This window comes from Pseudomonas sp. NPDC007930 (genome assembly GCF_042958985.1).
Classification (GTDB): Bacteria; Pseudomonadota; Gammaproteobacteria; order Pseudomonadales; family Pseudomonadaceae; genus Aquipseudomonas.
Genome location: NZ_JBIBKC010000017.1, coordinates 1 through 56,523, shown reverse-complemented (window position 1 = coordinate 56,523; position 56,523 = coordinate 1). Strand labels below are relative to the sequence as shown.

At 66.8% G+C, this 56,523-nt stretch carries 50 protein-coding genes and 1 pseudogene (1 of these 51 only partly in view); 28 read left to right on the top strand and 23 right to left on the bottom strand.

Annotation, left to right across the window (positions count from 1 at the left end):
• The 3 genes in view from ACFZCE_RS23575 to ACFZCE_RS23565 are tightly spaced (at most 1 nt apart) and all read left to right on the top strand, a layout consistent with a single transcriptional unit that may run on beyond the window.
• A protein-coding gene (locus ACFZCE_RS23575) for an ArgE/DapE family deacylase (RefSeq protein WP_390942953.1) crosses the window boundary here: on the top strand, positions 1-699 show its 3' portion. Its footprint begins 471 nt before the window's first position; 699 of the gene's 1,170 nt are visible here — the last part of the coding sequence; its start codon lies off the left edge, out of view; its stop codon occupies positions 697-699.
• On the top strand, positions 696-1,796 hold the full coding sequence (locus ACFZCE_RS23570; RefSeq protein ID WP_390942952.1) for an enolase C-terminal domain-like protein: 1,101 nt from the start codon (positions 696-698) through the stop codon (positions 1,794-1,796). Before ACFZCE_RS23575 ends, ACFZCE_RS23570 begins: the two co-directional genes overlap by 4 nt.
• A gap of 1 nt (position 1,797) precedes the next feature.
• Complete coding sequence (locus tag ACFZCE_RS23565; RefSeq protein WP_390942951.1) at positions 1,798-2,970, top strand: M24 family metallopeptidase; 1,173 nt, start codon at positions 1,798-1,800, stop codon at positions 2,968-2,970.
• Positions 2,971-3,635: 665 nt separating this feature from the next.
• Here the strand turns inward: ACFZCE_RS23565 and ACFZCE_RS23560 are convergent.
• The 3 genes from ACFZCE_RS23560 to ACFZCE_RS23550 all read right to left on the bottom strand — a co-directional run bounded on the left by ACFZCE_RS23560 (position 3,636) and on the right by ACFZCE_RS23550 (position 6,746).
• Entirely contained in the window at positions 3,636-4,841 is a 1,206-nt protein-coding gene (locus tag ACFZCE_RS23560) for an aminotransferase class I/II-fold pyridoxal phosphate-dependent enzyme (RefSeq protein ID WP_390942950.1), read from the bottom strand.
• A gap of 122 nt (positions 4,842-4,963) precedes the next feature.
• The gene (locus tag ACFZCE_RS23555) at positions 4,964-5,749 is read right to left on the bottom strand and encodes an SDR family oxidoreductase (protein WP_390942949.1); all 786 of its coding nucleotides are present in this window, start codon (positions 5,747-5,749) and stop codon (positions 4,964-4,966) included.
• Positions 5,750-5,780: 31 nt separating this feature from the next.
• On the bottom strand, positions 5,781-6,746 hold the full coding sequence (locus tag ACFZCE_RS23550) for a GntR family transcriptional regulator (RefSeq protein ID WP_390942948.1): 966 nt from the start codon (positions 6,744-6,746) through the stop codon (positions 5,781-5,783).
• 174 nt (positions 6,747-6,920) lie between these two features.
• Between ACFZCE_RS23550 and ACFZCE_RS23545 the strand changes: the two genes are divergently transcribed.
• Entirely contained in the window at positions 6,921-7,850 is a 930-nt protein-coding gene (locus ACFZCE_RS23545) for a dihydrodipicolinate synthase family protein (RefSeq protein ID WP_390942947.1), read from the top strand.
• A 126-nt stretch (positions 7,851-7,976) separates the two neighbouring features.
• Here ACFZCE_RS23545 and ACFZCE_RS23540 read toward each other — a convergent pair whose 3' ends face one another.
• The 6 genes from ACFZCE_RS23540 to ACFZCE_RS23515 form a co-directional block, all read right to left on the bottom strand.
• Complete coding sequence (locus tag ACFZCE_RS23540; RefSeq protein WP_390942946.1) at positions 7,977-9,353, bottom strand: MFS transporter; 1,377 nt, start codon at positions 9,351-9,353, stop codon at positions 7,977-7,979.
• Positions 9,354-9,393: 40 nt separating this feature from the next.
• Complete coding sequence (locus ACFZCE_RS23535) at positions 9,394-10,293, bottom strand: dihydrodipicolinate synthase family protein (protein WP_390942945.1); 900 nt, start codon at positions 10,291-10,293, stop codon at positions 9,394-9,396.
• Positions 10,294-10,356: 63 nt separating this feature from the next.
• Entirely contained in the window at positions 10,357-11,532 is a 1,176-nt protein-coding gene (locus ACFZCE_RS23530) for an enolase C-terminal domain-like protein (RefSeq protein ID WP_390942944.1), read from the bottom strand.
• Between the two features lie 123 nt (positions 11,533-11,655).
• Entirely contained in the window at positions 11,656-12,693 is a 1,038-nt protein-coding gene (locus ACFZCE_RS23525; RefSeq protein WP_390942943.1) for a substrate-binding domain-containing protein, read from the bottom strand.
• Between the two features lie 39 nt (positions 12,694-12,732).
• Complete coding sequence (locus ACFZCE_RS23520) at positions 12,733-13,800, bottom strand: Ldh family oxidoreductase (RefSeq protein WP_390942942.1); 1,068 nt, start codon at positions 13,798-13,800, stop codon at positions 12,733-12,735.
• On the bottom strand, positions 13,800-15,173 hold the full coding sequence (locus ACFZCE_RS23515; protein ID WP_390942941.1) for a D-galactonate transporter: 1,374 nt from the start codon (positions 15,171-15,173) through the stop codon (positions 13,800-13,802). The genes ACFZCE_RS23520 and ACFZCE_RS23515 overlap by 1 nt, the downstream gene beginning before the upstream one ends.
• Positions 15,174-15,372: 199 nt before the next feature.
• Between ACFZCE_RS23515 and ACFZCE_RS23510 the strand changes: the two genes are divergently transcribed.
• From ACFZCE_RS23510 to ACFZCE_RS23490, 5 genes are all read left to right on the top strand, one after another.
• Entirely contained in the window at positions 15,373-16,179 is an 807-nt protein-coding gene (locus ACFZCE_RS23510) for an alpha/beta fold hydrolase (protein WP_390942940.1), read from the top strand.
• Positions 16,179-17,330, top strand: coding sequence for an ATP-binding protein (locus tag ACFZCE_RS23505; RefSeq protein ID WP_390942939.1), 1,152 nt, complete (start codon positions 16,179-16,181; stop codon positions 17,328-17,330). The genes ACFZCE_RS23510 and ACFZCE_RS23505 overlap by 1 nt, the downstream gene beginning before the upstream one ends.
• Positions 17,331-17,412: 82 nt before the next feature.
• Positions 17,413-17,928, top strand: coding sequence for a sigma-70 family RNA polymerase sigma factor (locus ACFZCE_RS23500; RefSeq protein WP_390942938.1), 516 nt, complete (start codon positions 17,413-17,415; stop codon positions 17,926-17,928).
• On the top strand, positions 17,925-18,911 hold the full coding sequence (locus ACFZCE_RS23495; protein WP_390942937.1) for a FecR domain-containing protein: 987 nt from the start codon (positions 17,925-17,927) through the stop codon (positions 18,909-18,911). Before ACFZCE_RS23500 ends, ACFZCE_RS23495 begins: the two co-directional genes overlap by 4 nt.
• An 82-nt stretch (positions 18,912-18,993) precedes the next feature.
• Positions 18,994-21,432, top strand: a complete 2,439-nt coding sequence (locus tag ACFZCE_RS23490; protein ID WP_390942936.1) for a TonB-dependent siderophore receptor — start codon at positions 18,994-18,996, stop codon at positions 21,430-21,432.
• 8 nt (positions 21,433-21,440) lie between these two features.
• Here ACFZCE_RS23490 and ACFZCE_RS23485 read toward each other — a convergent pair whose 3' ends face one another.
• The 4 genes from ACFZCE_RS23485 to ACFZCE_RS23470 all read right to left on the bottom strand — a co-directional run bounded on the left by ACFZCE_RS23485 (position 21,441) and on the right by ACFZCE_RS23470 (position 24,758).
• Positions 21,441-22,052: a dTMP kinase gene (locus ACFZCE_RS23485; RefSeq protein WP_390942935.1), complete on the bottom strand. Its 612-nt coding sequence runs from the start codon at positions 22,050-22,052 to the stop codon at positions 21,441-21,443.
• 39 nt (positions 22,053-22,091) lie between these two features.
• Entirely contained in the window at positions 22,092-23,321 is a 1,230-nt protein-coding gene (locus ACFZCE_RS23480) for a hypothetical protein (protein ID WP_390942934.1), read from the bottom strand.
• 62 nt (positions 23,322-23,383) lie between these two features.
• Complete coding sequence (locus ACFZCE_RS23475; RefSeq protein ID WP_390942933.1) at positions 23,384-23,896, bottom strand: curlin-associated protein; 513 nt, start codon at positions 23,894-23,896, stop codon at positions 23,384-23,386.
• A 433-nt stretch (positions 23,897-24,329) separates the two neighbouring features.
• Positions 24,330-24,758: a rhodanese-like domain-containing protein gene (locus ACFZCE_RS23470; RefSeq protein WP_390942932.1), complete on the bottom strand. Its 429-nt coding sequence runs from the start codon at positions 24,756-24,758 to the stop codon at positions 24,330-24,332.
• Positions 24,759-24,855: 97 nt separating this feature from the next.
• Between ACFZCE_RS23470 and ftrA the strand changes: the two genes are divergently transcribed.
• The gene (ftrA, locus tag ACFZCE_RS23465) at positions 24,856-25,815 is read left to right on the top strand and encodes a transcriptional regulator FtrA (protein ID WP_390942931.1); all 960 of its coding nucleotides are present in this window, start codon (positions 24,856-24,858) and stop codon (positions 25,813-25,815) included.
• 1 nt (position 25,816) lies between these two features.
• On the opposite strand, the gene ACFZCE_RS23460 is transcribed toward ftrA, so the two are convergent.
• A complete protein-coding gene (locus tag ACFZCE_RS23460; RefSeq protein WP_390942930.1) occupies positions 25,817-26,692 on the bottom strand; it encodes a LysR substrate-binding domain-containing protein in 876 nt (291 codons plus the stop codon).
• 114 nt (positions 26,693-26,806) lie between these two features.
• On the opposite strand from ACFZCE_RS23460, the gene ACFZCE_RS23455 reads away from it, so the two are divergent.
• Positions 26,807-27,232 carry a VOC family protein gene (locus tag ACFZCE_RS23455; RefSeq protein WP_390942929.1) on the top strand — a complete coding sequence of 142 codons (426 nt, stop codon included), beginning with the start codon at positions 26,807-26,809 and terminating at the stop codon, positions 27,230-27,232.
• Positions 27,233-27,251: 19 nt separating this feature from the next.
• On the opposite strand, the gene ACFZCE_RS23450 is transcribed toward ACFZCE_RS23455, so the two are convergent.
• Positions 27,252-28,073 carry an aldo/keto reductase gene (locus ACFZCE_RS23450; RefSeq protein ID WP_390942928.1) on the bottom strand — a complete coding sequence of 274 codons (822 nt, stop codon included), beginning with the start codon at positions 28,071-28,073 and terminating at the stop codon, positions 27,252-27,254.
• Between the two features lie 122 nt (positions 28,074-28,195).
• Here ACFZCE_RS23450 and ACFZCE_RS23445 point away from each other — a divergent pair, with 122 nt between their 5' ends.
• The 10 genes from ACFZCE_RS23445 to ACFZCE_RS23400 all read left to right on the top strand — a co-directional run bounded on the left by ACFZCE_RS23445 (position 28,196) and on the right by ACFZCE_RS23400 (position 41,345).
• Complete coding sequence (locus tag ACFZCE_RS23445) at positions 28,196-29,107, top strand: LysR substrate-binding domain-containing protein (protein ID WP_390942927.1); 912 nt, start codon at positions 28,196-28,198, stop codon at positions 29,105-29,107.
• Between the two features lie 256 nt (positions 29,108-29,363).
• Entirely contained in the window at positions 29,364-30,503 is a 1,140-nt protein-coding gene (locus ACFZCE_RS23440; protein ID WP_390942926.1) for an LLM class flavin-dependent oxidoreductase, read from the top strand.
• Between the two features lie 28 nt (positions 30,504-30,531).
• Complete coding sequence (locus tag ACFZCE_RS23435; RefSeq protein WP_390942925.1) at positions 30,532-31,650, top strand: LLM class flavin-dependent oxidoreductase; 1,119 nt, start codon at positions 30,532-30,534, stop codon at positions 31,648-31,650.
• Positions 31,647-32,702 carry an ABC transporter substrate-binding protein gene (locus ACFZCE_RS23430; RefSeq protein WP_390942924.1) on the top strand — a complete coding sequence of 352 codons (1,056 nt, stop codon included), beginning with the start codon at positions 31,647-31,649 and terminating at the stop codon, positions 32,700-32,702. Before ACFZCE_RS23435 ends, ACFZCE_RS23430 begins: the two co-directional genes overlap by 4 nt.
• On the top strand, positions 32,692-33,795 hold the full coding sequence (locus ACFZCE_RS23425; RefSeq protein WP_390942923.1) for an LLM class flavin-dependent oxidoreductase: 1,104 nt from the start codon (positions 32,692-32,694) through the stop codon (positions 33,793-33,795). The genes ACFZCE_RS23430 and ACFZCE_RS23425 overlap by 11 nt, the downstream gene beginning before the upstream one ends.
• Positions 33,796-33,836: 41 nt before the next feature.
• A complete protein-coding gene (locus ACFZCE_RS23420; protein ID WP_390942922.1) occupies positions 33,837-35,522 on the top strand; it encodes an ABC transporter permease subunit in 1,686 nt (561 codons plus the stop codon).
• Positions 35,500-36,669, top strand: a complete 1,170-nt coding sequence (locus ACFZCE_RS23415) for an ATP-binding cassette domain-containing protein (RefSeq protein WP_390942921.1) — start codon at positions 35,500-35,502, stop codon at positions 36,667-36,669. Before ACFZCE_RS23420 ends, ACFZCE_RS23415 begins: the two co-directional genes overlap by 23 nt.
• A gap of 95 nt (positions 36,670-36,764) precedes the next feature.
• Positions 36,765-37,688 carry a LysR family transcriptional regulator gene (locus ACFZCE_RS23410; RefSeq protein WP_390942920.1) on the top strand — a complete coding sequence of 308 codons (924 nt, stop codon included), beginning with the start codon at positions 36,765-36,767 and terminating at the stop codon, positions 37,686-37,688.
• A 121-nt stretch (positions 37,689-37,809) separates the two neighbouring features.
• Positions 37,810-40,263, top strand: coding sequence for a TonB-dependent receptor domain-containing protein (locus ACFZCE_RS23405; RefSeq protein ID WP_390942919.1), 2,454 nt, complete (start codon positions 37,810-37,812; stop codon positions 40,261-40,263).
• A gap of 8 nt (positions 40,264-40,271) precedes the next feature.
• A complete protein-coding gene (locus ACFZCE_RS23400) occupies positions 40,272-41,345 on the top strand; it encodes an extracellular solute-binding protein (protein ID WP_390942918.1) in 1,074 nt (357 codons plus the stop codon).
• Between the two features lie 20 nt (positions 41,346-41,365).
• On the opposite strand, the gene ACFZCE_RS23395 is transcribed toward ACFZCE_RS23400, so the two are convergent.
• Genes ACFZCE_RS23395 through ACFZCE_RS23370 form a run of 6 tightly spaced genes read right to left on the bottom strand, consistent with a single transcriptional unit; the run spans position 41,366 to position 45,971 of the window.
• Positions 41,366-42,271 (bottom strand): dienelactone hydrolase family protein, encoded by a 906-nt coding sequence (locus ACFZCE_RS23395; RefSeq protein ID WP_390942917.1) that lies wholly within the window; start codon positions 42,269-42,271, stop codon positions 41,366-41,368.
• Positions 42,272-42,293: 22 nt separating this feature from the next.
• Positions 42,294-42,968 (bottom strand): RraA family protein, encoded by a 675-nt coding sequence (locus ACFZCE_RS23390; protein WP_390942916.1) that lies wholly within the window; start codon positions 42,966-42,968, stop codon positions 42,294-42,296.
• Positions 42,969-42,991: 23 nt separating this feature from the next.
• Positions 42,992-43,771: an ATP-binding cassette domain-containing protein gene (locus tag ACFZCE_RS23385; protein ID WP_390942915.1), complete on the bottom strand. Its 780-nt coding sequence runs from the start codon at positions 43,769-43,771 to the stop codon at positions 42,992-42,994.
• Positions 43,768-44,451, bottom strand: a complete 684-nt coding sequence (locus ACFZCE_RS23380; protein ID WP_390942914.1) for an ABC transporter permease subunit — start codon at positions 44,449-44,451, stop codon at positions 43,768-43,770. The genes ACFZCE_RS23385 and ACFZCE_RS23380 overlap by 4 nt, the downstream gene beginning before the upstream one ends.
• Before the next feature lie 3 nt (positions 44,452-44,454).
• On the bottom strand, positions 44,455-45,096 hold the full coding sequence (locus ACFZCE_RS23375; RefSeq protein WP_390942913.1) for an ABC transporter permease subunit: 642 nt from the start codon (positions 45,094-45,096) through the stop codon (positions 44,455-44,457).
• 23 nt (positions 45,097-45,119) lie between these two features.
• Positions 45,120-45,971, bottom strand: coding sequence for a transporter substrate-binding domain-containing protein (locus ACFZCE_RS23370; RefSeq protein WP_390942912.1), 852 nt, complete (start codon positions 45,969-45,971; stop codon positions 45,120-45,122).
• Between the two features lie 267 nt (positions 45,972-46,238).
• On the opposite strand from ACFZCE_RS23370, the gene ACFZCE_RS23365 reads away from it, so the two are divergent.
• The 5 genes from ACFZCE_RS23365 to ACFZCE_RS23345 all read left to right on the top strand — a co-directional run bounded on the left by ACFZCE_RS23365 (position 46,239) and on the right by ACFZCE_RS23345 (position 51,965).
• Positions 46,239-46,958 carry a UTRA domain-containing protein gene (locus ACFZCE_RS23365; RefSeq protein WP_390942911.1) on the top strand — a complete coding sequence of 240 codons (720 nt, stop codon included), beginning with the start codon at positions 46,239-46,241 and terminating at the stop codon, positions 46,956-46,958.
• A gap of 166 nt (positions 46,959-47,124) precedes the next feature.
• Positions 47,125-47,781, top strand: coding sequence for a 2Fe-2S iron-sulfur cluster-binding protein (locus tag ACFZCE_RS23360; RefSeq protein WP_390942910.1), 657 nt, complete (start codon positions 47,125-47,127; stop codon positions 47,779-47,781).
• A gap of 3 nt (positions 47,782-47,784) precedes the next feature.
• Positions 47,785-48,762 carry an FAD binding domain-containing protein gene (locus tag ACFZCE_RS23355; protein ID WP_390942909.1) on the top strand — a complete coding sequence of 326 codons (978 nt, stop codon included), beginning with the start codon at positions 47,785-47,787 and terminating at the stop codon, positions 48,760-48,762.
• Positions 48,763-48,774: 12 nt separating this feature from the next.
• Complete coding sequence (locus ACFZCE_RS23350) at positions 48,775-50,994, top strand: molybdopterin cofactor-binding domain-containing protein (protein WP_390942908.1); 2,220 nt, start codon at positions 48,775-48,777, stop codon at positions 50,992-50,994.
• Entirely contained in the window at positions 50,991-51,965 is a 975-nt protein-coding gene (locus tag ACFZCE_RS23345; RefSeq protein ID WP_390942907.1) for an XdhC family protein, read from the top strand. The genes ACFZCE_RS23350 and ACFZCE_RS23345 overlap by 4 nt, the downstream gene beginning before the upstream one ends.
• Positions 51,966-51,996: 31 nt before the next feature.
• Here ACFZCE_RS23345 and ACFZCE_RS23340 read toward each other — a convergent pair whose 3' ends face one another.
• Positions 51,997-53,007 (bottom strand): aldo/keto reductase, encoded by a 1,011-nt coding sequence (locus tag ACFZCE_RS23340; RefSeq protein ID WP_390942906.1) that lies wholly within the window; start codon positions 53,005-53,007, stop codon positions 51,997-51,999.
• 93 nt (positions 53,008-53,100) lie between these two features.
• On the opposite strand from ACFZCE_RS23340, the gene ACFZCE_RS23335 reads away from it, so the two are divergent.
• On the top strand, positions 53,101-53,988 hold the full coding sequence (locus ACFZCE_RS23335) for a LysR substrate-binding domain-containing protein (protein WP_390942905.1): 888 nt from the start codon (positions 53,101-53,103) through the stop codon (positions 53,986-53,988).
• A 27-nt stretch (positions 53,989-54,015) separates the two neighbouring features.
• Here the strand turns inward: ACFZCE_RS23335 and ACFZCE_RS23330 are convergent, their stop codons facing one another.
• Entirely contained in the window at positions 54,016-55,410 is a 1,395-nt protein-coding gene (locus tag ACFZCE_RS23330; RefSeq protein WP_390942904.1) for an aminotransferase class I/II-fold pyridoxal phosphate-dependent enzyme, read from the bottom strand.
• 232 nt (positions 55,411-55,642) lie between these two features.
• On the opposite strand from ACFZCE_RS23330, the pseudogene ACFZCE_RS23325 reads away from it, so the two are divergent.
• Positions 55,643-56,523: pseudogene (locus ACFZCE_RS23325) on the top strand (benzoate/H(+) symporter BenE family transporter); the annotation flags it as partial.

Sequence of the window (56,523 nt, the reverse complement as noted above, 5' to 3'; positions counted from 1 at the left end):
CACATCGACTTCGCGGTGATCGGCGAACCCACCTCCAATTGCGCCTACACCGCGCACAAGGGCAGCCTGCGGCCGCTGGTGCGCGTGCACGGCGTGACCGCGCACTCCGGCACCCCGCACCTGGGCGAGAACGCCATCTACCGTGCCGGGCAACTGCTGGGGCTGATTGAGGAACACCACCACAGCGAGGTGAAGTGCCATTGCCATGCGCTGGTGGGGGAAGCCAGCCTGACCGTGACCCGCATCCACGGCGGCCACGCCGATAACGTGCTGCCAGGCGCCTGCGACCTGCTGCTCGACCGGCGCATGGTGCCCGGCGAAGACGAAGCCGCGGTGAAAGCCGAGATCGACCAACTGCTGGCCCTGGCCAACGAGCGCTTTGGCGTGCGCGCCGAGGTGCTGGAATACAAGCCCACCACCGGCGGCGCCACTGAAACCGCGCTCGCGGAGCCGATCGTGCAGGCCAGCCTTGCCGCCTGCCGTGAGCACAACCACGGCAACGCTGGGCCGTTCGGCTTCCAGGGCGGCTGTGACCTGGTGCATTTTCGCAGCCTGGGCACCACCGGCACAGTGATCGGCCCCGGCACCCTGGCGGTGGCGCACAAGCCGGATGAGTTCGTGCCGATCGACGAGTTCATCGCCGCGGCGTTGATCTACCGCGACATCGCCCTGCGCATGTTGCCCAAGGCCGCGCCATGAGCCTGCGCGCCAGCCTGCGCGCGGCGACCCTGCACTACGGCAACGGCGTGCAGTTGCACACCGCGGCCTCGGGCAGCGTCGCCGGCCTGCACGCGCTGTACCTGTGCCTGGACGACGGCCAGTACCAGGCCGTCGGCGAAGTGCGGGCCAACATCGCCTACCTCAATGGCTACGCCCCGGCCGAGGTGATCGCCCGCGCCGAGCAGGCGCTGGCGGCCATCGACTGGCGCGAAGACCCGGCCCAACTGCTGGCCAGCATGGCCGGTTGGGCGGCGCCGATCATCGCGCCGGTGCGCAACCTGATCGACTGCGCCTTGCACGACCTGCTGGCGCAGCGCGCCGGCGTGCCGCTGGCGCAACTGCTGGCCCCGGGCTGCGCCACGCAGGTGCGCCACGCGACCAACCAGACGCTGTTCTGGTCGCCGTTCGAGCAGTTCATCGCGCAGGCCGAGGGCTATGTGGCCCGCGGCTTTCACGACCTCAAGGTGCGCATTGGCGTGGCCGACTTTGCCGCCGACCTGCAGCGCCTCGGCGCCCTGCGCGAGCGCTTTGGCGAGCAGCTCAGCCTGGCGGTCGACGTCAACGGCCAGTGGGGCGTTGGCGAGGCGCCCTACCGCCTCGAGCAACTGGCGCGGTTCAACCTGGCCTATGTCGAACAACCCATCGGCGCCGGCGACTGGCCGGCGCTCGAGCAGTTGGCGGCGCGCGCGCCGATGCCGCTGATGCTCGACGAAAGCCTGGCCTCGGCCGCCGACATCGAGCGCCTGTGCGCCCTCGGCGGCGCGCTGTGGGCCCACGTCAAGCTGGTCAAGCTCGGCGGCCTGGCCCCCAGCCTGGCGGCGCTGCGGCAACTGCGCCAGGCCGGCGTAACCTGCATGGTCGGGCAAATGAACGAAGGCGCCGCCGCCACCGCGGCAGCGCTGCACCTGGCCTGCGCAAGCACGCCCAGGTTCGCCGAGTTGTACGGTGCCGATGGCCTGCGCGACGACCCGGCGAGCCCCGTGGAGTACACCCAGGGCCACGCGCAACTGCCGGCGGTGCCCGGCCTGGGCGTGACCCTTGACCTTTCAGCCACCCAACTGATCCGGAGTTTCTAGCATGCCTGCCCTCCCCCCTTCGCTGCGCCAAGGCGCCGAGTCGGCCTTCCCCCCTGAGGAATACGCCGAGCGCCAGCGCCGTGCCCGCGGCCACCTGCAACAGGCCGGCATCGACGTGATGATCGTCACCGGCCCGGAGAACATCTTCTACCTCACCGGCCAGCAAACCCCTGGCTACTACACCTTCCAGGCGCTGGTGCTGCCGGTGGACGGCGAACCGCTGTTCATTATCCGCCAGCTGGAATACTTCAACTTCATCGCCAACACCTACATCAGCGATGCCCAGGTGTACCTCGACGGCGATGACCCGGTGACCTTCCTGGTCGCCGCCATCGAAGGCAAAGGCTGGAGCCAGCGCCGTATCGCCATCGACAAGCGCGGTTGGTTCCTGCCGATTGCCGTGTACGAAGCCTTGCAGGCGCGCCTGGGCGCGATCCATGACGGCGCCGGGCTGGTTGAGCAATTGCGCGCGGTGAAATCCGCCGCCGAAATCGAAAAGCTCGAACACGCCGCGCGCTATGTGGATGCCGGCATGCGCGCCGGCATGGCCGCGGTGCGCGCCGGTGCCAGTGAAAACGACCTGGTCGCGGCGATGCTGCAGGCCTCGATCGCTGCCGGCTCCGAGTACATGGGCATGGAGCCGTTGGTCTCCAGCGGCCCGCGCAGCGGCATCCCCCACGGCACCTGGCGCCGCCGCGTGCTCAACGAGGGCGAACCGGCCTTCCTGGAAATGGCCGCCAGCCACGACCGCTACCACGCCGCGCTGATGCGTTCGGCCTGGCTCGGCAAGCCGCCGCAAGCCGCCGTCGACATGGAAAAAGCCTGCCAGGAAGCCCTGCAGGCCGCCCTCGAGGCCTTGCGCCCGGGTGAGCCCTGTGAAAACGCACACTTCGCCTGCCAGGCGGTGATCGACAAAGCCGGCTACACCGAGGCGTTCAAGAAGCGCACCGGTTATTCAGTGGGTGTGTCGTTTGCCCCGGACTGGGGCGAAGGGGCAATCCTTAGCCTGTACAGCGGCGTGAAAACCCTGCTGCAGCCGGGCATGAGCTTCCACATCCCGCCGGCGCTGCGGGTGTACGGCGAGTTCACCGTGGGCGTGAGTGAAACGGTGGTGATCACCGAAACCGGCTACCGCGTGCTCGGCACCCTCGAACGCCCGCTGCACCTGGCCTGAGGTAACGGGCTCAAGGGCCCTTCGCCCGGCACAGCCGGCCTCCCACCAGATTTGTATTGTCTCGAAAATCAAGGACAACGCAGACTTGGTGGGAGGCCGGCTGTGCCGGGCGATAGGCCCTGAAGCTCATGCACAAAACCCGCAGAGCTCACAGATTGATCCCCTTCATGAATCCCTGAAATTGCTTTAAGCAATCAGCGCGCTAATTGAAGGTGAAAAGCCGTAATTTCCCCCGGTGGTTTTAACGAGTGCATGGCCTGACTGGCCCTTCGCCCGGCACAGCCGGAGTGCCGGACCACGGCCTCCCACGGGTTTTGTGTTGCCTCGTAAATCAAGCACTTACACAAATCTGGTGGGAGGCCGGCTGTGCCGGGCGATGGGCCCTGAAGCTCATGCACAAAATCCGCAGAGCTCACAGACTGATCCCCTTCATGAATCCCTGAATTTGCCTTAAGCAACCAGAGCGCTAATTGAAGGTGAGAAGCCGTGATGTCCCCCAGTGGTTTTAACGAGCGCATGGCCTGACTGGCCCTTCGCCCGGCACAGCCGGCCTCCCACGGGTTTTGTGTTGCCTCGTAAATCAAGCACTTACACAAATCTGGTGGGAGGCCGTGGTCCGGCACTCCGGCTGTGCCGGGCGATGGGCCCTGAAGCCGTGCGAAAAATCAGCGCAACCGCGCGCAGGCTTCTTCAATGCGGCTGCAGGCTTGGTCCAGCAGTGCATCATCCACGGCGTAAGCGATACGCAAATAACCCGGGGTGCCGAACGCGGAACCGTGCACCGTGCCGACCTTGGCGGCCTCGAGCAGGTAACCGGCCAACGCCAGGTCGCTGTCGATCAGCGCCCCGTCCGGGGTGCGTTTACCCAACAGCCCGGTACAGTTTACGAACAGGTAAAACGCCCCTTCGGGGTTGGCGCAGGCCAGCCCGGCGATGCGCCGCACGCTGCTCAACACCCGGTCGCGGCGTGCCGCCAGGGTGCTGATCCACTGTTCGATGAACCCGGTGCCTTCGTCGAGCGCCACCACCGCCGCGGCCTGGGAGATCGACGAGGGGTTCGAGGTGCTTTGCGATTGCAGCACCTGCAGGGCGTCGATCAGCCACTGCGGGCCGGCGGCGTAACCGATGCGCCAACCGGTCATGGAAAACGCCTTGGACAATCCATTGACCGTCAGCAGGCGCGGCAGCAAGCGTGGCTCGACCTGCCCCGGGGTATGGAAGGCCTGGCCAAAGCGGGTGTGCTCGTAGATGTCGTCGGCGAGTACCAGTACGTGTTCGTGGCGCAGCAGCACCTCGGCCAGCGCGCGCAACTCGCTGTCGCTGTACACCGCCCCGGTGGGGTTGTTCGGCGAGTTCAGCAGCACCCAGCGGGTGTTCGGGGTGATCGCCGCTTCCAAGGCCTCGGGGCGCAGTTTCCAGCCATCGCGTTCATGGCACTCGACGATGCGCGGGGTGCCCTCGGCGAGCGCGACCATGTCGGGGTAAGACACCCAGTAAGGCGCCGCGATGATCACCTCATCACCCGCCTGCACCGTGGCCAGCAAGGCGTTGAAAATCAGCTGCTTCGCCCCGCAGCCGGCGATCACCTGCTGGGGCGTGAAGCTCAGGCTGTTCTCGCGTTGGAACTTGTCGATGATCGCCTGCTTCAGGCGCGCGGTGCCGGCCACGGCGGTGTACTTGGTGTGCCCGGCCTCGATGGCGGCGATGCCAGCGGCGCAAATGTGCGCCGGGGTGGCGAAGTCCAACTCGCCCTCGCCGAGGTTGATCACCAGGTGCCCTTGCTGGGTCAGCGCGCGGACCTTGTCGGAAATTTCCGCGGTGGGCGACGGCCTGACCCGCCCCATGCGCTGTGCTAATACGGGTGTGAACATAACGGTCGGTATGCCTTTTAACAATTGCCCTTATTGATACATAAAGAGCAATGATGATCGAAAATCCGCCACGCTCGGCCGGCTGGCGAACGTACTCGGGGGTCAGTTAAGGGTGAACAACCTCAGACGCTGCGAATCAACCCGCCATCCACGCGCAACGTGGAGCCGGTGATGTAGCTGGCGCGGGCGCTGGCCAGGAAGCACACAGCGTCGGCGAATTCACGGGGCTCGCCGTAACGGCCCATGGGGATGGTCCCGCGCGAGGCCGCGGCGACCGCTTCGACGCTAGTGCCACTGCGCTGGGCGGCGGCGGCATCCAGTTCACCGACACGGGCAGTGCCGATACGCCCGGGGACCACCGCGTTGACCGTCACGCCGTCGCCGGCGACTTCGGCGGCCAGGGTTTTGCCCCAACCGATGAGGCTCGCGCGCAAGGTGTTCGACACGCCCAGGTTGGGGATCGGCTGCACCACCCCCGACGACACGATGTTGATCACCCGGCCCCAGCCGCGGGCACGCATGCCCGGCAGCACCTGCGCGGTGACCTCGAACAGCGCCGCCACCATCGTGTCGAAGGCGCTGTGCCACTGCTCGGCGGCGACCGCCGCGACCGCGCCAGGCGCTGGGCCACCGCCGTTGTTGACGAGGATGTCGTAGCCGCGCCCATCGGCGAGCAGTGCCTGCACCGCCGCGCCGCGCTGGGCCGGGTTGGCCAGGTCGAGTTCGAGGCTGTCAGCCTCGGCGCCTTGGGCGCGAAGCCCGGCCACGGCCTGCTGCAAGGCTTCGCGGTTGCGCCCGCACAGGGTCACGCTGGCCCCTTCCGCCGCCAGGCTGTGCGCGATCGCCAGCCCCAAACCGCGGCTCGCCCCCAAAACCAGTGCGCGCTTGCCTTGTAAGCCCATGTCCATCGTTACGTCTCCACTGAAAAACAGCAGCCCGTCAGGGGCTACCTGAAATAGCCGGGGCCTGGCCCTGCGGCGGCGCCTTGCGGCGGCTGCCGGGGGCCTTGGCCTGGGGTTTCTTGCCCGGTTGCGCGGCGCTGTCGGCGTGGCTCAGGTGCTTGCGCATCAGCTCGCTGGCCAGTTGATAGTCGCCCTCGGCCACCGCGTCGATGATCTGCAGGTGCTCGCCGCACCAGTCGCGCACCCGCCGGCGGTTAGCGTAGCCGGCGAACTCCAGCAGCTTGCGCAGCCGGTTCTGTTGCTGAATCGCTTGCAGGATGAAACCGTTGCCGCCGAACTCGGCGAACATTTCATGGAACGCCGCATCGGTTTCGAACAACTGGGCATTGCTCACCGCCGCCGAATCGGAATGGCTGGCCAGGTACAGATGCTGCAGGCGCGAGCGTTCGAGGGCGGCTTTATCGGGCTTGAATTGCGCGGTGAGGAAGTTCGCCGGCTCGACCATCAGGCGGAACTGGTAACCGTTGCGCAACGCTTCGTCGTTATCCAGCGTGGGCATGAAGCTCCAGCCGTGGCCCTTGTTGCGGATCAACAGGCCGTCTTCGGCCATCCGCGTGAGGGTTTTGGTCAGGGTGACGCGGTCGACGTCGTAGCGCTTGGCGATTTCGGTCTGGGTCAGGGAGTTGCCGATCAGCCCGGCCAGGCGGTCGTTGACCAGCCGCTCGTACAGCGACGAATCCAGGCTTTGCGGCACCGCCAGCTCGACCCGCTGCAGGGTGTCGAAGGCCTTGAGCAAAAAGAACCCCTGGTGCGGCCGGCGCTCGACGATGCCTTCTTCGGTCAGCAGCGTGAGGGCATGGCGCACCGGCGTGCGCGACACGCCCAGCAGGTCGGCCAATTGCTGCTCACGCAGGTGGTGCCCGGGCTCGAACCGCGCCTTGCGCACCACATCGAGGATCTGGTTAGCCAAGCGCCGGCTGTTCTGACCCGTTGAAGGAACCATGGAAGATGAACCTCAAGCCTGAAAAAGGGGCTTTATCGTAGCAAAGCCCCGGGTAGCGCCCTCGCACATTTTGCCCACGCGGGGCGTTGAGCTTGGCCCCGAAGAATTTTCATTGTACATATGATGCCAGATAATACAATATCGACCGCACGCTTACCTTCCCTGGAGTTCCCGATGCAGTCGATTGAAGAAACCCGTAGCCGCCTTAAAGGCCTGTTCAACATCACCGTCACGCCGTTCACCGCCACGGGTGAATTCGACTTTCCGGCACTGGAAGAAAACATCGAGCGGGTCATCGGCCTGGGCTACGACGGCTTGCTGATCGGCGGCACCTACGGCGAGTTCGCGGTGATGACCTGCGAGGAGCGCGCCGAGCTGTTCCGCCGGGTGATGGCGATCGTCGGCGACCGCGTACCGGTGATGCTCTGCACCGCCGGCTCGGATGCGCGCACCGTGCGCGAGCTGACGCAACTGGCTGGCGACCTCGGCGGCCTGCCGATGGTCACCCCGCCGTTCGTGTCGGAGATCACCGATGGGCAGATCGTCAGCTTTTTCGAACAGGTCGCGCCGCTGTCGAAAACCGGGATTCTGATCTACAACGCACCGGGCATCGGCATCACCCTGTCGGTGCCGGTGATCGAGCGCCTGGCGCGGATCAGCGGCGTGGTCGGGCTCAAGCAAGGTGACCTGACGCCCACGGTGATCGACCGCATCGCCCACACCCTGGGTGGCCAGCTGAAGCTGTTCTGCGCCTCCGACCTGGTGTTCGCCGGGCCGATGATGGCCGGTTTCGACGGGATCAGCTCGACCAACAGCGGCGCCCTGCCGGAGCTGATCCTGGCGACCTACCGGGCGCTGGAGCGCGGCGACGCGAAAACCGCCACCCGCCTGCACGCGCTGTGGTTCCCGTTGCGTGAGCTGGCGCGCAAGCATGGCCAGCCGCAAACCACCAAGGCGATCATGAACCTGCGCGGGTTCAAGGGCGGCTCGGTCCGCCAGCCGCTGCTGGACCTCGAGGGCGCGGCACTGGCCGAAGTGGCCACGGCACTGGCGGCCTTGGTGGCTGAGCCGTTGGCGGGCATGGCCCCTGCGGCTGCTCACTAATCGCCAGGTTTCAGGGCCCTTCGCCCGGCACAGCCGGCCTCCCACCAGGTCTGTGTAAGTATTTGATTTACGATCCAACACAAATCTGGTGGGAGGCCGGCTGTGCCGGGCGAAGGGCCCTGAAGCTCATGCACGAGGCGCGCTGCTCAGCACCCCGGCAGCGCCGCCGTGCGCGCCTTGCGGGTGCACCGGGCCGATCTTGCCGACCACGCACAGGTACGCCAGCGCCGCCACCGCGCCATGGGCGCCGACGAACCACAGCGCTTCGGTGAACGAGCCCGTGGCCTGCACCGCGTAGCCGATCACGATCGGCGTAACGATCCCGGAAATACTCCCGAACAGGTTGAACAGCCCGCCGGCAAAGCCCACCAGGTGGCGTGGCGAGGTGTCTGCGATCAACGCGAAGTTCACCGCGCTCAGGCCCTTGCCGAACAGCGCGAGGGTCACGATCGCCACCGCCGCATAGGTGGAACCGACAAAGTTGCACAGCACCACGCTGGACGACAACAGCATGCCGGTCACGAACGGCACCTTGCGCGCCACGGACAAACTGAAGCCGCGGCGGGTCAGGCTGTCGGAGATCACCCCACCGAGAATGCCGCCGGCAAACCCGGCAATCGCCGGCAGCGACGCGACGAAACCGACCTCGACGATGTTCATGCCGCGGCCCTTGACCAGGTAGATCGGGAACCAGGTCAGGAAGAAGTACTGCATCGACGCCAGGCAGTACTGGCCGATATAGATGCCGAGCATCTGCCGGCTGCCGAGGAACAGCTTGAGGTCGGCCAGGCGCACCTTCTGCCGCTCGCCCTGGACCGTGCCGCCGTCGAGGTTGGCGCCGCCCTCGCGCAGGTGGGCCAGCTCCAGCGTATTGATGCGCGGGTGCTGGCCAGGCATGTACATAATCCTCGCCCAGACCAACGCCAGGGCCATGCCGATCACCCCCATCACCCAGAACACGCTCTCCCAGTTCACGTGCCCCACCAGCAAGCCCATGAACGGCACGAACAACAGCACCGCCACGTACTGCGCGGAATTGTAGATGGACGTGGCGGTGCCCCGCTCCGCCACCGGGAACCAACTGGCGGTGATGCTGCTGTTGCCCGGCGACAGCGGCGCCTCGACCAGCCCCATCAAAAACCGCAGGGCAAACAGCAGGGTGACCGCCAGCGCCGCGGGGCCAAGGCCGATGAAGCCCTGAGCCAGGGTCAGCAGCGACCAGCCAAACAGGGCGATGCCGTACACCCGGATGGCGCCGAAGCGGTCGAGCATCCAGCCGGCGGGCAACTGGCCGAGCACGTAGGCCCAGGAAAACGCCGAGAACAGAAAGCCCAACTGCACCGGGGTGATGCCCAGCTCCGCCGACATGGCGGAACCGGCGATGGACAGGTTGGCCCGGTCGGCCAGCGCCACGGCACTGGCGATGACCAGCATGGCCAGGGTCACATAGCGCGTACGCGTACGCTTCTGGGCCGTACCCGGCCCCGAGGAAGGGGTAGTCATTGCGTGCCTCCAATTGTTCTTGTAGGGGAAGGCAAAACGGTCAGCGGCCCAGGCGGCGCTCCAGCCGGGCCACCAGCCGGTCGAGCTCGGCGAGGTCGTGGCCCGACAGCTTCGGCCCGGGCGTGCGCAGGGTGGCGTGGCGGATCGCGCCGCGGCGGCGCATCACCTCCTTGCGCGCGCACACGCCCCAGAAGCCCATGGCCTCGTAGCGCAGCAATGGCAGGTAAAGGTCGAACAGGTCATCGGCCTCGTCGGCGCGGCCCTGCTGGTGCAGTGCATAGACCTGGCTGAGCATCTCTGGGTAGGAGAACCCGGCCATCGGCCCGTCGGCGCCACGCTGCAGCTCCAGCGGCAGGTACATGGCGTTGTTGCCGGTGAGAATCGCCACCCGCCGGCCAGCGCCTTCGCGCAGCCGGCTGATCTTGTTCAGGCACGGTAGGTCTTCTTCCTTGATCAGCTGGATTTCGGCGTGGCGCTCGATCAATTGGTGGATCAACGGCACCGACATCGCCACTTTCGAGGCGAAGGGAAAATCCTGCAGCACCGTGGGGGTGCCTTCGATCCGGCGGAAGGCTTCGGCGAAGTAACCGAGCAGGTCTTCGTCGGTTTGCAGGCCGCTGGGTGGCGCGATCATCACCCCGGCGGCGCCGAGGTCCATCGCCTCGTTGCTGAAGCTGGCCAACTGCGCCAGGCTCGGGTTGCTGACACCGATGATCACCGGCAGGCCGCCGGCGCGCTGGATGTAGCGCTGCGCCACCTGCCGGGCTTCGTCGGCATTGAGCTTGCCGGCCTCGCCGCTGACGCCGAGCACGGTGAAGCCGTTGGCGCCGTGCTGAATGTAAAAATCCACCAGGGTGTCGATGCTATGCAAATCGACATTACCCGCCTCGTCGAACGGGGTTTGCGCAACGATATACACGCCTTTTGCGTTATTGAGCATGTTGCCTCCGAAAGTATGCTTGCCAGCCTCCTGCAGGGGGCTGGCGGTGCCGGGCGATAGGGCTTAGAGCTGGAACACGTGGTGCGCGGTGGTGTGGCGCTTGATGTAGTCCCAGTCATAGCTCACCCCCAGGCCTGGCCCGGTAGGCACCGGCACGGTGCCGTCGTTGGCGATGCAGTCGATCTGGTCGGAGTAGCCACAGCTGTACACCTGCGGGATGTTGTTGGCGCAGTCCGGCCCCACCAGGGCGACTTCGTAGAAGTTGGAGTTGCGGATCGCGCCCATCACGTGCCGGTGCGCCGGGCCCACGGCATGGATTTCAACGTCCAGGCCAAAGGCCTCGGCCAGCCGCGCGGTCTTGATCGCGCCGGTGATGCCCATGTCGTATTCAGGGTCTACCCGCATGAAGTCCGTGCCGCCGGCAACGAGAAAGTCCGCCTTCGGCTCCAGCCCGCGCACGTGCTCGCCAATCAGCAGCGGGGTTTTCAGCATCTCGCGCAACTTTTTATGGGAGAACGCAGACAACCCGGCGTCGCGGTACGGGTCTTCGAACCAGAAGTACTCGGCCTCGTCGCAGGCCTTGCCGACGTACAGCGCGTCGGCGAAGGTCTTGAGGTCACAGGCGCCGTCGTACATCAGCTCCATGCTGTTGCCCACGGCCTTGCGGGTGGCCAGGATGGCCGCGGCTTCTTCTTTCGGGTTGCCGTCGAACCAGCCGTGGATCTTGTAGCCGGTGTAGCCCATCTCGCGGCAGCGCAGGGCGAACTCGCCGTAGGCTTCCGGGCTGTCCAGCCCACCGTTGCGGTCGCCGTGGAAGGTGCTGGCGTAGGCCTTCAGGCGTGAGCGATAGCTGCCCAGCAAGGTCGAGATCGACGCATTGAGCTGTTTGCCGGTGAGGTCCCACAGGGCGATGTCGATCGGGCCATGGCCCATGTGGTCGAAGTGGTGCAGCTTGCGCTTGAACTCGTCGTACAGCGCCTCGCGGTGGTCCGGGTCGCGGCCGAGCAGGTCGGGCGCGAGCATCAGCGACTGCGCCAGCGCCGGGCGGGTGCCGCCCCACATCGCCACGTATTCACCCCGGGCGCCTTCGTTGGTTTCGATGACGATGGCGTACTTGGCCAGCTTCATCTTGCCGCCCTTCTTGTACGCCACGTGGTTGTGGGTGTGCTCGCCCTGGGCGGCGAGGTTATGCACCTCGTAGGTGAAGTCGAAGATCTCTACGCGGGTGATATGGGCCATGGGCCTGCCTCCAATTGTTGTTGTTGAACATCCCGGCGCTAACTAGATAGCGCTATCAAGCTATGATCATGCTAGCGCTATCTAGCTAAGCCCGCAAGGGCCCGGCCAAGGGATATTCGGCTTTCAGGCAGAGGCGCGGCGGATAATCTCGAAGCCCACGTTGACCGGCGCGCAGTCACGCTCGCCGCGGCAGTGGCGCACCACCAGCTGCGCGGCCCCGAGGGCGATGGCGCGGCCATCGGCGCGCACGGTGGTCAGCGACGGCTCGGTGTCGGCGGCGAAGTTGAGGTCGCCGTAGCCGATGATCGCCAACTGCTCCGGCACCTGAATGCCCCGCGCCCGGGCTTCGGTGAGCGCGCCCAGGGCGACCATGTCGGAGGTGCAGAACACCGCTTGCAGGCCGGGGTGCTGGTCCAGCAGCGCCCCCAGGGCCTGCCGCCCCGCCCCGAGCGAACTGGGCGCCTTGATCACCTGCGCCGGCAGCGAGGCGCCAGGAAAGCGCTCGCCGACCGCCGCGCGAAAGCCCTCGGCGCGCTGCGCGGCGCGAGGGTCGTCGGCGTTGATCAGCGCCAGCCGGCGGTAGCCGCGGTCGAGCAGGTAGCCGGCCACCGCGCGGCCTACCCCCGCCTGGGAGAACCCCACCAGCATGCCGACCGGCTGCGCGCACAGGTCCCAGGTTTCGACCACCGGGATGCCCGACGCCGCCAGCCGCTGGCGGCCCAGCTCGGTGCGCGCGGTGCCCACCAGCACAATGGCATCGGGGCGCCGCGCCACCAGGGTTTCGATCAGCGCCGCTTCCTGGGCGTCGTCGTAGTCGTTTTCGCCGAGGATCACCTGGTAGCCCGCCTGGGCCAGCTCACTGCGCAGGGTTTGCAGAAACTCCAGGTACATCAGCGAGGCGATGTTGGGCACCAGCACCGCCACGAAAAAACTTTGCGCCGAGGCCAGCCCGGACGCCAGCAGGTTGGCGACGTAGCCGGTTTTCACCACCGCGGCCTTGACCCGCTCGACCAGCTCGGCAGACACCATGTGTGGCTTGTTCAGCGCCCGCGAGGCGGTCATCAGCGCCACACCGGCCTCGCGCGCCACGTCGCTGAGGGTTACACCCCCACGGCTGCGCCGCACGCGGGGGGCGGGTCGGGTGGTCGGGGTATCGCTCATGGCCAGGCCTCGGGGCAAAACGGGTGCCCATAGTAGCGCCTATAGCGCTATCGCGTCAGGCATCGGCACCGCGTAGCGCTGCGCCCATGGCCGCAGGCGCGCCAGCACCTCCGGCGCCAGCACCACGCCTTCGGCCAATTGCGCCTGGCGCTCGGCCAAGGCCCGCTCGCCCGGCAGGCGCACCGGCCGGCCGCCGGGCCGTGGGCGGCTGGCCCGGCAGCTGGCGACCAACGCGTCCATTTCATCGAGAAACGCCTCGCGCCCGGCAAAGGCCGCCGGGGCCAGCACTTGGATGAACACGCCCTGGCCGTACATGTCGGGCCGCTGGCGCCGGCCGCTGCCACCCAGCGCCAGGCTGAAGGCCTCGACCATCAGGCCCAGGCCAAAGCCCTTGTAGCCATGTTCCAGGCCACCCAGCGGGAGGATGCTGCCGGGGTGTTCGCCCTGCAGCACCGCGGGGTCGTCGCTGGGGTAGCCTTCGGCATCCAGCAGCCAGGCCTGGGGCAGCCGCTGGCCGTTCTGCGCGAAGGTTTTGAAGAAGGTATTGCTGGCCACCGAGGTGCATTGGTCGATCAACAGCGGTGCGCCGCGGGTGGGAATGCCCCAGGCCACCGGGTTGGTGGTCAGCACCGGGTCGCGGCCACCGAACGGCGCCACCGAGCGGATGCCGGGGTTGGTCACGTAGAGGGTCACCAGCAGGCCCTGCTCGACCAGTGGCAACAGGTACGCCTGCAGGCAGCCGATGTGGGAACAATCGGCGATGCTCGCGCTGGCGACGCCCTGGCTGCCGGCCCGCTCGAGCAGTTGCGCGCTGGCCTGCTGCATCACCCAGGCGCCCGGCGCGCGCTGGGCATCCCAGGCAAAGCTGCCGGGCAGGTCTTGCAGCACCCGTGGCTGCGCCTGGGGGCGGATGTGCCCGGCGGCGATGCGCTCGAGGTAGGCGCTCATGAACCACAGGCCGTGGGTGCGGTGGCCGAGCAGGTCGGCATCGAGCATCCGCTGCAGCATCGGCTCGGCGCGTTCGCTCGGCACCCCGGCCTGGGCCAGCAACCGCTGGGAAAACAGCACCAGGCTGGCGTGGGTAAAACGCTGGGTTGGCTCGGCCATCAGTGGGCTCCTGGCACGTTGATCGGTTGTTCGGGTTGGTCCAGCCGGCGCAGGCGGCCGACCAGTAGCAGGTAGCTGAGGGTGGCCAGCAGCGCGTGGGCCGCGACGAAATACAGCGCGATGATGAACGACCCAGTGGCCTGCACCGTGTAGCCGATCACGATCGGGGTGACGATCCCGGAGAGGTTGCCGGCAATGCCGAACACGCCGGTGGCCATGCCCACGATCGCCGGCGGCGAGGTGTCGACCACCACCGCCAGGCCAATCTGCGCCAGGCCCTTGCCGAACAGCGCCAGGCACATCAGCGCCACCACCACGTACAACGACTCGGTGAAGTTACAGAACACCAGCCCCATGGCCATCGCCATGCCGAGGATGAACGGGGTTTTGCGGGCGATGGTCACCGAGCCGGTGCGCTTGAGCAGCGCGTCGGACAACACCCCGCAGAGAATGCTGCCGGCAAACCCGCAGATCGCCGGCAAGGTCGCGACGAAGCCCACTTCGAGGATGTTCATGCCGCGGCCCTTGACCAGGTAGATCGGGAACCAGGTGATGAAAAAATACTGCAGCGCGGTGATGCAGTACTGGCCGATGTAAATGCCCAGCATCATCCGGCTTTTGAACAGGATGGCGATGGCCGCCAGTTTCGGCGGCGCGGCCTTGCCCTTGGCGCTTTCGATGTCGATCAACGCGCCGTTGTCGCGCAGGTAGGCCAGCTCTTGCGCATTCACCCGGGGGTGCTGGTCGGGGCTGCGCATCTGCCAGAACCAGAACAGCGACACCAGCATGCCCAGCGCGCCCATGAACCAGAACACGTAGTGCCAGCTCAGCGCATGGCTGAGCGCGCCCATGACCGGCACGAACAGCATCACCGCCACGTACTGGGCCGAGCTGAACACCGCCGTGGCCAGGCCACGCTCCTTGAGCGGGAACCAGGCCGAGACGATGTAGTTGTTGGCCGGGTAGATCGGCGCCTCGACGAACCCCACCATGAAGCGCAACACGAACAACGTGGCCACCACCATCCCGGCCGGCAGCCAGCTCAAGGTGCCCTGCAGGAAGGTGAAGAACGACCAGAGGAACAGCGCCGCGCCATAGACCTTCACCGAGTTGAAGCGGTCGAGTATCCAGCCGCCGGGCAGTTGCCCGAGCACGTAGGCCCAGGCGAACGCCGAGAACAGGTAGCCCATGGCAACGGCGTCGAGGCCCAGCTCCTGGGCCATGCCGTTGCCGGCGATCGACAGGTTGGCGCGGTCACCCAGGTTGATCGCGGTGACCAGCAGGATCAGCGCCAGCACGTAGTAGCGCATATGGGTTCGGGCAACGCTCGCGGTGCGCGCAATGGCGGGTTGCGCCTTGGCGGATAGGGGCATGGGGCTCTCCGTCTGTCTCTGGTTTGTTATTGTTGATGCATGACTAGATAGCGCTATCAGTTTTAGGGCATATCGCCGCCCTGTCAAGCCGGGCGCCCGTGGCCGCGCCGGGCAAAGGCCCTCGGGCAAGGCGCGCATATAAGGCTTGCCGGCCCGCCCGCCACGGCTCACACTCGTGCGCTCATCAGGAAGGGCCGACATGGATCTGCGCACCCGTAACAACGTGAAGGTCGCAGGCCAGGGCGCCGCGACGCTGGTGTTCTCCCACGGCTTTGGCTGCGACCAGAGCATGTGGCGGCTGTTGGCGCCGCACTTCGCGGGGCGCTTCAAGCTGATCACCTACGACTTGGTCGGCGCCGGCCAGGCCACCCTGGCCGGCTACGACCGGCACAAGTACAGCTCGCTGCAGGGCTACGCCAGCGACCTCGCCGAGTTGATCGCCGAATACGGCGAGGGCCCGGTGGTGGTGATCGGCCATTCGGTGAGCGCGATGATCGCGGTGCTGGCCGACCTCGCCGTGCCCGGCTCGATCGCCGGCCACGTGATGGTCGGCCCCTCCCCTTGCTACATCAACCACCCCGGCTACACCGGCGGCTTCGAGCGCGGTGACATCGACTCGCTGCTGGCCACCCTCGAGAGCAATTACCTGGGGTGGGCCAGCAACATGGCGCCGGCGATCATGGGCGCGCCCGGCCAACCGGCGCTGGGCGATGAACTCACCAACAGTTTTTGCCGCACCGACCCCGAGATCGCCAAGCAATTCGCGCGGCTCACCTTTCTCTCCGACAACCGCCAGGACGTCCGCGGCCTGGCCACCCCGGCGCTGATCCTGCAGTCGCTGGAAGACATCATCGCCCCGCCCGAGGTGGGTGAATACCTGCACGCGGCGATGCCCAACAGCAGCCTCTGCGTGATCGACAACATTGGCCATTGCCCGCACCTGAGCGCCCCCAGCCAGTGCGCCGCGGCCATCGACGGGTTTCTCGCCCGGCTGGGGCTGGCCTAGTGCACGCCCCCGGCCCAGGCTGGCTTTACCAACACGCCGCCTGTGGCCTGTTGCTCACCCGCGAAGACGGCACCGTGCTGCAGGCCAACCAAGCCTTCGCCGCGTGGGTGGGGGGCGCGCCGAGCACCCTCGAGGGGCGCCGCTTCCAGGAATTTCTCAGCGTCGGCGGGCGGATCTTCCATCAAACCCACTGGTTGCCGTTGATGCGCATGCAAGGCTCGGTGCGCGAAGTCAAGCTTGAGCTGCTCGGCCCCGAGGGGCGCCGGCTCAGCGTGCTGGTCAACGGCGTGCGCGAGGAACGCGACGGGCAGTGCCTGCATCACCTGGCGCTGTTCGAAAGCGTTGACCGCGACCGTTACGAAAAACAGCTCCTCGAGGCCAGGGCCCTGGCCGAAACTGCCCTGCAGGAAAAAACCCAGGCTGAAGCCGCCCTGCTGCTGGCCCAGGCGCAGCTGGAACAGGCCTACGCCGAAGCGACCAAGCGGGCCAGTTTCGCCGAGCAGATGGTGGCGATCGTCAGCCACGACCTGAAAACCCCGCTCAGCGCGATTTCCATGGCCAGCGAGCTGCTGGCCAAGGCCGCCAACCCCGCGCGCCAGGCGCGCCTGGCCAGCCATATCCGCCAGGCCGCGCAACGCGCCAACCGGCTGGTGCGCGACCTGCTCGACTTCACCTCGGCGAAGGTCGGCCAGGGCATCCATGTGGCCCCTCAGCCGCAGCCACTGAGCCCAGTGGTGGCGCAGTGCGTCGAGGAACTGGCGGTGGCCTTCCCCCAGGCGCGGCTGGTGTACCTCACCCGCGACTGCGCCAGCGCCTGCTTCGACAGCGACCGCATCCAGCAGGTGCTGACCAACCTGGTGGCCAACGCGGTGGCCTATGGCACACCCGGCGAGCCGATCACGCTGTGCACCGCCCACCGCGCCGAGGGCCTTGAAGTCAGCGTGCACAACGCCGGCGCGGCGATCCCACCGGGCATCCGCGAAGGCTTGTTCGACCCGATGGTGCGCGGTACCCAGGCGGGCGACATCCACAGCGTTGGCCTGGGGCTGTACATCGTGCGCAAGATCATCCACGCCCATGGCGGGCAGGTGTCGGTGAGCTCGGAAGATGGCCAGGGCACGACGTTTCGCTTCACCCTCGGCAGGCTTTAAGTGCAGATACGGGGATACACCCGCGCCTCTTTTATGATATTAAGTCTCATTAAGAAATAACCACTTATCGACCTGCCCGCCCATGCCCTCCGTCGACGCCACCCAACTCACCCAGCTTTACGCGCAACAGCACCGCTGGCTGCGCGGCTGGCTGTACCGGCAACTGGACTGCTCGCACCGCGCCGCGGACCTGATGCAAGACACCTTCATGCGCCTGCTGACCAGCAGCGAAGCGCTGCAGGTGCGCCAGCCGCGGCCGTTCCTGGCGAAGGTCGCGCGCAGCGTGCTGGCCAACCACTACCGCCGCGCGCGCCTGGAAAAAGCCTACCTCGAGCAGTTGATGGCCGCCCCGGAGCACGCCGGCCCGGACCTCGCCACGCAGTTGATCCTGTTCGAAACCCTGGTGCAGTTGGATGAAGCCCTGGGCCAACTGGCCATACCGGTGCGCCAAGCCTTCTTGTGGTCACAACTGGACGGCCTCGCCCACGGCGAGATCGCCGAGCGGCTGCAGGTGTCGATCGCCACGGTCAAGCGCTACATCGTCAAGGCCGGCGCGCGCTGCCTGATGGTGGCCGGGCCGGGGCTGGGCGGCTCATGAGCCGCACCGAGGCAGCCGACGCAGCGCTGCCCCTGGAGGCCTGCGAACAGGCCATGCAGTGGTGGCTCGAGCTGCAAGGCAACGACGCCGATGCCCCTACCCTGGCGGCCTTCGCCGCCTGGCGCGGCGCCCACCCCAGCCATGAGCGCGCCTGGCAACGCGCGCAGGCGCTGGCCACGCAGATGGGCCTGTTGCGCCAGGCCGGTGACCTGGCCTTGGCCAAACGCGCGCTGCTCACCCCCGCGGGCCCGGCCATCAGCCGCCGCCGGGCGCTCACCGGCCTGGCGCTGCTGCTGGCCGCCGGCGGTGCCTGGCGTGCCCGCGACACCGCGCTGCTGCAACCCTTGTATGCCGACTACAGCACCGCCACCGGTGAACAGCGCCGGGTGCGGCTGAGCAGCCAGCTCGAGTTGTTGCTCAACACCCGCAGCGCGGTCAATGCCCGGCGTAGCGACACACAATGGCGTATCGACCTGCTCGCTGGCGAAGTGCTGGTCGACACCACCGTGGCCCCGCCGCTGCAGCTTTACACCGGCCAACTGCAGGCCACCGCGGCCAACGCTCGCTTCAGTGCCCGGCAACTGAGCGGCGGCGGCACGCTGCTGGCGGTGCTGCGCGGTACGCTGCAAGCCAGCCCTGTGGATGCCGCCGGCACGCTGCTGCTCAAAGCCGGCGAGCAGGCCTATTTCAGCGCGGGCGCAGCCCCCCAGCGCAGCGCCCTGGAACCGGCGGCCAGCGCCTGGGCGCAAGGCATGCTGGTTGCCCATGGCCAGCCATTGCAGGCGTTTCTCGGCGAACTGGGGCGTTATCGGCAGGGCCACCTGGGCTGCGACGAGGCCTTGGCCAACCTGCCGGTGTGGGGCACCTTCCCCGTGGCCGACAGCGAGCGCGCCATCGACGCGGTGGCCACCACGCTCAAGCTCGAAGTGCAGCGTTTCACCCGGCTGTGGGTGAACCTGCGCCAGCCCGCGGGCCATGCCTGAAAAAAACCGCCGGTGCTGAGCCGTTTCGTGTTCTGGCGAGACTCATAGGCCAGAACACCGCATTCACAGGAAACGGCCCCCCATGCACTACAGCCCCCGCTCGTTCTTTCACGCACCCGCGCTCAGCGTTCTGGGTTGCGCCTTGCTGCCCAACTGGGCCGCTGCCGCAGGCAGCGAGGTGCGCCACTACGACATCCCGGCCGCGCCCTTGGCCAGCGCCCTCAACCAGTTGGGGCAACAGGCGCAACTGCTGTTGTCGTTCCCCGAAGAACTGACCCGTGGGCAAACCAGCACGCCGCTGCAGGGTGATTACACGGCCGACACCGCCTTGCAATTGCTGCTGCAAGGCACCCAAGTGGTGGCGGTGCGCCAGGCAGACGGGCGCTATACCTTCGTTCGCGCGGCGCAGGGCTCGGCCATCCAGTTGCCGGCCACGTCGATCTCCGGCATGGCCCTGGGCTTGATCACCGAAGACACCGGCGCCTACACCACCGGCACCACCACCACCGCCACCAAGCTGCCGCTGACCCTGCGCGAAACGCCGCAATCGGTCACCGTGGTGACCCGCCAGCAGATCGACGACCATGGCGCGCTGGACATCGGCGACGTGCTGCGCAATACCCCGGGCGTGTCGCGCCAGGCTTATGACAGCGAGCGCATGGAGTATTCGGCGCGCGGTTTCGCGATCACCAACTACCAGTACGACGGCATCAACACCATTTACGATGGCGTGTACGACGAAGGCACCACCCACGTCGACATGGCCACTATCGACCGCGTCGAAGTGATCAAGGGCGCCACCGGCTTGATGACTGGCTCCGGCGACCCGTCGGCGACCGTCAACCTGGTGCGTAAAAAGCCCACCCGCGACTTCAAGGCCTCGGTCAGCGCCAGCGCCGGCAGTTGGGACAACTACCGCAGCGAAGCGGACCTCTCCGGGCCGCTCAACGCCAGCGGCAGCCTGCGCGGGCGAGTGGTCGGCGCCTACCAGGACCGGCAGTCGTACCAAGACCACTACTCGCAAAAGAAGAACCTGTTCTACGGCGTGCTCGAAGCCGACCTGGCGCCCGGCACCACCGCGACCTTCGGCATCGATCAGCAGGCCGTGACGCCGCGGGGTTCGACCTGGACCGGCAACCCGGTGTACTACTCAGACGGCAGCCGCACGGACTTCTCCCGCAGCTTCAACCCGGGCGCGGACTGGAGCCGGCGGGATTTCAATTCGCTGACCTACTTCGCCAACCTGGAGCAAGCGCTGGCCAACGACTGGAAACTCAAGCTCAGCCTCGACCAGCGCACCACCGAGCATGACACCCGCCTGGCCTCGGCCAGCGGCGGCAACCCTGACCCAGTGACCGGCGAAGGCATGTTCCTCTACTGGGGCCGCTGGGAAGGCCACCGCGTGCAGAACACCGCTGACATCAATGTGTCGGGCCCCTTCACCCTCGGCGGCCGCGAGCATGAACTGGTGGCCGGCTTCATGGCCTCGCATTCCCGCCAGACCGGCGCCACCTACGACACCTCGGCCTTCAGCGAAGTCCCCGGGAGCATCTTCGAGTGGAACGGCCACCTCGCCGAGCAGACCTTCCCCAAGAACGGTAAATACGAACGCACCCAAAGCCAGAACGGCCTTTACCTCGCTACCCGCCTGCGCCCTACGGATGATCTGGCGATCATCCTCGGTGGCCGCGTCAGTACCTTCAAGTACAACGAAGACTACGCCTACAACGCCGGCAGCGGCCTGGACGACACCCATGCCGCCTACCAGCAGCACGGCGCGGTCACGCCCTACGCCGGAGTGGTCTACGACCTCAGCGAGGTGTACTCGGTGTACGCCAGCTACACCTCGATCTACCAACCGCAAGTGTATAAAGACGCCAACGGCGCAACCCTCGACCCGGTGGAAGGCCACAGCTACGAAACCGGCCTGAAAGCGGCCTGGCTGGGCGGCCAGCTCAATGGCCGCCTGGCGCTGTTTCGCCTCGAACAAGACAACGTCGCCGAGGCCATCGGGACCAACCCGGTGACCAACGAAGGCATTTACAAAGCCATCGACGGCGCCACCACCCAAGGCGTGGAGCTGGAGCTGGCCGGCGAGTTGCGCGACGGCTGGAACCTGGCCGCCGGCTACACCTATGCCCGCACCCGTGACGCCGATGGCCAGCGTGTCTACGGCTACCCGTTGATGACCACCAAACCGGAGCACGTGGCGCGGCTGTTCACCAGCTACCGCCTGCCGGGGGCGCTGGAGAAGGTCACCGTGGGCGGTGGCATCAGCTACCAAAGCGGCTTTTACGGGCAGATCTACAGCAACAGCGCGGGCGACTACACCCGCATCAAGCAGGGTGGCTTCAGTTTGGTCGACCTGATGGCGCGCTATCAGCACAACGAGCACCTGAGCGTCGCGCTCAATGCCAACAACGTGTTCGACAAGCGCTACCTCAGCGGGCTGGGCAACTTCGACACCAGCTACTGGGGTGAGCCGCGCAACCTGATGCTGACCACGCGCTGGGATTTCTAGGAGAGCCCTCAGCCCATCACCTTGGCAATCTCCGCCACCACCTGCCGGGTTGCCTGCTCCACGGTGCCCTCATTACGGCACACCACCCAGCCCTGCTCCGCGGCCGCGCGCTCGAACGCTTCGGTGCAGGCCGCCTGCGCCGCCAGGTCGCGCAGCACCGTGCTGCCCAGCCCGCGGCCCCGGGCGGCGGCCCTGGCCCAGGACACCTCTGGCGCGGTGACCACCCCCACGTGCAGGTCGGGTACTCGCACGCCCTGGGCGAGGTTCAGTTGCAAGACCTCGGCAAACGGCACCAGCCGGCGAAACGCCGCGTCGGAGGGGTACCAGCGGTCGATCAGGATGATGCAGCCCGGCGGCTGCTGCGGCAGCACATGCTGGCTGATCCAACCGCGGCTGGCGGCCAGGCGCTGGCACACCTGCCACTCAAGTGCCTGGCAGGGCTGGCGGGCGAGCTGGTTGACCAGCGCCATGGTGCCGGCCCGGTCAGGGTCGTGGTTGCGCTCGCTCAACCGCACCACCGCCCGGTTGCCCGCGCGCAGGGCGTGGGCGATGGCCTCGAGCAGGGTGGTCTTGCCGGTGCCCTTGGGGCCATCCAGGGCGATGAACAGAGTGCGAGGCATGGGCTGGACCGTGGGGAACCGGCGCGCAGTCTAACCCGCTCAGCGTTGGTTGATCACCGCGACGTTACCGGCGCCGCCGGCCTGGGTCACGTTGGCGTTCAGCGCGGTGCCGGTCTGGGTCACCCGCGCACTGTTGGTGAAATACCGGGTGCCGGTGCCGCTCTGGTTCAGGGTCAGGCTGTTCTGGCTGCCCACCTGGGCCAGCGTGGCCTCGTTGAAGTCGCCGGTCTGGCGGCTGTTGACCACGTTGAGGTTACCCGCCTGGGCGATGTCGGCGTTGAGCTCGGTGCCGCGCTGGTAGGCCACTACGCTGTTGTCGTTACCCACGTTCTGGCGCGCGGTCAGGTTGTTGCGAAAGCCGTCTTCCTGGCGCAGGTCGCCGCGGTTGCCCACCCCCACCTGCTGCAGCGTGGCCGTGCTGAAGCCGGTGGCCAGTTGGTTCACCGTGCCCACGTTGGCGGTGTTCTGCTGGTCGATGGTCACCCGGCTGCCGGAGCTGGCATCCTGCACCAGGGTGGCCACGTTGCTGGTGCCCTCCTGGCTGATCACCGCGCGGCTGCCGCCCAGGTTGGGCCCGGTGTTGCTCTGGTTATTGCTGGCGACGTTGCCGGTGCCTACCTGGCTCACGCTGGCGTAGGCAGACAACGTATGCACCTGGTTGAGGGTGCCCTGGTTGCCGTTGCCATCCTGGCTGATGCCGGCGAACCCCGAGCTGCTGGAGGTTTGCGTCAGCCAGGCGCGGTTGTTGGCGTTGTTCTGGCTGAGGTTGGCTTCGCCGCCGATGTTGCCCTGCTGGGTCACCCAGCCGCCGTTGCCAGTGCCGGTTTGCCGCAGCGTCGCCAGGCTGCGGTACTGGTTGTTGTCCTGAACGATCGCCCCGGTATTGTCGGAACCGGCCTGGGTCAACAGCGCCTGCGGGTTGTTGCTGGCGCCCACCGGGGCGCCTTTGGGCGAGGTCTGGGTGATGCTGGCGGTGTTGCGCTCGCCGCCACTCTGGCTTGCGCCGGCGTTGTTCAGGCTGCCGGCCTGGGTGATCGCCAGGGTGCTGTGAGCGCTGCTCTGGCTGACGGCCAGGGCCGTGCTGCCGGCGCTGTTGTTGCTGCCGGTTTGCTCAACAGTGAGGTAAGAGCCGACCGCGCCGGCCTGGTCGATCACCACGCTGTTGTAGCTGCCACTTTGCAGCGAGGTAACGCTGCCATTCTGGGCGGCGGCGGCACCGCTGAGGGCGGCGAGTACGGCAACGGCGACGAAGGTTTTGCGAGCATTCATGAAGCGGTCCTTATGTGCGGGCGTTGGCGGGGGTAAGCGTTGCGATGGGCTGGCGGGCCGGCTTATTGCTGCTTGACGGTGGCGCTGCCGTGGTTGCCCCACTGGGTAACGGTCACCCGCCCGCCAAAGCCGTTCTGGGTCACGCTGGCCTGGTTGCCACTGCCGTACTGGCCCACGAACGCTTGGTTGTAGCTGCCGTTCTGCACCACGGTGGCGGCGTTGGCGGTGCCCACCTGGGCGATCGCGGCCTGGTTGTAGCGGCCGGCCTGGGTCACCGCCAGGCTGTTGTTCAGCCCCTGCTGGCTGGCGGCGATCACACTGTTGGCGCCGGCCTGGTTCAGGTTGGCGGCGTTGGCGCTGCCGGCCTGGCGCTGCCAGATGGCTTGGCTGGCGCCGCTTTGGTCAAGCCGTGCCTGGTTGAAGCTACCGGCCTGGCCCAGGTCTACCGCGCTGCCGCGAACGGCCAGGCTGGCGTAGCGGCTCTCACTGACCAGGTCCGCGCCCAGGGCCGCGGCGCTGCACAACAGCAGGGTGGCCGGCAACACGAGCCGGGTGAACAAGGTGGCGTGGGGCATGGGGTGGGCAGCCAGGGTAACAAGGTAGATACACTCTAGCGGCAGCCGCCGGGATTGCGCGGGTGCCGGCAAAACCTTGGGTTCCTGGCTGTTTTTGCCGCGAATACGCCAAAAAACTCGCGGCACGGGGCCGCCAAAAGCGAGGCGGTGGGAAAGGTGGCGCCAGAGGTTCGCTGGGGTGGCCTATCGCCCGGCACAGCCGGAGTGCAGTTCACTTAAGCAATCAGAGCACCAAATCGGGAATGAAAAGCCCTAATGACTTCAGGTGGTTTTAGTGAGCGCATGACCTGACTGGCCCTCCGCCCGGCACAGCCGGCCTCCCACCAGATTTGTGTAAGTGCTTGATTTACGGGGCAACACAGAACCCGTGGGAGGCCGTGGTCCGGCACTCCGGCTGTGCCGGGCGAAGGGCCCTCAAGCCATGCGCCGGGCCTCAGCACGCACAGGCAACCCCACCCGGGGTACCACTGCCGCCCGCCAGCGCCAGGCCCTCATCGAGCCAGCCGGTGACCCCGCCGAGCATTTCCTTGACCGCGTAACCCAACTGGGCCAGGCGCGCGGCGGCGCGGTGCACGCCGTTGCAGTGTGGCCCGGCGCAATACACCACAAACAGCGTATCGGCCGGGAACGCCGCCAGGCGCTCGGCGCTGAGGGTGCGGGTGGGCAGGTTGATGGCGCCGGGCACATGCCCGGCGGCAAAGGCCGCGGGGCTGCGCACATCGGCCAGCACGTAGTCGGCCTGGCCGGCCTGCTGGCTGTGGTACACATCCGAGCAGTCGGTTTCGAACGCCAGGCGCCGGCTGAAGTGCGCGTAGGCATCAGCCGCCGCGGCGGCGGGTATTTCACGGATCAAATTGGGCATGGCAAGGCTCCGGGTGCTATTGACGTGGCACCACTGTATGGCGGCACCGCGCTGCGCTACAGTGGCGCATTTGCCATCAACTGGTAGTTTTCCGCCAATGCACAGCGCGCCCGGCTTAGTGGCCATCCTGGCCTACGACGGTTTATGCACCTTCGAGTTTGGCATCGCCATCGAAGTGTTCGCCTTGCCTCGCCCTGAATTCGACTTCCCCTGGTACCGCCACTGCGTGGTCGCGGTCGACCCAGGCCCGCTGCGCGCGCTGGGCGGCTTTGTGATCCACGCCGATGCCGGCTACGAGGCCCTGGCCGAGGCCCGCACGGTGATCATCCCCGGCTGGCGCAACCGCGATGAGCCCCCGCCGCCAGCCTTGCTGTCGGCCTTGCGCGCCGCCCATGGGCGTGGCGCGCGGCTGTTGTCGATCTGCTCGGGGGCCTACGTGCTGGCCGCCGCCGGGCTGCTCGATGGCCAGCGCGCCACCACCCACTGGCGTTACAGCACCGACCTCGCGCAGCGGTTTCCGGCGATCGAGGTCGACCCCGCCGTGCTGTATGTCGACAACGGCGCGGTGATCACCTCCGCCGGCAGCAGCGCCGGCCTCGACGCCTGCCTGCACCTGGTGGAGCGCGACTTCGGCGCCCATGTGTCAAACACCGTGGCCAGGCGCCTGGTGATGGCGCCGCAGCGCTCTGGCGGCCAGGCGCAGTTCATTGCCGCGCCGGTCGCGCAGGCCCCCCGGCATGACCTCGCGGCGCTGCTGGAGTGGGCCCGCGAGCACCTCAGCGAACCGCTGAGCGTGCCGCAATTGGCGGCCAAGGCGTTGATGAGCGAACGCACCTTCCTGCGCCGCTTCCATGAGGCCACCGGCATGGCGCCCAAAGCTTGGCTGCAACACGCGCGCCTGGCCCAGGCCCGCGCGCTGCTCGAAAGCACCGGCCTGAACACCGAGCAGATCGCCGAGCGTTGCGGTTTTGCCTCGGTCGAGGGCTTCAGGGTGGCGTTTCGCAAAGCCGTTGGCCTGGCGCCGTCGTTGTACCGCGGCGGCTTTGGCCAGCGCTGAGTCAGCGCGCGGCAGCGCCCTGCCCCGGCAAACAACGCCGAAACAACTGCTGCAAGGGCCGCTGGCGCTGGGCACTGCGCTCGATCAGCACCAGCTCCCGGTAGAACACCCGCGCGCCCAGCTCAAGCACCCGTACCCCTTCGCGGCGCTCCAGCCACAACCCCGCCAGCGGGATCAACGACACCCCGAGCCCGCTTTGCACCATCTTCACGATCGCATCCAGTTCATCGAGCTCCAGCACCTGGCGGGGCTCGATGCGCTGCTCGCGCAGGAACTGGCTGACCAGCCGCCCGCCGAACGAGGCGCGGTCATAGCGCACGAACGGCTGCTGCTCGAGCAGCGCGAGCGGGCACTCCCCGGCCAGCGCCGGCGGGGTGATCAACACGAAGGGTTCGCGGGCGATCACCTCGCAGTGCAAGTCGCTGGGCAGGTCGAACGGCGGGCGGATCAGGATCGCCACGTCGAGCTCGCCGGCATCCAGTTGGCTCAGCAGGTTGATCGACACCCCCGGCACCAGCTTGGCGTCGATCTGCGGCGCCTGCTCGCGCAAGCGCACCAGCGCGGCGGGCAACAGGCCGGTTTGCACCGAGCCGATGGCGCCGATGCGCAGCTCGCCGCGGTAGCTGTCCAGGCTGTCGGGCTGGCCCATGGCCTGGAACAGCTCGAGCAGTTGTTCGGCGATCGGCAGCGCGCGCTGGCCGGCGGCATTCAGGCTCGCCGCGCGCGCGCTGCGGTCGAACAAGGTGATGCCCAAGGCCTGTTCGAGGTGCTTGATCTGCGCGCTGACCGCCGACTGGGTCAGCCCCACCTGCTGCCCGGCGGCGGCGAAGGTGCCGCGTTTGGCCACCGCCAGGAAGGTACGGATTTCACGAAGCATCAGGCCCACCAGCATCGGAATTATTGGCTCTCAGGCACAAAAATATCCGCTTTGCATCGAAATTAAAATACTCAAGAATGCGCGTATACCTCCCCCACACAACGAGGACCACCCGTGAGCCTGTCGCCTTTCCACCTTGCTATCCCCGTGTATGACCTCGCCGCCGCGCGCGCCTTCTATGGCGAGGTGTTCGGCCTGGCCGAAGGCCGCTCCAGCGACCACTGGGTCGACTTCAACTTCTACGGCCACCAGTTGGTGATCCACGAACACCCCAAAACCGCCTCGCAGGAATCGGCCCACACCAACGCGGTCGACGGCCACAACGTGCCGGTGCCGCACTTCGGCATCCTCCTGAGCTTCCCGGAGTGGGAGGCCCTGGCTGAGCGCCTGCGCGCCCGCGGCACGGCATTCGTGATCGAGCCGTACATTCGCTTCAAGGGCGAGGTTGGCGAGCAGGCCACCATGTTCCTCTTCGACCCCTGCGGCAATGCCCTGGAGTTCAAGGCGTTCAAGGACATGAGCCAGTTGTTCGCCAAGTGACCGCGCGGGCCGGGTGGCCTCAGGCATCCCAACGCGGGGCGAACGGCGGCGTGACAAAACGCTGGCCCTTTGGCAAGGCGGCGATCGCCGCCCGGTCCTGGTCATCCAGCCGAAGGTTCACGGCCTGCAAGTTGGCCACCTGGCTGGCGCGCCGTTGCGCCTTGGGAATGGCGATCACCCCCGGCTGATCGAGCAACCAGGCGATGGCGATTTGCGCGGCGCTGGCGCCATGCTTGCTGCCGATGCGCGCCAAGGTGGGGTCCGCTGCCGCCCGGCCCTGGGCCAACGGCGCATAGGCCACCAGCGGAATGCGCTGGCTGCGCAGGTACGCCAGCATGGGGCCTTGGTCGAGAAACGGGTGGTACTCCACTTGGTGGCAGGCAATCGCGGCGCCCACCTCTTCGACCGCCAGGCGCAACAGCGGCAAATTGAAGTTGCACACACCAATGGCCCGGATCCGCCCCGCCTGGCGCTGGGCTTCCAGCACTTGCAGCGCTGCTGGCAGGTTCATGCCCGCCGCCGGCCAATGGATCATGTACAGGTCCACGTAGTCGAGCCCGAGCTTTGCCAGGCTGCTCTCCAACGCGCGTTCGATGGCACCTGGGCCGAGGTGTTCATGCCAGACCTTGGTGGTCACGTGCAAGGCCTCGCGTGGCAGCGCGGCGGCGGCGATGGCTGCGCCGACCGCGGCTTCGTTCTGGTACATCTCGGCGGTATCGATATGGCGGTAGCCCACTTCCAGCGCGCTTTCGACGGCCGGCTGGCAGTCACCGCCGGGCATGCGAAAGGTACCGAAGCCAAGTTGGGGAATGTGGATGCCTTGGGTCAGGAGGGTATTCATCGAGGTTCTCCGTGCGGGTAGGTGAGAAGCCACTGTCCCATGCATGGCATTGATGAATAAAGTATGCTCTGGTCAATGCTGAAATGACTAAAATCACTAATAATGGCAAGCCAGGGTGAACCATGACATTCGATGGGCGCTTGTTCTCAGGCATCACCGTGCTCGCGGCGGTGGTTGAAAGCGGCAGTTTCGTGCGCGCCGCCGACGCGCTGGGGCTGTCGCCTTCAGGGGTCAGCCGGGCCATCAGCCGGCTGGAAAAACACCTCGGCGTGCGCCTGCTCGAACGCACCACCCGTGCCCAGGCACTGACCGACGAAGGCCGCCGGCTGGTGAACGCCATCGGCCCGCACATGGCGGGCATCGAAGCGGCGGCGGCGGTGGTGTCCGGTGCCTCGGGCGTGGTGCGCGGCAAGCTACGGGTGAACCTCGACCCGTTTTTCTCCAGGACTGTGCTGGCCTCGCGGCTACCGGAATTCCTCGCGCTGCACCCGGCGTTGGCGGTTGAGATGATCATGCGCGATAACGTAGGTGACCTGGTCGCCGATGGCTTCGACCTGGCCATCCGCTTTGGCCCGCCGGCGGCCGGCAGCCTGATCGCCCGCAAACTGCTCGACACGCGCATCATCACCGTGGCCTCACCGGGCTACCTTGCCCGCCACGGCCGGCCGGCACACCCGAACGAGGTGGTCCAACACTCACGCATTCTGTTTTTCAACGCGGCGGCGTCCAAGCCCTTCGAATGGGAGTTCCACCGCGCCGGCCAGGTCATCACCCTCCCCGCCGAGGGGCGCCTGTTGGTGTCTGACGTCGGCACCATGCTCGAAGCCTGCGTACGTGATGGCGGTATCGCCCAGGTCATGGCGTTGGGCACCGAAGCCTTGCTGCGGCAGGGCCGGCTGGTCGACCTGTTTCCAGACTGGCCAGACGAGCGCTTCGCCCTTTATGCGCTCTACCCTTCACGGCGCCAGCAGGCCGCGAAGCTGAAGGCGTTCATCGAGTTTTGCGCCGAGGCGTTTCGCGCCGCGGGCGAATAGGCGGGCCCGTGTTGAACTCAGCGAACAGTGCTACCCGCCGGGTTGCGAAACGGCCCGCGCATCAAGGCGCAAAGAGCAGGCAATCTTTCACGCCGGCGCTATTAACTTCAAACGCTGCTTATTTAATAACATTTACTTAAGCCACCGATCACAATAACGGTTATTACACAAACACCGGCACGTGCGCTTAAACGATATTTCCTTCTCGGCCAAAGTTTTCGATTAATACACCCTCTTTGATCGAGAGCTTTATTTCATGCCGCTAGCACTTCGTGGCCGCTTGGCCAGCCAAGCCTACACAGGCCCCCACACCGCGCTCGAGCAATACCTGGCGTTTTATCGCCCGGCCGGCACGCCGGGCTTTCACAGCGCTGTCGTGGCCGCATCGGCCCAGGAGCAGGAGCGCCTGGGCTACGACAGCACCCTCTATCCGCAACGCGCCACCGGCCCCGCGGTGTGGCCGGTCGTGGGCTGGGCCTTGAGCGCCACCCAGCGCCTGGCGGTCGTGGCCGCCCACCGGGTGGGCGTTGAGTTGCCAAGCGTGGCGGCGCGCGCGCTGGCCACCCTGGACCGTTTGAGCAACGGCCGCGCCGCCGTGCATGTATTGCAGGGCCGCGACGACCTCGACGTTCAGCGCGATGGCATGTTCCTCGCTAAGCCCCAGCGTTACGCGCTGGCGGAAGAGTATCTGGACGTTTTCACCCGCACGCTGGAGAGCGACCAGCCGTTCGACTACCACGGGCAGTTCTACCAGTTGGAAAACGCCCAGGCGGATATCCAACCGGCCCAGCGCCCTCGCCCGACGATCTCGATTCCGGGAACGTCCGATCATGGCGTGACCCTGGCCGCGCGCTACGCCGATGTGTACAGCGTGCCGATCGCCACCGAGCAGACCGCTTCGCGCGCGATCACGCGGATCCGCTTGCAGGCAGACCAACTCGGGCGCACCCGCCCGCTCGGCTATTGGGCCGATGCCAACATCATTCTTGGAACGACCGACGCGCAGGCCTGGGCCTGGGCGCACCAGATCGCCGACACCTTGCAGGCCGAAAAGGCAAGCACGCCAGCCTACGACCATGGCAACGCGCAAGCGGCGCTGCAGCAATGGGGCGCCCATGAACACAGTGGTGCCTGGTACCCCAGGCTCAACCAGCTCACCGGGCATGGCTACACCTTGGTGGGCAGTGTCGACAGCCTTGCCCGGCACCTGCTGGACTTCTACCAGTTGGGTATCGAGACCATCACCCTGGGCGGCATTGCCAACCGTTTCGATGCCCAGGGGCGCAGCTGCAGTGACCCTGAGCAACTGGCGTTATTGAAAGCGTTGATCGACGCCCTGCACCACGGGGCCCTGCTCATCGACGCCCAGCGCGGCGTAGCCCGCGCGGCCTATTGAACGCTGCCTTCGCAGCTCCGGAGCTCGCATGCCCATAGACATCCGCGGCCGCCTGCCGTTTTGCGGCAAACGCCCAACCCGCGATAGCGAAGCCGGGCGTTACGCCGCCTTCTTCGTGCCATCGCCTACCCGTACCACCGCCGACGCCCAGGTGATCATCCGCGCCGCCCGTGAACAACAAGCCTTGGGCTATGACAGCAGCCTGATCCCTACCAACAGCGCCCGGCCGGATGTCTGGGCGTGCTGCGGCTGGGCGCTGGCGGCGACCGACCGCTTGCACCTGGTCGGCGCCTTGCGCATGGGCTGGCAGCAACCCACGCTCGCCGCGCGCACCCTCGCCACGCTGTCGCAGTTGTCTGGCGGGCGCATTCACGCGCATTTGCTGCAAGGCCGTAGCGATGAAGACATGCGCCGAGACGGCGACAGGCTGCCGAAGGCTGAGCGCTATGAGCGCTCCGAGGCGTTCCTGCAGGTGTTCAAGCGTACCTTGCAGAGCACCACGGCGTTTGATTTCGACAGCCCGTATTACCGCGTCAAGGGCGCGTTCAGTGCAGTCAAACCGCTCCCCGGGCTGACGCTGCATATGCCGGGAGGCTCTGAAGCAGGCCAGCAGTTGGCCGCGCGCCATGCCGACGTCTGGGCGGTGGCCGGCCGCAGCACGGCGGAAGTCGCACAGGCGATCGAACGGATGCGCCAGTTGGCTCACGCGCAACGGCGCACGCTTGGCGGGTTCTGGGCCGGCGGCTTCAACGTGATCCTCGGCGAGACCGACGAACAGGCCTGGGCCAAGGCCACGGCGATCACCGAGGAGGTACGCCGCCACCTGCACACACCGCCCAGCGAACGCCGCGGCCCGCTGCAACCGAGCGGCGACGCGCTGTACCTGGGGCTCAGCGAACTGACCGGCCACGGCCCATCGTTGGTGGGCAGCCCGCAAACGCTGGCCGCGCGGGTCCTCGAGTATTACCGCGCCGGGGTGACCTGCATCACCCTGGGTGGCTTGTGCGAATACCAGAGCGACGATGGCAGCGACCTGATCGGTGCGCATGACCGCCAATTGCTGGCCGAGCTGATACGCCAGGTGCGCGCGCGGGTCGCGGCCCATGACGCCTCCCTTCCCCCTCAAAGCGCCAGGAGCCTTGAATGAGCGCCAACCCACTCTATTACTCCATTTGCCCGGTCTACGTGGCATCGCATGTGTCCAAAGCGCTGGGCTGGCTGGACAGCGAACTGCTGGCCGTCGATGCCCGCGCCCAGCGCCTGGAACGCCACCCCAGCGGCCAGGGCGCGGTGATCCACTCGCGGCACAGCGAGCGTTACCAGATCCGCGACGGCGGCAACGTACCGGCGCTGTCGGCCCGTGCCGACCACAGCGATACCGTGCTGCTGGCCAGCACCGAGGTCAACCAGGGCGGCCAGGTCGTGGTCCGCGCAGACGCCCCGCTGTGGCGGGTGGCCGACCTTAAGGGCCTACGCCTGGGCCTCTCGCGCAGCGAAGACAACACCCGCGTCGACTGGTGGCGGGCCAATTCTCAACGCAGCTTGCAACTGGCCCTGCGCCGCGCCGGTGTGAGCGATGCCGAGGTGCACTGGGTGGATGTCGCGCACAGCCCCAGCTCGGGCGAGTGGCGCGCCGCCCGGGCGGCGGCGAGCAACACCGAACGGGTCTTGCAATTGCCCTTCACCCCGGAGTTCGCCGCCTTGGAGCGCGGTGAAGTCGACGCGATCTACAGCACCCAGGGCCGCTCGCGGATCTATGAGAATACCGGGCGTTTCAAGGTGATCGAAGACCTCAGCCATGCACCGGACTGGGTCGCGCGGATTGCCACCACCCCTTACACCCTGGTCGCCTCCAAGGCCCTGGTCGACGAGCGGCCCGAGGTCGCGGTGGCCTGGTTGCGCGCCAACCTGCGGGCCGCGCGCTGGATCCGCGAAAACCCCTTGGAGGCCGCGCGGATCCTCCATCAGGTGACCTACGACGCCACCGTCGACGACGTGCTGGAGGTGGTTCAGGCCACTGACTTCACCCCGTCGCTGGCAGCGCGCAACCTGGCCGCCTTGCGCCACGGCAAGGATTGGCTGCGCCAGCAGCACTACCTGCAGAACGATTTTGCCATCGACGCGTGGGCCCAACCGCAGTGGTTGGCGCAAGCACACGCCAGCCTGGCCGAGCTCACCGAGGTGCACCATGGCGCTTGAATTGCGTGGCCGCCTGGGCATGGGCCGCAGCCAAACCGGCACCGCCCGCGCGGTGTTCACCCCCGCGGCCTTTCCACCGCCCTACAGGCTAGACCCCACGGCGCTTGTCGAGCTTGCGCGCAGCCATGAACGCCACGGCCTGGACGCCATGTTGATCGCGCAGAACGGCTCGAGCGCCGACGTGTGGAGCCTGGCCGCCTGGAGCCTCGCGCAGACGCAGCGGATCACCGCGGTGATTTCCCACCGCCCAGGCCTGCAAGCCCCGACCCTGGCCGCCCGCGCGTTCGCCTCGCTCGACCAGTTGTCTGGCGGGCGGGTGTCGTTGCACGTTATCCAGGGCTCTCAGGACCGCGAACAGCAACGTGATGGCGACCTGCTCGACAAGCCTGCCCGCTATCGCCGCAGTGGCGAATACATCGAAGTGTTCAAGCGCAGCCTGACCGCGACCGAGCCTTTCGACCACGACGGTGAGTTCTACCAGGTTCGCCAGGGCTGGTCGCAGATCCGCCCGCTGCAAACACCGCTGCCGTTCTTGTCATCCGCCGGTGCCAGTGACGCCGGTATCGAGTTCGCCGCCCAGCACATGGACGGCTATGCGCTGTTCCCGGAACCCCTGGCGCAGACCGCGCAATTGCTGGCGCGGGTACGCCAGGCCGCCGCCCGCCACGGGCGCACGCTGCGCTTCTGGCGCGACGCCAATTTTGTACTGGCGGCCACCGACGCACAGGCCCGGGAAAAGGTCGAGCGATTGGCCGAAGACCTCTTGGCCCGGCACGCTCAACAGACCGACGCAGGCCAGGTGGAAAGCGAGGGGCTCAAGCGCGTGCACCACGCCGCCCGTGCGCAAGACTGGCACGACCGGGCGCTGTACACCGGCCTGATGAAGTTCGGCATGGGCGGGCCGCCGTTTGCCGGCAGCCCGGAAACCGTCGCGGCAGCGGTGCTCGACTACTACGACCTGGGTATCGAACTGTTCTCGGTGGGTTTCGATGGCGACCCACAACCCGATAGCGCATTGGCCGCGGAACTGTTCGATCGCCTGCGCGCTGGCGCGGCCGCGCGGGACCGCCGCGCGCAAAAGGTGACCGGGTGATGGCCGGGCCGGGCGCCAGGTGGGCGGGTTGGCACCGGGGCTTGGGCACTTGGGGGTTGGCCGCGCTGGTCGGGGTGTTCTACGCAGGGCCGCTGCTCAGCCTTGCGGTGGGCGCGTTTCGCAACACCGCGCCTGGCCAGCCAGGGCATTGGACGCTGGCGGCATGGCGGGCCCTGGTGGCCGACGAACGCTTGCGCGAGGCACTGGGCAATGCACTGCTACTGGCCTCGGCCAACCTGCTGATCGCCGTACCACTGGCCGTGCTGCTGGCCTGGCTCGCGGTGCGCAGCGACCTGCCCGGGCGCCGGGCGATCACCCCGGCCATGCTGGTGATGTTCGCCTTGCCCTCGTTGTTCTACGCCATGGGCTATGAGCTGCTGGCCAACCCCTACACCGGGCTGTTGAACGGTATCCTCGGCCGCTTGGGGGTGGCGTTCAGGTTCAACATCGAGACGCTCACCGGCCTGGTGGCGGTGAACACCTTTCGCTGTGTGGCATTCAGCTACCTGTTCTTGCTGGGCCCGGTCAAAGCCTTGGCCAGCGAGCAGGAGGAGGCCTCGCGCACGGCGGGGCGGAGCGCCACGGCCACGTTCTGGCGCATCAGCCTGCCGGCGCTGGCCCCGGCCATCAGCGCCGCCGCCCTGTTCGCGCTGATGGGCGGGCTGGAGGTGTTCGACCTGGCAATGATCATTGGGGTACCGGCCAACCTGCCGATCGTGGCCGTGCAACTGTACGATTGGCTCAGCCAACCGCAGCCACGCTACGGCCAGGCCAGCGCGCTGGCACTGAGCCTGGTGGCGCTGCTGGCGCTGGCCATGGCGCTGCGCACGCGCGGGCTCGGCGCGCGGGGCTTTGTCAGTATTGGCGGCAAGGCACAACGGCGGGGCGGCCTCAGCCTGGGGTACGCGCGCTGGCCACTGTCGGCGTTGGTCTGGGCGTACCTCGGCGCGGCCCAACTGCTGCCGATCGGCACCTTGATCTACGCCTCATTCCAACCGCTGCCAGGGGTCGCCGGGCCACTGGGCCTGGTGCATTACCGGGTGCTGTTCGCCAGCCCGGGGGTCGCCAGCGCGGTGGGCAATACGTTCTGGCTAGCGGCCACCCTGGGTGCCACCGTGTCGGCCTGCGGCCTGGCCCTGGCGCAACTGCAACAGTCACTGCCTGCCTTGCCGCGGCGCTGGATTCAACTCTGCACCGCCGCGCCACTGGCGATGCCGGGCGTGGTCGTGGCCCTGGCCATTACCTGGTCCTATGTCGCGACCCCCGGCCTGCGCGCCCTCTATGGCAGCTTCGCGATGATGAGCATCGCCCTGCTGATCGCGCTGACGCCCCTCGCCGTGCAGCTAGGCCAGGCCAGCCTGGCCCAGGTGGCGCCGCAGTTGTTCGAGGCTGCCCGGGTATGCGGCGCCACCCCACTGGCTGCCTGGTTCAGCATCACGCTACGGCTGTGCCTGCCGGGTTTCCTCGCGGGCTGGTACCTGGCGCTGATCGCCATCGCCGGGGCCTTGGACATCCCGTTGTTATTGGGCGGCCCAGGCCTCGAAACGCTGGCCACGCAAGTCTTCACCTTCAATGCCCGTGGCCAACCCGGCGAAGCCGCCGCGCTGCTGTGCGTGTTGCTGTTGTTCATCCTATTGCCCTTGCTGCCCCTGGCGGCCTGGCGCGCACGGCAGCGCCTGCTGCCCCTGTTTACCCGGAGCCGAGATGACTCGTATCGAACTGCATGACCTGCGCAAGCGCTTTGGCGCGGGCGGTGACACCACCAAAGCCATCAATGGCGTGGACCTGGTGATCGAGCCGGGTGAATTCCTGGTGTTACTGGGCCCCAGCGGCTGCGGCAAAACCACCACCCTGCGCTGCCTGGCCGGCCTCGAACACCCGGACGGCGGGAGCATCGACATGGCCGGCAAGCGGGTCGCCGACAGCGCCCGGCGGCAGTTCGTACCGCCGCACAAGCGTGACCTGGGCATGGTGTTCCAGGGCTATGCGCTGTGGCCACACCTGAACGTGCTGGATAACGTCGCCTACCCGGTCAAGGCACGGCATGGCCGCCGTGGCGCTCGCGACCAGGCATTGGCGGCGCTGCGCCGGGTCGGCCTGGAGCAGTACGCCGGGCGTTATCCCGCCGCCCTCTCGGGCGGCCAGCAGCAGCGGGTGGCGCTGGCCCGCGCACTGGCCGGCAACCCCGGCGTGCTGCTGTTCGACGAGCCGCTGTCGAACCTGGACGCCACCCTGCGAATCGAGTTGCGCCAAGCGCTACGGGCCTTGCACCGGCAATTGGGGTACACCGGGGTATACGTGACCCATGATCAGAGCGAAGCGCTCGCCCTGGCCGACCGGGTCGCGGTCATGGCGCAAGGGCAACTGGCGCAACTGGCGCGCCCTGAAACCCTCTACAACGCGCCTGCTTCAGCGTTCGTGGCGCGCTTTGTAGGCTTCGAAAATATCCTGCCGGCGCAGGCCATACGCACGGCTGGCGACGGCGCCTGGTATGAAGCCGGCCTTGGCGCCCCGCTATGGCTGCCCGGCCAGGTACAGCCGGGGGCTGCCAGCACCTTGGCGTGGCGGGCCAAGCACCTGCGCCTGAGCACCGTGCCGGCCCCGCACGCGCTGAAAATCACCGCGCAGGTGGTGGATGTGCTGTTTCAGGGCGGCCATTACCTGGCCCAGGTGCAAACCCCTGGCACACGGCTGCACGTGCGCATCGCACCGCCCGCCTTGCCGGCGATTCTTCAAGCAACGGCCGCCCACCAGGCGGTTTACCTGCATATCGATATAGCCCACACCGCGCGGTTCTCCCGCCACGATACGCTCAGCGAGGCGCCGCGGCAGGCAGCCGCCGCGGTGGGCCCAGCCTTGGCAAAGGTTTTATAAACTTAAGCAGTTGCCAATTCGATATATTACAGCGCGCAGCGCCGGGCTTTACCCTGAACACTTTGCATCAGCCAGTACGGCGGGGCTCGGAAAACATGGCAGGGTTGGCGTTAAATCTTAATCTACTGGCTACCCTCGACGTGTTGCTCAGGGAAGACAGCGTCAATCGCACCGCGGCACGCTTCGGTGTAAGCCAAGCCGCTGTCAGTGCCCAACTGGCTAAACTTCGCGCGCACTTTGGCGACGAACTTTTCGTGCCCAGGGGGCGGCGCCTGGTCAAAACACCCTTCGCTGAAACCTTGGTCGGCCCGGTCCGCGACCTTATCGACCGCAGCCGCCAGGTGATCAGCCTCCGGCAGAGTTTCGACCCGCTCACCTCCGATCGCTCGTTTCGCCTGCATGCCGGCGACATCGACTCCATATTGCTGCTCGCGCCACTGGTGCGCTGCCTGCAAAGCGCCGCGCCGGGCATGCGGGTGCATAGCCATGGCGCGGCGGCGAACCCCGCCAACGTGGATTTTTTCATCCGCCCGATCGGCATGCACAACCCCGAGGCGCCCTACGACACCCTCTACACCGACCATTACTGCGTGTTGGCGGACCAGGCCCACCCCGAGCAAGCGGCCGCTTGGGACATCGAGCGTTACCTGGCACTCGAGCATGTGGTGCGCCATGTAGGGCACAGCGGCGCACTCAGCTTCGAGGCCGCGACCATGGCGCGCCTCGGCCATGCGCGCAAAACCGGGATGATCGTCGAATACTATGGCAGCGTGGCGCCTTTGTTGGTCGGCACCCGTTATGTGTCGACGGTGCCGTCACGTTTTGCCGCGGAGATGGCCAGGCTGTATCCGCTGAAGATACTGCCATTGCCCTTCGCCTTTCCCGAGCAAAGCATTGTGCTGCAATGGAGCGAGCACTTGGCCAATGACAGCGCCGCGTTGTGGATGCGCAACTTTATTCAACAGATCGCCCATACGCTTTATGCAACTGGGCACTGCTCTACCCCTCATGAATACTGATAGCAGGCACTACTATTAATTATATTTCCTCTGGCGAAGTTCCTCGCCTTAAATGTTATTTCTCAGGCGCATTACAACTACCTATCTTCGGCAGCCATTACCGACGACAGGATGTTTTTAAATGCCACCTCGCCACGCCACCCTCCCGTTCAGGCTCACCTTGCTCAGCGTGCTGATCGCCAGCCATGGGCTGAACGGTTCCGCCGCCGTAGCCGCGGACGCCACGCCCACGCCCACGCCCGCCAGCGAGGCAGGCGGCACCGTATTGGACCCAGTCATCAGCCTCGGTACGCGCCGCTCGGACGCGACCTCGCTCAACAGCAGCGCGCCGGTGGATGTGATTTCCGCGGAGCAACTGCAGCGCACCTCGGGCACGGGCCTGAGCGGCATCCTGCAAAACCTGTTGCCGTCGTTTCACTTCCCGCAAAACATGCAACAGGCCGATGCCGTGTACTCGGTAGGCGGTGGTTCATTGCGCGGCTTGCCATCCGGGGAAACCCTGGTACTGATCAACGGCAAGCGCCGGCATACGTCGCCGTTGCTCAACATCGGCAGCGTGTATGACCGTGGCTCGACCAACACCGACCTCAATGCGATCCCGGTCAGCGCGATTGACCATATCGAAGTGCTGCGTGACGGCGCGGCCGCACAGTATGGCTCCGATGCGATTGCCGGGGTGATCAACGTGGTGCTCAAGGAGCGTGACAGCGGTGGTGGTTTGAATACCCGTATCGGCCAGTACAGCAAGGGCGACGGGCTGCGCAAAAGCTACGGTGGCTGGAAGGGCTTCGCCCTGCCCGGGGATGGCTTCCTGACCCTGAGCCTGGACGGGCTCGACAAGAACAGTACCCGCTCCGCGGCCGGCGACCAGCGCCACTTCTATAACAGTGACGGTAGCGAGATCCCGTTCGACAGGCACTGGGCGACCGGTGATGCCGCCGCGGACCGCTACAGCTTCGCGCTGAATGCCGACGTGGGCCTGAGCGATGCCCTGCGGGCCTACGGCTTCGCCACCTACAGCTACGACCGGGTACGCGCGAACACCCCCTTCGTGGTGCCGACCAATGCCAATAACCGCCGCGACGTGTACCCCTCGGGCTACGTGCCGGAAGTCACCTTGAAAACCGAGGACATCGGCGCGACCACGGGGCTCAAATACGACGCCGGCAACCTGGGGCGCTGGGACTTCTCCCTGACCCACGGGGAAAACCGCTCGCGCTACTATCGGCCCGTCACCCTCAACCCCACCTATATCGACGCTGAAGACACCACCAAGAACTATTCGGGGCAGTTCCGCTTCTACCAGAACAACGCCACCCTGGACTACGTCAATGACCTCGACTTCGCCGGGCTTGCCCACCCCGTGACCGTCAACGCCGGGGTTGCCTGGCGCAACGAACGCTTCGAGGAACTGGCCGGTGATGAAGACTCCTGGCAGACCGGCGACTACCGCAATGCCAACGGCTCCACGCCTAACCCCGGGGCGGGCTACCGCCCCAGCGACGAAGGGGTGTTCAAGCGCAACGTCATCGGCGTGTATGGCGGGGCGGAACACCAACTGACAGACCAGTTGAACCTGGGCGTGACCGCGCGCAGCGAGCGCTACTCCGACTTCGGCACGACCTCTAACGGGAAATTTACCGCACGCTATGACTTTACGCCCCAGGTGGCGCTGCGCGGCACCTTGAGCAGTGGCTATCGCGCGCCCTCGCTGTCGCAAATCGGCTATCAGCGTACTGACGGGCAGATTCTGGCGGGCACCGACTATTACTCGTTGATCCACTTGTTCCCGGCAGACTCAGCCGCCGCCCGGGCGCTAGGCGCGACCGACCTGAAGCCGGAAAAGTCCACCAGCTATTCCCTCGGCCTGGTGCTGCGCCCGAGCGCCAGCAGTTCGGTCACGGTAGACGCCTACAAAACCTACCTGCGTGATCGTATCGTGCTCACCGAGAACCTCACCGGCAGCCGGGTACGGCAGATTCTGAGCGACGCGGGCTATACCAATATCATCGGCGCCAGTTACTTCACCAACGGCATGGATACCGAAACACACGGGGTCGATGTGGTGGGCAAACAGCACCTGGACCTCGCCGGCCTGGGCAAGCTCGACCTCAGCGCAGCCTTCAGCGCCGCCCGGACCAAGGTCACCAGCGTCGCCAACATTACCCAACTGGCGGGCACCGACAATATTCCCATCGGCCGGCGCATTATCAGCCTGGCGCAAGACGCCGCGCCGAACAACAAGCTGCGGCTCGAAGCCCGGCACAGCTTCGGGCCGTGGCACACCATGCTGGCGGCAACCCGCTACGGCACCTACAGCCTCAAGGCGCCAGAGGGCCAGGAGAGCTACGACAAAAGCTACGGGCCGCAATGGGTGACCGACCTGGACCTCGCCTACGACGTAAGCCATGACCTCACCGTCTCGGTGGGGGCCAATAACCTGCTCAACACCCACCCGGACAAATCCACCCCAGCTTCGCGAAGCACGTCCGGTTACCTGGTCAAGTACGCGCATATCGTCCCGGATGGCGCCGAGGGTTCCTTCTACTACGTCAACCTCGATTACCGCTTCTAAGGATGAAGATGACTATCCCCTATGCCTTGAGCGCGCCCGCGCGCGGCCTGGCGGCCAGCCTGCTGGCCTTGTCACTGGCGGCCTGTGGCCCGCAGGCCGGCAGCAGCGCAAGCACGCCGGCGGCGGCCGCGCCCGCGGAAATCGCCGACCTTTACCAGGCCGCGCAAGCGGCCGGGGAACACGAGTTGGTGGTGTACACGTCGTTTCCGGAAACCGTGGCCTTGTGGCAGGCGTTTCAGGCGGACTACCCCGCCATCACCCTCAAGCCCAGCCAAGCCACGCAGATCTACACCCGCCTGGCCAGTGAGGCCGCCTCCGGCCAGCCGGTAGGCGACATCGTATTGACCGGCTACAGCGAGCTCTCGGAGCTTACCCGGCAGAACCGCCTGGCCGCCGAGGTCCCGGCGACCAGCGCCGGCCTGCCCGACCAGTACAAAGAGCCTCGCGGTTTTTTCCAGATTCCTTGGGTGAACGTTTTCACCCTGGCCTACAACACCCAGCGGATGGCGCCTGAACAGGTGCCGCAGGAATGGGCACAGATCCTCGCTCCCGAGCATAAAGGGCGCTTCGCGCACGTGCGCTTCGTCGGTGCCAGCCCCTTCGACGCGGCGGTGGTTCTGTTGCAGGAAGAAGGCGTGCTGAGCGACCAACAGTTGCACACCCTGCATGACGCCGCGCAGGTCGCCGATGGGCCTGGGACGCTGATCGCCAACCTCGCCCAGGGCCGCACCGACTTCGTCCTCTGGGCCCCTGCTCAATCCGTCGCGCGCCAGCGGGACCAGGGCGCGCCACTGGCCTTGAGCTTTCCGGAACAGGTGGCGATCCTCTACGGGCCGGGTGTCGCACTGATTGACCACGCCCCCCACCCCAACGCCGCACGGCTGTTCAAGGCCTGGTTATTCACCGCGCGCGCGCAGGCGATCATTGCCGGCAAAGAATACGCCTACAGCACCATGCCAGGCTCCGCCGCGCCGGCAGGCTTCCCACCCATCACGCACTTCAAGCAAACGGCCATCCCGTTTGACCAGGTGAACGCGTACTTCGAACGCTATCGGGCAAAAACCCAGGCTATCTGGCATTGAGCAAGGGCGAGTGAACAGCATTACCGCTGGTGGCCAATGCTGAGCAAGCCCTTGATCGCCTCGATCACTTGAGCCGCCGCCGCGGCATTGTACGCCGCGGTGGTACCCGCCACGACACAGGCGTCGGCGTAGCTGAACGGCTGCCCGGTGGCCTGGTTGATCAACACCCCCTGGGGTGACTCGGCAATCCGGCACTCGCGCAGGGATTGATTGCCAGGCGCCCGGTGCGGTTCGCTGTAGCCCTCCCAATCGAACACGTGATGAGCGCCCGGGTAGACGGTCAACGCGACCTGCGCACCCGCCGCCGCCAAGCGCCGCACATAGCCCGCACAGGCCGCGGCGCTGTTGAAATCATCCAGCGCGCCGTGAAAGATGTGCACCGGCCGCTCGACCAACTGTTCATCCTGTTGATAGCGCGCCGCGCAATTGGGGTACAGCGCGATGAACCGCGAGAATTGCAGCCCCGGCTGCAGGTAGTACCCCTGGAACCGCCGCATCGCCGCGTACAACGCGCCCTGCCCGCCCCGCGAGAAGCCCAGCAAGGCCACCCGCGCGGGGTCGATCAACGGGTGCCGGGCCAGGGTTTCCAGCGCGCGGTAGGCATCCAGCGTGCCCACCAGGCGGCCCAACCGCCCCTGGTCATCGGCCACCTTGTGCAAGCCGCGGCCGCTAAAGCTATCGACCACGAACGTGGCGAGCCCCCATTGGTTCAAGCGCTGCACCCAGGCGTCGATATAAGCGCTGTAGCCGCCGGAGCCGTGCAACACGATCACCGCTGGCAGCGGCCCGGCGTTGACCTGCGGCAGCCGCAGCACCCCGGCAATCGTGGCAGTGCGCGTCACCGCGCCCTGCAGGAACTGGGTATCGGTCGGGGTGTGGGTCTCGAACGGGATGGCTTCCGTGCGGGCGATCGGCAAAGCGTTCACGGCGGTTCTCACTTCAACAGGTTCAAGGCTCGAAGGTACAACCCTGGCGGCGCAGCTGGGCGTCGATCCAACCGCGATCGGAGGTGCCGCGCTCGATGCTGGCCAGCAATTCGGCTTCGGCCTCGCATTTGTGCGTGGCCGCCTCGCACACTGCCGCGACCTCGGCGAACGGCACGGCCAGCACGCCGTCGGCATCGCCACACACCAGGTCACCCGGGTGAATGACCATGCCGTTGATGGCGATCGGCACGTTGACTTCGCCCGGCCCATCCTTGTACGGCCCACGGTGGGTGGCCCCGAGGGCGAATACCGGCAGGGTGCCCTGGCACAGCGCCTCGCTGTCGCGCACCGCGCCGAAAATCACCAGGCCGCCCAGCCGGCGCTGGCGCGCATGGGCGACCATCAGTTCACCGATGATGGCGTTGGTCAGGTCACCGCCGGCATCGACCACCACGATGTCGCCGGGCTGCGCCATGTCCAGCGCCTTGTGCACTATCAGGTTGTCACCAGGGCGGGTTTTCACCGTGACCGCCGCGCCGACCATCCGCGCGCCGCGGTAGAACGGCCGCAGCCCAGCGCCGCCCGCGCTCATGCGGGCCATCGAATCGCTGAGGGTTGCCACCGGCAGGGCGCGGAACGCCTCCACCCAGGTTTCATCCACTCGCCGGGCCCGCTCGCACACTTTGAATCCGATCATCGGTCAATCCTTCATCTCAAGGGCTAGAAGTCGTTCCTGGCGTGGTAGGTTTTCAAGAACTGCTGCACACGAGGCTCGCGGCTCTCTTTAAGCACCTGTTGCGGGGGCCCGAACTGCACGATGCGGCCGCCGTCGAGAAACGCGACCTTGTCCGCGGCCTTGGCGGCAAAGCCCATCTCATGGGTCACCACCACCATCGTCATGCCCTCCCCGGCCAGGTCACGCATCACCTGCAACACCTCGCCGACCAACTCAGGGTCCAGCGCGGAGGTCGGCTCGTCGAACAGCATCAAGGCCGGCTCCATCGACAGCGCGCGGGCGATCGCCACGCGCTGCTGCTGGCCACCAGACAGCGCCGAGGGGTAGTTGCCGGCCTTCTGTTCCAGGCCGACTCGGGCCAGCAGGCCACGGGCCTTGGCCAGGGCGTCGCCAGGGTTCATGCGGCGCACGCGCAGCAGGGGTTCCGCCACGTTCTCCAGCGCCGTCATGTGCGGCCACAGGTTGAATTGCTGGAACACCATGCCAATGCCTTTGCGCGCCTCACGCAATGCGCGGCTGCTCATCAACCGGCGGGTGTTGCCCTGCCCCTGGTAACCGATCAGTTTGCCTGCCACAACGATGTCGCCACTGTCGTAGCTTTCGAGAAAATTGATGCAGCGCAGCAGCGTGCTTTTGCCCGAGCCGCTGGGGCCGATCAGGCAGACCACCTCTGAGCGCCCCACTTCCAGGCTGATGCCCTTGAGCACCTCGACGCTGCCAAAGCGCTTGCGCACGTTTGAGACCGTTACCCATGCATCGCTCATACAGCGCCCTCACTTGCCCCGCCACGGAGCGTCAAATGCCTGTTGATCCGGCGTTCAGCACGTTGCCCCAGCCGTGAAAATAGCTCGATCAGCAGCCAGTAACCCAAGGCCAGGGCCAGGATCGACTGGAACGCGGCAAAGGTTTCCACCGCCATGTTCTGCACCGCGAAGGTAAGGTCACCCACGGTGATCACCGACAGCAGCGCGGTTTCCTTGCACACGTTGATGACCATGTTCACCAGCCCCGGCAGCGCCGCCGCCAACGCGCCGGGCATCAGCACCCGCCGCACCACCGCCAACGGCGCCATGCCCAGGCTGTTGGCGGCCTCGAGTTGCCCGGCCGGCACGGCGGCGAAGCCGCCGCGGAAGATCTCGGCGAAATACGCGCTGCCGTGGATGATCAACACCAGCAACCCGGCCGGCAGCGGGTCCAGCAGCAGCCCCAGCGCCGGCCCACCGTCGTACACGATAAACAGCAACACGATCAGCGGTGTGCAGCGCAGGGCTTCGATATAGCCCTGGATCAAGCGCCGTAACGTGGCGCCGGCGCCACGTTGCACCAGGGCGATCGCCAGCCCTAGCGCGACGCCGCCCAGCGCCGCGATCACCCAACTGAAGAGGGTGACCCACAGCCCTTGGGCGATCGCTGGCAAATAGCCCAGCAGGGTGTCGATGCTCATGGCTTACCGCCTCGCCAGATGGCGTTCAAGGCGCCCGCCGGCATAGGCCAGGCACAGGTTGGTGATGAGGTAGAACGCCCCGGCGGCCAGGTAGAACTCCATGGGCCGCAAGGTGCTGGCGGCGAAGGTCTGGCTGACCCGGGTCACCTCGGCCAGCCCCACCACCGACACCAGCGAAGAGGCCTTCACCAGCAGGATCAGCTCGTTGGTCATCGCCGGCGTGGCCAAGCGCAGCACCTGCGGCAGCAGCAGCCTGCGGCCGATGGCCGGCCACGAGAACCCCAGCGCTACTCCCGCCTCGACCTGCCCCGTGGGGATGGCCGCCAGCGCACCGCGCAGCAGCTCCGCCACATAGGCCCCGCCGACCATGCCCAGCGCGCACACCGCCGCGGTGATCGGCGCCAGGTCGATCCCGGCGTAGGGCAAAAAGTTGTAGAACACCAACAACTGCACCAGCAGCGGCACACCGCGAAAATAACTGATGTACAACGCGGCCAGCACTGCCAACCCCGGCAGCGAACGCAGGGCGCAGATCGCGACGCCCACGACCACCCCAAGCAAGGTGCCCAGCAGCGACACCAGCAGCGTGATGGCAAAGCCTTTGAGCAGGAACGGCAGCGCGTGGATCACCACCTCGAAATGCATAACCTGGCCTCCTTCGCCGAGCGTTACAGCAACGGCGCCGGCATCGCCGCGGGCAGCGCTTCGGTACGGCCAAACCATTTGTTCTGGATCACCGCCATGCGGCCATCGGCCTTGATCTTCTCCAGCGCCGCCGACACCGCGGCGATGAAGCTGGCGTCATCAGGGCCTTTGCGGCCGATAAAACCGTAGTAGGTGGATACACCGAAAATCGGCAGCACCACCTCGAGGGCGTCCGGGCGCTGCAGGGCGGCGTAAGACACGTTCGGCAACGAGGTGGCGCCGGCATCGAGGCGGCCGTTGGCGACATCGGCATAGATCTGGTTCAGGTCAGGGTATTGGCGCACCTGAATAGGCTTACCCAGGGTGGCTGAATACGCCTCCACCTGCTGCTGCACATAACTGGCCTGCACCACCCCGACCCGCTTGCCACTCAAGTCAGCGGGCAGGTTGATGGCCGTGTTGCCTTTTTTCTTGATGAACGCGTTGCCAGAGCCAGCGATCGGGCTGGTGAAGGCGTACTTCTCGACCCTGGCCTGGGTGGCATTGATCGGCGCGCCGACGAAGTCGAACTTCTTCGCGTCCAGGCCGCTGAGCACGCTGGTCCAGGGCAGGTCCTGGTAGACCATCTTCACGCCGAGTTCCTTGCCGACTTCATCCAGCAGGTCTTTGTCGACCCCGGCGTAGCTGCCGTTGTCGATGAAATCGAACGGCGGGTAGGCCATTTGCGTGGCCACCACCAGGGTGCCCTCGGCTTTGATCTTCGCCAGCGTATCTGCCTGGGCGGCGCCGCTGGCGAGCAGCGCGGTGGTGAACAGCGTGATACCCAGGGCCGCTGCCGGCATATGGGAAACGAGACGGCCTACCAATCCAGTCATGGACCAATCCTTACAGGAAGATGAGGGCAGGTTCGGCAAGATCGGCAGCGATCGCAGCTTCTATGGCGCGATACGGTATAGGCTGGGTGGGCGAAAAAGCCTGTGCGAAAGCAGGCTGCGGTGGCTTGGCGGCCACTTCAAGAGGGGTGTCGAAGCGTTGCCCACGCCCCGAAATCTATCGGCATCGCTTAAATATGTCTATACCTATTCAATAAATTTTACCCGTGCGAGAATCCTCCGACCCATGCAAATGCCGAGGCCCCAGGCTTGACGACCCTACATCAGCGCATCTTCAACGACATCCAGGCCGCGATCATGGGCGGCACCTGGCCGCCAGGCCATCGCATCCCGTTCGAAACAGAACTGAGCGAGCAGTACCAGTGCTCACGGATGACGGTGAGCAAGGCACTGGCGGCACTGGCCGAGCGCGGCATGATCATCCGCCGCCGCCGTGCCGGTACCTTCGTGGCCACGCCGCTGAACCGCACGGTGATGGAAATCCAGGACATCGGCAGCCAGGACCTGCTAGCCACCCAGCCGCACACCTACAGCGTCTTGGCCAATGCCGCCTGCGAACTGAGCGAAGCGGAAGCACAGGCCACCGGCGAGCCCGCTGGGGCACCGATCAAACGCGTGCAGTGCCTGCACCGAATCGGCGGCCAAGCCTATGCGCTGGAGCAACGGATCATCCTGCTGAGCATGGTGCCGCAGGCGCTGGGTGAAACCTTTGAGGCCTTACCACCTGGCCAGTGGATGATCACCCAGATCCCTTGGTCGGAGGCCCGCCACACCCTTCGCGCGGTGGCCGCCGATGCGGCCATGGCGCGCCTGTTGGAGGTCAAGCGGCAGGCCGCGTGCCTGCGCTTGACCCGGCATACGTTTCTCAACCAGCGCAGTATCAACTACACCGACATCACCTATGTGGGCGAGCGCTATCAGTTCAGCGGCTCGTTTGTTTCTGGTGGGCAAAGCGCGGATATCGAGTGATGTAGAAACATCCCGTTTCAATAAATAACCGCGTTATTCATGAGCCCTATCGCATGAGGCATTCGCGGTTATTCAGCAATCCCCCCGCCTCTTCACGTTTAAGCTGGACGCCTGGCGCCAGCGCCGTGGCTGGCCGCTTCCCACACGTTCAGGAGAGGGACCGACCATGCCCGATGATCGGCAACGGGCCGATGCCGCCCATGCCTTGCCCCAAGAGGAATCCGCTGGCGCGCCGAGCCGCCGGCACTTTCTCAAGTTGGGTGTTTCCGGTGTCGCTGCCGCAACTGTCAGCACCTGGATCCCCGCCGCCCACGCCGAAACCGCCACTGATGCCCCGCCACCGGGCGTGGGCGAGCGGCGTATCCACTTGACCGTCAACGGCCAGCGCCATGCGCTGAACGTGCCGGTCAACGCCATCCTGCTCGATGTGGTACGCGACCGCCTGCAACTGACCGGCACCAAAAAGGGCTGCGACCACGGCCAGTGCGGCGCCTGTGTGCTGGTGGTCAACGGCCAGGCGATCAACGCTTGCCTGTCGATCGCCGTGCAGCACGACGGCGACGAACTGCTGACCGTCGAAGGCCTGGCGCAGAACGGCGCCCTCCACCCGTTGCAGGAAGCCTTCTGGGAACACGACGCCTACCAGTGCGGCTACTGCACCAGCGGGCAGCTGATGAGCGCCTACGCGTTGCTCAACGACCCGCACATCGGCAGCGATGACGCCAGCGTGCGCGAGGCCATGAGCGGCAACATCTGCCGCTGCGGCGCGTACAAGAACATCCTCGCGGCCATCCAGGATGCCCGCGGCAAGATGGGAGCCTGAGCCATGCGCCACTTCGATTACCTGCGCCCCACCAGCACCGCCCAGGCCATTGCCATCGAGCCTGCCCAGCGCAGTTTTCTCGCCGGCGGCACCAGCCTGCTCGACCTGGTCAAGCTCGACGTGATGCGCCCGGCCCTGGTCGCCGACATCAACAGCCTGCCGCTCAAGCAGATCGAACCGTTAGCCGATGGCCGCCTGCGCATCGGCGCGCTGGTCAGCAACAGCGCCCTGGCCAACCATGCCCAGGTGCGCGCCCAGCACCCACTGCTCAGCCAAGCCATTCTGGCCGGCGCCAGCACCTCGCTGCGCAACAAAGCCAGCACCGGCGGCAACCTGATGCAACGGGCCCGCTGCAACTATTTTCGCGACAACCTCTCGCCCTGCAACAAGCGCGTGCCCGGCTCTGGCTGCGCGGCGCTGCAAGGGCACAACCGCAGCGTGCACGCGGTACTCGGCACCAGTGCCAGCTGCATCGCCAGCCACCCGTCAGACCTGTGCGTGGCCCTGCAGGCGATCGGCGCGGAGGTCACCGTACAAGGCCGCCAAGGCAGCCGCAGCATCCCCTTCGAAGCCTTCCACCTGCTGCCCGGCGCCACCCCGTGGCTGGAGCACGCGCTGCAGCCAGACGAACTGATCACCCACGTGACCCTCGACGCACCGCTCGCCGGGGCCCGGGCCCATTACCTGAAGCTGCGCGACCGCCATTCCTATCAATTCGCCCTGGCCTCGAGCGCGGTGCTGGTGGTGCTGGAAGGCGGGCGCATCCGCCAGGCGCGGGTGGCGCTCGGCGGGGTCGCGACCAAGCCGTGGCGGGCGCGGGAAGCCGAGCAGCAATTGCTGGGCCAGGCGCCCTCCCCGGCGCTGTTCGAACGCGCGGCACGCGCCGCCTTCGCCGAGGCCAAGCCCTACGCGCACAACGCCTACAAAATCCCCCTGGGCCAACAGGCCATTGTGCGCAGCCTGCGCGATGCCTTGGCATAACCGGAGCCCTGCATGAACAACACAACGATTGGCCACAGCCAACGGCGCATCGAAGGCCGGCAGAAGGTCACCGGTGCGGCGCGCTATGCCGCCGACCACCCGCTGCCGCGCATGGCCTACGCCTACGGGGTGTACAGCGAAATCGCCCACGGCCGCATCCAGGCGATCGACGCGGCCGCGGCGCAGCGCATGCCGGGGGTGCTGGCGGTGCTGCACCACGGCAACCTGCCGGGGCTGCACCACTCACCCAGCGTGTTCAACGTGGCCGATCCCAGCAGCGCCAGCCGTATGGACGAACACCGCGTGCCGTTCGAAGACGACCAGGTGCACTACCCCGGCCAGTTCGTCGCGCTGGTGGTGGCCGAGACCTTCGAGCAGGCACGCGCCGCGGCGCAGCGGGTGCGCGTGAGCTATGCCAGCGCTGCCCCCGTGGTGTCACTGGATCAAGCGCTGGCCGCCGGCCCCGCCCAGGACGCCCCGCGCCGGCATAGCCGCGGTGACTTCAACGCGGCGCTGCCCGGCGCCAGCCACCAGGTCGACGCGCTGTACAGCACCCCGGTGGAAACCCACAACCCCATGGAGATGCATGCCACCACCGCCTGGTGGGCCGAGGGCAAGCTGTTCATGTACGAGGCCACCCAAGGCGTGATCAACCACCGCAACGCCCTGGCGGCGGTGTTCGACCTGCCCCCGGACCGGGTCGAAGTACGCGCGCCGTTCATTGGCTCGGGGTTCGGTGGCAAGCTGTTCCCCTGGCCACATTCCATCGCCGCCTGCGCGGCAGCCCGCGCGGTGTCGCGGCCGGTGCAACTGGTGTTGCCGCGGGCGCAGATGTTCACCACCGTCGGCCATCGCCCTGAAACCCGCCAGCACTTGCGCCTGGGGGCGAACGCCGCCGGCCAGTTGGTGGCCCTGGGGCACGCGTCGGTCAACAGCACCTCGGTGATCGACACCTATGTCGAAACCTGTGGGCGAGTCAGTGAAAGCCTGTACAGCTGCGCCAACGTGCTGGTCACCCACCAGAGCATCGGCGTGCACCGCGGTACCCCGACCTCGATGCGCGCGCCCGGGGCGGCGCCGGGCCTGTTCGCGCTGGAGTCGGCCATCGACGAACTGGCCATCGCCTGCGCGATGGACCCGCTGGCGTTCCGCCTGCTCAACCTGGCGAGCCGCGACGAAAGTACCGGCCTGCCGTGGTCGAGCAATCACCTGCCGGAGGCGCTGAAGGTGGGCGCCGAACGCTTTGGCTGGGCCGGCCGGCAGGCGCAACCCGGCGCCATGCGCGACGGCGATGAACTGATCGGCTACGGCCTCGGCGCCTGCAACTGGGACGCCTACCGCATCCCGACCCAGGCCCGGGTCAGCCTGCGCGCCGATGGCACTGCCCTGGTGCAATGCGGCCTGCAAGACATCGGCACCGGCACCTACACGATCCTCGCGCAAACGGTCAGCGAGCTCACCGGCCTGCCTTTGGCAAAGGTCGAGGTCGAGCTGGGCAGTTCGGCGTTTCCGCCGGGCCCGGTGTCCGGCGGCTCATGGGTGACCGCCAGCGCCATGCCGGCGGTGGCCGACGCCACCCGCAACGCCCTGCAACGCCTGGCCAGCCTCGCCGTGGCGGGCAATGGCGTGTTCGCCGGGCTGGCGCCGGAGCAGCTCGAGGTCAGCGCCGGGCAACTCAGCGCCCAGGGCCAGCGCTTCAGCTTCAGCGAGGTGCTCAAACGCCAGCGCCTGGCCCGCGCCGAGGGCGAAGCCCACTCCACCGGCGCCGACAGCAAAACCTACGCGTTCCGCTCGTTCGGCGCACACTTCGTCGAGGCCCGCTGGGACCCAGGCATCTCGCGCCTGCGCATCGCCCGGGTGGTCAGCGTGATCGACGCCGGGCGGGCGATCAACCCACTGGCGGCACGCAACCAGGTGGAAGGGGCCATCGTGATGGGCCTTGGCATGGCGCTGTTCGAGGCCAGCGAATACGACAGCCGCAGCGGCCTGCCGGTGAACAACAACTACGCCGAATACGTGGTGCCGGTGCATGCCGACATGCCCGAGATCGACGTGGTGCTGCTCGACTACCCGGACTACCACCTCAACGAATTCGGCGCCCGCGGCATCGGCGAAATCGGCGTGACCGGGCTGGCCGCCGCCGTCGCCAACGCGGTGTACCACGCCACCGGCAAACGCATCCGCGAGCTGCCGATCACCCTCGACAAGCTGATGGACACGGCCCGCGCATGATGCACCTTGACCGCCAGGTGGTTGAGCAAGCCCTGGCCTGGCTGGAGGCCGGGCAGCCGGCGTGGCTGTGCACGGTGCTCGCCAGCTATGGCTCGGCGCCGCGCCCGCCGGGGTCGATGCTGGTGGCCCGCGCCGATGGCCAGCACCTGGGCTCGCTGTCCGGCGGTTGCGTGGAGGAAGACTTCCTCCAGCGCCTGGGCGATGGCCAGTTCAGCAGCGGCGCGCGGATCATCCGTTACGGCGAAGGCGGCCTGGCGCCGACGCTGGCGCTGCCCTGCGGCGGCGTGCTGGAGGTGCTGGTGGAAGCCTTGGCGCCCAGTACTGCGGCGTGCGACCACCTGCGCGGCGTGGGCCACGCGCTGGCCGGGCAGCGCCCCTGCGTGCGCCAGGTGCGGCTGGCCGATGGCGCCTTGGCGCTGCTCGCCGAACAGGCCTGCGCCGAGCGGGTGCGGGTGGGCGCCGAGCAGGTGGCGGTGCGCATCGGCCCCAGCCGCCGGCTGTTGATCGCCGGGCTGTCGCCGGTGGCCGAGCATTGCATCGCCCTCGGCCTGATGCTCGGCCACGACGTGCAGGTGTACGACCCTCGCGAAGAGCTGCTTCTGCCCGCCCAGGCACGCTGGGCCGGCCCACGTTGGCAGGCGCTGCTGCCGGCGCGGGCGATCGCCGAGGGCGCTTGCCATGCCGCCACCGCGGTGATCGCGCTGACCCACGACCCACGCATGGACGACCTCACCCTGCTCGAAGCATTGCGCACCGAGGCCTTTTACATCGGCGCCATGGGCTCACAGCGCACCAGCGAGCGGCGCCGCGAGCGCCTGGGGCGCATCGGCGGGCTGCAACGCGGCGACCTGGCGCGGCTGCACGCACCGGTCGGCCTGGCGCTGGGCAGCAAAACCCCGGCGGAAATCGCCCTGGCGGTGATGGCCGACATCGTGCGGGTGGCCAATGGGGTTGAGCGCTCGCGGCTGTGAGCCGCCGCGGGCCCGCCAGGCCACTGGGGCGTTACGCCACCTGCCCCGGCACATTCGTGCCCATCCCCGCGGGCAGGTAGCGGCTGATTTCGCCCAGCTCAGCCGCGCTCAGCACCAGTTGCGCCGCCGCCAGCAGCGCGCCAACCTGCGCCGGCCGGCGGGCGCCGACGATCGCGCCGGTCACCCAAGGTGCGCGCAGTACCCAAGCGATCGCCACCGCCGCTGCACTCACCCCATGCGCGCGGCCGATGCCAGCCATCACCTCGACCAACGCCAAATTGGGTGCCAGGCGAGGCTCCTGAAAATCCGCGCTACGGGTTTTGCGCCAGTCATCATCCGGCAGGTTGGCGATACGCTCGCGGGTCATGCTGCCACTGAGCAACCCGGACTGCAGCGTGGAGTAGGCGATCACCCCCACCCCGGCGGCCTCGCAGAACGGCAACAGCGCTTGCTCGGCATCGCGCATCAACGCCGAGTAAGGCGGCTGCAGCGAGGCGATCGGGGCCACTGCCTGGGCCCGCTTCAACTGCGCCACATCGAAGTTCGACACCCCGATTTCGCGGATTTTCCCCTGCTGTTTAGCCGTGGCCAGTGCCGCCACCGCCGCTTCGATGCCGTCACTGGGGCCCGTTGCCGGAAAGGCCGGCCAATGAATCTGATAGAGGTCGATCGCCTCGACCCTCAGCCGGCGCAGGCTGGCTTCAACCTCGGCCAGCAATGAGGCGGGCGCCAGCGAATGGGAGATCTGCCCGCTGTTGGCATCCCAGACCAGGCTGCCTTTGCTGAACACCATCGGCCGGCGCGATGCCGGCACCTGTTGCAGCAATTGCCCAGTCAGGGTTTCGGCATGGCCCAGGCCGTACACTGCGGCGGTGTCGATCCAGTTCACCCCCTGCTCCACCGCAGCCTCCAGCGCCGCCAGGCTTTCGCGGTCATCCTGCGCGCCCCAGCTGTATTCCCAGCCCTGCCCGGCGATGGCCCAGGTGCCCATCCCGACCGGCGAGATAAACAATTCGGATTGGCCCAAACGGCTTGTTTGCATCACACACCTCACGTCAATGGATCGGTGAAGTATCCGCACCGCCAGTACTGAAGATAAGATAGGTAATCGAATTTGAGCTACTGAACCCCATTCATGAAACCCGACCTGACCGAACTCGACGCCTTCGCCGCGGTGGCCCGCCATGGCAGCTTTCGCAAAGCCGCCGATGAGCGCGGGGTCTCGGCGTCCGCGCTCAGCCATGCGATGCGAACGCTGGAGCAGCGCCTGGGGGTGCGGCTGCTCAACCGCACCACCCGCAGCGTGACTGCCACTGAGGCTGGGCAGCAGCTGCTGAGCACCCTGCAACCGGCCCTGGCCGCCGTGGCCTCAGCCTTGCAAGCGCTGCAATGCCAGCAGCAAGTCCCCACCGGCACGCTACGCCTGAACGTTTCGCGCCCGGCGGCGCGCTTGGTGGTCGGCCCGATGCTTGGCCCGTTCATGGCCGCCTACCCGCGCATCAAGGTTGAACTGCTTACCGACGATGGGCTGACCGACATCGTCGCCAAAGGGTTCGACGCGGGCGTGCGCTTTGGTGAAAGCCTGGCCAGTGACATGATCGCCCTGCCGATTGGCGCGCCGCAGGCGTTCGTCTGCGTTGCCGCGCCGGGCTACCTGCGCGCGCGCGGCACCCCGCAGGCGCCCCGCGAACTGCTCGAGCACGCCTGCATCGGCAGGCGTTTTCCCAGCGGCAAACTGTACAGTTGGGAGTTTCTGCTCAACGGCCAACCGCTGCGCTTGGCGGTGCCGGCGGCGTTGGTGCTGGAAGACGACGGGCTGATGCTGCAGGCAGCACTCGACGGCGCGGGCATTGCCTATGTGTATGAGGCCATGGCCAAGCCGTACCTCGCCGACGGGCGCTTGCAAGAACTCCTGCAGGACTGCAAAGCCGCCGCCAGCAGGTTTTTCATCTACTATCCAAGCCGCCGCCATACGCCGCCGGCGTTGCAAGCGCTGATCGACTTCAGCCGCGCGCGAGGGTAAGGCGATGGCCATATTGGCCGATCGCCGTCAGTAGAAGCGCTTAGGGTCGCCCCCCTCCAACAGGCTGTTCAGCTTGGTCAAGGCAAAGCGCAGTTCCGCGCGGTTGGTAGGCGACATCAGCACCAGCCGCACCGCCTGGGGCGCCTGGTTGCGCTCGGCTTCGAACTGGCTGGCGCTCATCACTAACACCCCATTGGCGCGGGCCAACAGGGCGAACTCATCGCTGCGCCATGGCGCCGGTAATTGCAGCCAGGCATGGTAACTGTGGGGCTGGGCATACAGGGTATGCCCAGCGAAGATCTCTCGGGCCATCGCCTGGCGCTCGGCGGCCTCGGCCCGGTGCTGGGCAATCAGCTGCTGGTGCAGGCCACTGCTCAGTACCTGGCTGGCCACCTGGGCGGTCAACGGCGACGGCATCCATACGCTGCTGCGGACCATGGCGGTCAAGCGCGATAGCAAGCGCGCCGGGCTGTACAGGTAACCGATACGCAGCGCTGGCAAAATCGATTTCGACAGGCTGGTCAGGTAGACCGAGCGCTCCGGCGCGAAGGTGCTCAATGGGCGGATGTCGCTGTCGGCCGCAAGAAACCCGTAGATGTCGTCATCGAGCAACAGAAAATCGAATTCCTCGGCAATCGCGGCGATTTCCGCGCGCCGCGCGTTGGGCATGGTCGAGGTGGTGGGGTTCTGGCAACTGGCGACACACACCAGCATGGCCGGGCGCTCGCGCATGCACAGCTCGCGCAAGGCCTGGGGGATGATGCCGTACTCGTCCATCGGCACGCCGCGCAAGCGGCGCCCGGTGCCGTGTACCACCGAGATGATGCCGGGGTAACACAGCGCTTCGCAGAGGATCAGGTCGCGGCTCTCGGTCAGCGCGCTGACCGCGACCATCAGGCCATGTTGCGCACCGCTGGTGATCACCACCTGCTGCCATTGCGCGCCAGGCAGCCATTGGCCCAACCACTGCGCGGCGGCCTTGCGGTGCGCCGGGTGGCCGCCGTCGGGCGCGTAGTCCAGGGCCGCCTCCAGCGCGTCACTGCCGGCCAACGTCGCCAATGCCTCGCGCAGCCACTGCTGGCGCGACTCACCGTGGGGCTTGATGATCGACAGGTCGAGCAGTTCACCGCGCAAGCGCTCGGCGGCTTCTGCCCCGGCGGCCGGCAAGGGCAACCTCGGTTCCGCAGCCGCCAGCACATAGGTGCCGCGGCCGACCTCGCCTTGCGTCAGCCCGCGCCGCGACGCTTCGTTGTAGGCACGGCTGACCGTGCCAGGGGTGATGTCCAGGGCCGTCGCTAACTCACGCAGCGTCGGCAGGCGCTCGCCGTGGCGCAAGCGGCCACTGCTGATGTCCCGGCCCAGCGCATCGGCGATGGACAGGTAAACCGGCTGCTGATGCTCGCCGAGCTGGGGAACCCACATAAGCGCTTACTACCGTATCAATGGCTGAACAGGAAGATATTACACCACTTCGACAGGGCAATGTATCGACTCAATTTGAGTCAACTTATTCCCGGATCAAAATGTTCGCTCAGGCACCCTGCGCCGCGAAACTTTAGCGCACAAACACCCTTGATTTTTCCAAAAAGAACGGTTTAGAGTAAATTGAGTCGAGTCAATATGATTCGCTTGAATCGAACCATTGGAGAATTCAATGAGTAGCATCCGTAGGGATACATCGCTCTCCGCGATCATCGCCGGCTTCGTCGCGGTGGTTATTTCGTATGCCGGGCCCTTGATCATCGTGTTCCAGGCCGCGCATGCCGCCAACCTGAGCAACGAAATCATCGGCTCGTGGATCTGGGCCATTTCCATCGGCAGCGGCTTGACCGGCCTGCTGCTGAGTTTGTAGCTGCGCGTGCCGGTGATCACCGCCTGGAGCACGCCAGGCGCGGCGCTGCTGGTGTCGACGTTGCCCACGGTCAGCCTGGCCCAGGCCATCGGCGCGTATATCGTCGCGTCGCTGATCATTACCGTGGTGGCCCTGAGCGGTGCCTTCGACCGGCTGATGAGCCGCCTGCCCAAGGCCATCGCCGCGGCGATGCTGGCCGGCATCCTGTTCCGCTTTGGCGCCGACCTGTTCACCTCGTTGCGCGGCCAGCCGGCGCTGGTGTTGTCGATGCTGGTGGCCTATCTGCTGTTCAAGCGTCTGTCGCCACGCTACGTGATCCTCTCGGTGCTGGTCGTCGGCTGCGCCATCGCTGCATCGCTGGGGCAACTGCAAAGCCAGGCGCTGGTGTTACAAACCGCGCAGCCAGTGTGGACCACGCCACTATTCGACTGGCATACCCTGATCAACATCGGCCTGCCACTGGCGCTGGTATCGCTCACCGGCCAATCGGTACCGGGCATCGCCGTGCTGCGCACCGCCGGTTACCAAACCCCCGCCAGGCCGATCGTGGCGGTCACGGCCATCGGCTCGGTGTTGCTGGCCCCGTTCGCCTCTCATCAAACAAAAAATATCCCCTTGTTTTTTAAAAGAAAAAATCAAGCAGCCCTCACCAGTTCCATCCCCAACTTCCGGGCCTTGCGCAG

Bases quoted from the DNA above. Each gene is read 5' to 3' on its own strand.
- ACFZCE_RS23570 (WP_390942952.1), top strand. From the start codon at position 696: ATGAGCCTGCGCGCCAGCCTGCGCGCGGCGACCCTGCACTACGGCAAC.
- ACFZCE_RS23565 (WP_390942951.1), top strand. From the start codon at position 1,798: ATGCCTGCCCTCCCCCCTTCGCTGCGCCAAGGCGCCGAGTCGGCCTTC.
- ACFZCE_RS23560 (WP_390942950.1), bottom strand. From the start codon at position 4,841: ATGTTCACACCCGTATTAGCACAGCGCATGGGGCGGGTCAGGCCGTCG.
- ACFZCE_RS23555 (WP_390942949.1), bottom strand. From the start codon at position 5,749: ATGGACATGGGCTTACAAGGCAAGCGCGCACTGGTTTTGGGGGCGAGC.
- ACFZCE_RS23550 (WP_390942948.1), bottom strand. From the start codon at position 6,746: ATGGTTCCTTCAACGGGTCAGAACAGCCGGCGCTTGGCTAACCAGATC.
- ACFZCE_RS23545 (WP_390942947.1), top strand. From the start codon at position 6,921: ATGCAGTCGATTGAAGAAACCCGTAGCCGCCTTAAAGGCCTGTTCAAC.
- ACFZCE_RS23540 (WP_390942946.1), bottom strand. From the start codon at position 9,353: ATGACTACCCCTTCCTCGGGGCCGGGTACGGCCCAGAAGCGTACGCGT.
- ACFZCE_RS23535 (WP_390942945.1), bottom strand. From the start codon at position 10,293: ATGCTCAATAACGCAAAAGGCGTGTATATCGTTGCGCAAACCCCGTTC.
- ACFZCE_RS23530 (WP_390942944.1), bottom strand. From the start codon at position 11,532: ATGGCCCATATCACCCGCGTAGAGATCTTCGACTTCACCTACGAGGTG.
- ACFZCE_RS23525 (WP_390942943.1), bottom strand. From the start codon at position 12,693: ATGAGCGATACCCCGACCACCCGACCCGCCCCCCGCGTGCGGCGCAGC.
- ACFZCE_RS23520 (WP_390942942.1), bottom strand. From the start codon at position 13,800: ATGGCCGAGCCAACCCAGCGTTTTACCCACGCCAGCCTGGTGCTGTTT.
- ACFZCE_RS23515 (WP_390942941.1), bottom strand. From the start codon at position 15,173: ATGCCCCTATCCGCCAAGGCGCAACCCGCCATTGCGCGCACCGCGAGC.
- ACFZCE_RS23510 (WP_390942940.1), top strand. From the start codon at position 15,373: ATGGATCTGCGCACCCGTAACAACGTGAAGGTCGCAGGCCAGGGCGCC.
- ACFZCE_RS23500 (WP_390942938.1), top strand. From the start codon at position 17,413: ATGCCCTCCGTCGACGCCACCCAACTCACCCAGCTTTACGCGCAACAG.
- ACFZCE_RS23495 (WP_390942937.1), top strand. From the start codon at position 17,925: ATGAGCCGCACCGAGGCAGCCGACGCAGCGCTGCCCCTGGAGGCCTGC.
- ACFZCE_RS23490 (WP_390942936.1), top strand. From the start codon at position 18,994: ATGCACTACAGCCCCCGCTCGTTCTTTCACGCACCCGCGCTCAGCGTT.
- ACFZCE_RS23485 (WP_390942935.1), bottom strand. From the start codon at position 22,052: ATGCCTCGCACTCTGTTCATCGCCCTGGATGGCCCCAAGGGCACCGGC.
- ACFZCE_RS23480 (WP_390942934.1), bottom strand. From the start codon at position 23,321: ATGAATGCTCGCAAAACCTTCGTCGCCGTTGCCGTACTCGCCGCCCTC.
- ACFZCE_RS23475 (WP_390942933.1), bottom strand. From the start codon at position 23,896: ATGCCCCACGCCACCTTGTTCACCCGGCTCGTGTTGCCGGCCACCCTG.
- ACFZCE_RS23470 (WP_390942932.1), bottom strand. From the start codon at position 24,758: ATGCCCAATTTGATCCGTGAAATACCCGCCGCCGCGGCGGCTGATGCC.
- ftrA (WP_390942931.1), top strand. From the start codon at position 24,856: ATGCACAGCGCGCCCGGCTTAGTGGCCATCCTGGCCTACGACGGTTTA.
- ACFZCE_RS23460 (WP_390942930.1), bottom strand. From the start codon at position 26,692: ATGCTTCGTGAAATCCGTACCTTCCTGGCGGTGGCCAAACGCGGCACC.
- ACFZCE_RS23450 (WP_390942928.1), bottom strand. From the start codon at position 28,073: ATGAATACCCTCCTGACCCAAGGCATCCACATTCCCCAACTTGGCTTC.
- ACFZCE_RS23445 (WP_390942927.1), top strand. From the start codon at position 28,196: ATGACATTCGATGGGCGCTTGTTCTCAGGCATCACCGTGCTCGCGGCG.
- ACFZCE_RS23440 (WP_390942926.1), top strand. From the start codon at position 29,364: ATGCCGCTAGCACTTCGTGGCCGCTTGGCCAGCCAAGCCTACACAGGC.
- ACFZCE_RS23435 (WP_390942925.1), top strand. From the start codon at position 30,532: ATGCCCATAGACATCCGCGGCCGCCTGCCGTTTTGCGGCAAACGCCCA.
- ACFZCE_RS23430 (WP_390942924.1), top strand. From the start codon at position 31,647: ATGAGCGCCAACCCACTCTATTACTCCATTTGCCCGGTCTACGTGGCA.
- ACFZCE_RS23425 (WP_390942923.1), top strand. From the start codon at position 32,692: ATGGCGCTTGAATTGCGTGGCCGCCTGGGCATGGGCCGCAGCCAAACC.
- ACFZCE_RS23415 (WP_390942921.1), top strand. From the start codon at position 35,500: ATGACTCGTATCGAACTGCATGACCTGCGCAAGCGCTTTGGCGCGGGC.
- ACFZCE_RS23410 (WP_390942920.1), top strand. From the start codon at position 36,765: ATGGCAGGGTTGGCGTTAAATCTTAATCTACTGGCTACCCTCGACGTG.
- ACFZCE_RS23405 (WP_390942919.1), top strand. From the start codon at position 37,810: ATGCCACCTCGCCACGCCACCCTCCCGTTCAGGCTCACCTTGCTCAGC.
- ACFZCE_RS23400 (WP_390942918.1), top strand. From the start codon at position 40,272: ATGACTATCCCCTATGCCTTGAGCGCGCCCGCGCGCGGCCTGGCGGCC.
- ACFZCE_RS23390 (WP_390942916.1), bottom strand. From the start codon at position 42,968: ATGATCGGATTCAAAGTGTGCGAGCGGGCCCGGCGAGTGGATGAAACC.
- ACFZCE_RS23385 (WP_390942915.1), bottom strand. From the start codon at position 43,771: ATGAGCGATGCATGGGTAACGGTCTCAAACGTGCGCAAGCGCTTTGGC.
- ACFZCE_RS23380 (WP_390942914.1), bottom strand. From the start codon at position 44,451: ATGAGCATCGACACCCTGCTGGGCTATTTGCCAGCGATCGCCCAAGGG.
- ACFZCE_RS23375 (WP_390942913.1), bottom strand. From the start codon at position 45,096: ATGCATTTCGAGGTGGTGATCCACGCGCTGCCGTTCCTGCTCAAAGGC.
- ACFZCE_RS23370 (WP_390942912.1), bottom strand. From the start codon at position 45,971: ATGACTGGATTGGTAGGCCGTCTCGTTTCCCATATGCCGGCAGCGGCC.
- ACFZCE_RS23360 (WP_390942910.1), top strand. From the start codon at position 47,125: ATGCCCGATGATCGGCAACGGGCCGATGCCGCCCATGCCTTGCCCCAA.
- ACFZCE_RS23355 (WP_390942909.1), top strand. From the start codon at position 47,785: ATGCGCCACTTCGATTACCTGCGCCCCACCAGCACCGCCCAGGCCATT.
- ACFZCE_RS23350 (WP_390942908.1), top strand. From the start codon at position 48,775: ATGAACAACACAACGATTGGCCACAGCCAACGGCGCATCGAAGGCCGG.
- ACFZCE_RS23345 (WP_390942907.1), top strand. From the start codon at position 50,991: ATGATGCACCTTGACCGCCAGGTGGTTGAGCAAGCCCTGGCCTGGCTG.
- ACFZCE_RS23340 (WP_390942906.1), bottom strand. From the start codon at position 53,007: ATGCAAACAAGCCGTTTGGGCCAATCCGAATTGTTTATCTCGCCGGTC.
- ACFZCE_RS23335 (WP_390942905.1), top strand. From the start codon at position 53,101: ATGAAACCCGACCTGACCGAACTCGACGCCTTCGCCGCGGTGGCCCGC.
- ACFZCE_RS23330 (WP_390942904.1), bottom strand. From the start codon at position 55,410: ATGTGGGTTCCCCAGCTCGGCGAGCATCAGCAGCCGGTTTACCTGTCC.